The organism is Streptococcus sp. ELY_125 (assembly GCF_058314535.1).
In genome coordinates this window covers 57672-115342 of record NZ_JBZFUM010000002.1, presented here as the reverse complement: position 1 = coordinate 115342, position 57671 = coordinate 57672, and the positions used below count along the sequence as shown (strand labels likewise).

Sequence of the window (57671 nt, the reverse complement as noted above, 5' to 3'; positions counted from 1 at the left end):
AGTCTGGCCCTTTTAAATACCGCTAAAAAGCAGGGGAAGAAAGTCATTGTCCACGGCCACTCGACCATGGAGGATTTTAGGAACTCTTTTATTGGGTCAAATCTAGTAGCCCCTGTGTTCAAGACATATCTAAAGCGCATTTATCAGGCGGCAGATTACATTATCACACCGTCAGATTATTCAAAATCACTGATTGAAAATTATGGAGTTACAACCCCTATCAGTGCAGTTTCAAATGGGATTAATCTGGCCAACTATCAGCCTGACCCAGAAAAGGAAAGAGCCTTCCGGGACTATTTTCACATTGAGGAAGGACAGAAGGTCGTTATCTCAGCTGGTCTTTATTTTAAACGCAAAGGAATCTTTGATTTTGTCAAAGTGGCTCAAGACATGCCTGAGGTTCGCTTTATTTGGTTTGGCAAGATCAATGAACTAGTGATACCAGCAGATATTCGTAAAGTTGTAGAAAAGGACCATCCCGATAATGTTCTATTCCCCGGCTATTTCAAAGGAGATATTTTTGAAGGAGCCATGAGCGGAGCAGATGCCTTCTTTTTCCCATCTTATGAAGAAACGGAAGGTATCGTTGTCCTAGAGGCTCTGGCAAGCTACCAGTCAGTAGTGTTACGGGATATTCCCGTCTATCGAGGCTGGCTCACTGAAGAAGCGGCTGAGCTATGTCACAGCAATGAAGAATTTGTTGACAGCCTCTACCGCACGATTAATGGTGATATTGATAAAACGGCAGCTGGCTACGAAGTTGCTAAAAGTCGTTCGATTGAAAATATTTCAAGAGAATTAGCTGCCGTTTATCAAAAGGTTATGGAGCTATAACATGAGAATAGGTTTATTTACTGATACATATTTTCCCCAAGTATCTGGTGTCGCCACTAGCACTCGCACCTTAAAAGAAGTCTTAGAGGCTATGGGGCATGAAGTTTACATTTTTACAGGGACAGATAAGGGGGTAAAACGTTATGAAGATCCCACGATTATCCGTCTACCTAGTGTCCCATTTGTGTCCTTTTCAGAGCGGCGGGTAGTCTACCGAGGCCTGATGACGACTTATAAAATTGCTAAGGAATATAATTTAGATATTATTCATACTCAAACGGAGTTCAGTCTTGGTCTTTTAGGAAAATGGGTTGGTTCTGCCCTGCATATTCCGGTTGTCCATACTTACCATACCCAGTATGAGGATTATGTTGACTATATTGCCAAGGGTAAGCTGATTCGTCCCAGCATGGTTAAATATATTATGCGCGGCTTTCTCAATGACCTAGATGGAGTTATTTGCCCCAGTCGTATTGTGCTTAACCTCTTGGATGGCTATGGTGTTAAAATCCCTAAACGCATCATTCCGACTGGAATCCCCTTGGAAAATTTTGTCTACGACAGTATCAGTAATGATGAGACGGCTGCTTTGCGGCAGGAGTTAGGCATTGCCAGCGATGAGACCATGTTGCTCAGCCTGTCACGAATCTCATCGGAAAAGAATATCCAAGCTGTTCTCGCTGCTCTGCCCCAAGTCTTGGCAGAAGATGAAAAAGTGAAGCTGGTTATTGTTGGTGATGGCCCTTATCTGGATGATTTAAAAAAGCAAACTGAAATCCTAAATATGACGGATGCTGTTATTTTTACTGGCATGATTCCTCATGAGCAGACGACTATTTACTACAGAGCAGCTGACTTTTTTATCAGTGCTTCGACTAGTGAAACTCAAGGCTTGACCTATATTGAAAGCCTGGCCATGGGAACACCGATTATCGCTCACGGCAATCCTTATCTGGATGATTTGATTACCAATCGGATGTTTGGCAGCTTGTTTTATCATGAGGTTGATCTGGCTGATACCATTTTGGATGCCATTGCTGTGACACCGGATTTAACGCCGGAACAGCTGGAGCGCAAGCGCTATGAAGTATCAGCCCAGCACTTTGGTAAGTCTGTCTATGAATTTTACCTAGATATGCTGATTTCCTACTCGACTCACCGTTCGAGCAAGTTCTCCCTAACGGTTGAGGGCAGTCCGACAGATCGCTCGATTCGTTTAGCTAAATCAGCTGTCCGCCTGCCTAAAAAAGCAGTACAGACCACCGTCAAGACATCGCGTAAGGCTGTCAAGGTCCCGAGCAAAATGGTCAAGTCAATCTGGGAATTTTTGAACTAGGTTTCTCATTAATATTTTGAGGTTCATAAAATGTATGACTTGTCTTGAAATAAAATCAATTCCTGCTATAATAAAGAGCGAAGATAAGTTTCTTGTGTTTGGTCTTCTAGCGAGCGCTTGGTTGGTGAGAAAGCGCAGACCTATCAAGGAATACTCCTTCCTAGATTTTATGCAAACATAAAAGGGTGGTTCCCTTATCGCCAAACATGAGGTTCATGACTTTTTGTCGTGAATAAATGAAGGTGGAACCACGTTGCGACGTCCTTTTAGGATGGCGCTTTTTTATATGATACAAAAAGGACGGTTCGTATATCGAAATTTCCCGACAAGAAAATAGAAATCTGCCCTAGGATGCTTGTATACAAGGAAGATTATCTTTTTCTCGAGGGAAATAGTCCCGAGTTCAAATGTATGATACAAAAAGAGACGGTTTGCACGGTGATTCTTTCAACAAAAATCACCACAAAAAATCGAGAGAAATTAACATGATTCATAAAAAAGGAGACCAAAATGGTAAAAATTACTTTTCCAGATGGCGCTGTGCGCGAATTTGAATCTGGTGTAACAACTGTTGAAATTGCTCAAAGCATCAGCAACTCTCTTGCTAAGAAGGCCTTGGCTGGTAAGCTCAATGGCAAACTGATCGATACGATCCGTGCGATTACCCAAGACGGCAGTCTAGAAATCGTGACACCTGATCACGAAGATGCTCTGCCAATTCTTCGTCACTCTGCTGCCCACCTCTTTGCCCAAGCGGCCCGCCGCCTTTTCCCAGATATTCATTTGGGTGTTGGTCCGGCTATTGAAGATGGTTTTTACTACGATACCGATAACGAAGCCGGCCAAATCTCAAACGAAGACCTGCCGCGTATCGAAGAGGAAATGAAGAAGATCGTTAAAGAAAATTTCCCATCTATTCGTGAAGAAGTAACTAAAGATGAGGCGCGTGAAATCTTTAAAAACGATCCTTACAAGCTCGAACTCATTGAGGAGCACTCAGAAGATGAAGGCGGTTTGACGATTTACCATCAAGGCGAATATGTCGACCTCTGCCGCGGTCCACACGTACCATCAACTGGTCGCATTCAAGTCTTCCACCTGCTCAATGTAGCAGGTGCTTACTGGCGCGGAAACAGCGACAATGCTATGATGCAGCGGATTTACGGTACAGCTTGGTTTGACAAGAAAGATCTCAAAGCTTACCTCAAACGCCTAGAAGAAGCTAAAGAGTGTGACCACCGTAAACTTGGTAAAGAACTTGATCTCTTCATGATTTCCCAAGAAGTCGGACAAGGTCTGCCTTTCTGGCTGCCAAATGGAGCGACTATCCGTCGCATTTTGGAGCGCTATATCACTGATAAAGAGTTGGCAGCTGGCTATCAGCACGTTTATACGCCGCCAGTAGCGTCTGTTGACCTCTACAAGACTTCTGGACACTGGGATCACTACCGTGAGGACATGTTTCCAACCATGGATATGGGTGACGGGGAAGAATTTGTTTTACGACCAATGAACTGCCCCCACCACATCCAAGTTTACAAAAATCATGTGCGTTCCTACCGTGAATTGCCGATTCGTATTGCGGAGCTGGGTATGATGCACCGCTACGAAAAATCTGGTGCCCTCACGGGTCTGCAACGGGTGCGGGAAATGACCCTCAACGATGGTCATACCTTCGTTGCGCCGGAGCAAATCCAAGACGAATTCAAGAAGACCCTTCAGCTCATCATTGATGTCTACGAAGATTTCAATCTGACGGACTACCGTTTCCGCTTGTCCTACCGTGATCCTAAGGATACCCACAAATACTATGATAACGATGAGATGTGGGAAAATGCTCAAAGCATGCTCAAAGGTGCCATGGATGACATGGGCTTAGACTACTTCGAAGCAGAAGGAGAGGCTGCCTTTTACGGTCCTAAGCTTGATATCCAAGTGAAAACTGCTCTAGGCAATGAAGAAACTCTCTCAACCATTCAATTGGACTTCCTCCTGCCAGAGCGCTTCGATCTCAAATATACGGGTGCTGATGGCGAAGAGCACCGTCCAGTCATGATCCACCGCGGGGTTATCTCTACCATGGAGCGCTTTACAGCCATCCTGATTGAGACTTACAAGGGTGCCTTTCCAACCTGGCTGGCACCGCAACAAGTAACGGTTATCCCGATTTCCAATGAAGCCCATGCCGATTATGCTTGGGAAGTGGCAAAGATTTTGCGTGACCGCGGTATCCGCGTGGAAGTGGACGAGCGTAATGAAAAAATGCAGTATAAGATTCGCCAAAGCCAAACCCAAAAAGTCCCTTATCAATTAATCGTTGGTGACAAGGAGATGGCAGACAAGTCGGTTAACGTCCGCCGTTACGGCAGCAAGCAGACCCATACCGAAGCTCTGGATGAATTTGTTGAAAACATCTTAGCGGATATCGCAAGAAAATCGCGTCCAAGCGAAGAAGCAAAATAAGATAAAGAAGAGAAGTCCTGCGGGGCTTCTCAAACTGAAGAAAAAGTCAATTTTTATCAAAAGGACGATTGTGTTATGATACTTTCCTTAGGTAGCGCGGACGGCAAAACCAATCGTCGCAGCGACTTCCTTTGGAATTTGATACCTAAGTTCAAGATACAAAGGGCGTCTGCGGATAAAGGCAAAATAGGGAGTGCGCCGCGGAATCGTTAAGATTCTAGGCGGGCTCATCTTTTTGCCACAATCCGCAGCCCGTGTTCAATTAAGATTTTGAGCCCAAGTCTCAAAATCTCCGAACGCCAGAAATGACTCATTTCTGGCGTTTTTGCTACAGTGGAAAGTATCTGAGCCAGGCTCATTCAACTCGCCTATTTTTCTTATAGATTGTGAATTGATATTATCCCAAGATGTGTGTGCTTGTGAAATTCTAACTATAGAGTTTGTCTACAACCTGAGAAGTCCTGTGGGGCTTCTTTTTTTGCTATGATTTTTAACAAAAATTTCTTGTTTTGCCAGTCAACCTTGCTTGAAAGTCGAATAAATTGCCTCTATAATAGGCTTATAAAGAGGTGAGAAAAGTATGATTAGTGAAACGATTCTTCTACTGAGAAAAAAGTTAGGCTATTCTCAGGAAATATTAGCTGAAAAGGTGGGAGTATCCCGCCAAACCCTTAGTAAATGGGAACTGGGAGAGAGTTTACCAGATATTATTTCTTCAAGCCGTTTGGCAGAAATTTTTGACATTAGCTTAGATGAGCTGGTTAATGGTGATGATTCTTTTTTTGCCGGTAAACCTAAGGAAGGAAAGTATATCTTTGGAACGGTAACGGTTGGTGAAAAGGGACAAATTGTCATTCCTGTACGGGCTAGAAAAGTGTTTAACATTAAAAAAGGCGATAGCCTTATGGTTTTAGGTGATATCAATCAAGGTTTAGCCTTGTTAAACAGCGATTTCTTTATTCAGGCTTTTGAAGAAATGGGGTTAATGAATGAAAAAAATTAGCCAGTTTGAGCCTTAGTTTTGCAGCCTTGATATTCTTTTGGCATGTGATTGGCTGCTATGATTTTGTTTAGGCGGCCTATTGACAACTGGTCATGTTCAAAGAAGTTCGTGATAGTTTAAATGTTATAGATATTATTGCCAGTACTGTACCAAAGGAGGAAGAAAATGAAGGCTATTGTCACTAGACAGCTTACGAAAACATATTCTAATATAACTGCTGTAGATAATCTTGATTTAACGGTCGAACAGGGGGAATTGTTTGCCTTGCTTGGTGTAAATGGTGCGGGGAAGACAACAACGATTAAAATGCTGTCTTGTTTAGCCAAGCCCACCAGTGGAGATGCTTTCCTGCTTGGTGACAGTATTGTTTCAACCCCTCGTGCCGTCAAGGAAAAAATCAATATTTCTCCGCAGGAAACAGCAGTAGCCGCTAATTTATCAGTTCTTGAAAATTTGGAGCTCATTGCGGGACTATATGGTCAAAACCGTAAAGCGGCAAAGGAAAATGCCTATGAGATAGCCAAAAAATTTGGTTTGGCAAATGAATTGACCAAAAAAGCCAAACACTTATCAGGAGGAATGCAAAGGAGACTTTCTATTGCTCTGGCTCTCATTTCCAATCCACAAATTTTATTTCTTGATGAACCAACTTTAGGGCTTGATGTACTGGCTCGCCGTCAATTATGGACATCGATTAAATCCTTAAAAGGAAAGGTAACCATTATCCTTACAACTCATTATATGGATGAGGTAGAAATGCTCTCTGATCGTGTGGGTATAATGGCAAAGGGAAAATTAACAGCAGTTGGGACAATCCCGGAGTTAACAGCAAAAACCGGAACCACAAAGCTGGAGGACGCCTTTGTTATGCTTTCAGGAGGTGTACTATGAGAATGTTTTTGTTTGCAAAACGGAATGCAAAAGAAATTTTGCGCGATCCCATCACTTTCTTTTTCGGTTTGGGATTTCCTATTGTACTGTTAGTTTTGCTGTCTATTATCAACGATGCTATTCCATCTGAAGCAGGCAACACGATGTTTCAAATAGAAAACCTTGCACCAGGTCTAGCAATGTTTGGGAGCGTATTTATGGCGCTATTTGCGGGGATGTTGCTATCAAAAGACCGCACATCATCCTTTTTAGTGCGGCTGTTTACCTCTCCTATGACAGCATTAGATTTTATTTTGGGCTATACTCTGCCCATGCTTGGGATGACAATGGCACAGGCAACAATCACCTTATTGGCAGCAGGAGCCTTTGGGCTTGAAATAACGATTAGTATCCTGTTTACGATTGTTATAACAGCCATGATTTCTTTGTTGTTTGTAGGAATAGGATTATTTTGCGGCAGTCTTGTGAATGACAAGGCGGTTGGTGGTATTTGCGGAGCTTTGCTGACGAATGTTGCTGGGTGGCTGTCTGGCGTATTTATTCCCATTGATTTAATAGGTGGTGCTTTCAAAAAAATAACAAGTATTCTACCGTTTTATCATAGCGTAGAGATAATACGGTCAGCTTTAAACGGTCATTTTAATCATGTACTTCCTCATTTATTGAATGTAATGATTTATACAGTAGCCATTTTTGTATTTGCCATTATTGTTTTTCAGTCTAACATGAGTGGTGATAAACTCTAAAACAAATCAAAAGTGGAACTGAAATTGCGCTGCATGTGAAATAGAGTCAAAGTGCTAGTAAACCTTATTATACAAGGTTTCATAGGATTTCGCCTACAACAGCTGCCAGCAATGGTGGCCTCTGACTTGAGAGTTTGCCCATAAGTCATGTCTGATAGAATCGTGAGTTGCTAAGGAACACTTTACAAGTAAAAATTTTTCCAAGTAAGCTAGCAAGGAGTGAAATAACCCCCTCTCTTATTTATAAGACAGTCGTCTCAAGTCTGAATTAAGATGGCCTAGTATTCTTGAAAGCCAAAAAGCCCTTGTGTTACCAGTTTATCAGTAACACGAGGGCTTTTTGTGATCTTCAATATTGTTCTCAAAAACGAACTAGTAGCCTAATCTTCATCTTCGATAAAGCGATAGCCAGCTACCTTAGTCAAAGCGAATACTACAAAGAAGGTAATCATGGCACTGACACAGACGTCAGATAAGAAGTGGGCTTGAACACGTACACGAGATACAGCCATGAGTGCACCGTAAGTCAGAGCAATCCATGTGGCAAGCTTTTGTCCCTTGATGTTATCGCGGCTGATAAAGAAGGGGAAAAACATAGCACTCATCCCAGCTAAGGTATGGCCTGAAGGAAATGACCGGTGCCCGTTTTCACCATTGATTTGCCACCAGTTGGTAAAATGGGCTCCCTCGGTCTCTTGAAAAACTTCGTAGGGTCTGAAACGTCCCCAAGTTTCTTTCATGCTATCAATGATACTTTCAGATAGGAAATGAAAGGCGATACCGATGAGAGCGATCTTGATCAGGTAGCTGATAGCCTTGGCGTCTTGCTTGATGAGCCATCTGAATTCGGGTAAGGTTCCGACTGCCCAGATAGGCAGGCTCAGGCCATATTTTAGGAGAGCCGAGTATTGAACAGCTCCACCAGTATCATTGTTGGCCGTAGCAATAGGGAGGTCTTGCTTGACGTTGGCTGCTGTACTGTATCCATAGTAAAGCCAATCATCAACCATATGAGAAATAGCCCAGAATGACAGGAGGAGTCCAGCTGCCATCAAAATTATTTTAAGGATATTGGAATGACTGTTACGGTAGCCTGCAAAAGCTAGAATATTAGCGGATAAAAAGAGAACCATAGGTTCTGGGAACATTCCAAAATTTTGAAAAAGTGTTCCAAAGATGGAGTTTTGGCTACTTAGATGCTGGGATATTTCTTGGTCGAAGAAGCTAGCGATAATCAATAAAAGAGCAGTGCAAGTATAGACAATAGTCAGTAAGCCTTTTTCCTGACGGTTAAGATTTAACATAGAATACCTCTCAAAAATTTGATAGTCCTAATATAGCAGAAGACTATCAAATGCTAATCAAGCTTATGTAAAGAAAAAGCAAATTATCACAAGTCCTACTCTTTGAGTGTCAAACTGCTATGCCATTAACGCCGCTTTTTCCCTATTTCAGTGGTGCAAGCTGTTGCTTGTCTTATCTCCAGTTTTAAACTCTTCATTGGATAGTGTAAGCTGCTTGCAGCCCATCGCTTAGTTTGGTCTTTGATTTTTTGAGACTCACGTGATTTTACAAAAACTTTACAAAAATAAGGGAATAGATTTGATATTTGGTAAGTACAATTAGAATTGTTCAAGGAACAAATACACAAACGAGGAGAGACAGTCCATTATGAAGAAACGAATACGCCTTTTGCTTTTAGCAATAACAGGTCTAGCGAGTTTAAGCGTTCTGACTGCCTGCGGCGGTGGCGCTAAATCATCATCAAATCAACCGATCAATATCATTACCCGAGAAGACGGTTCAGGGACACGCGGTGCTTTTATTGAATTATTTGGTGTCGAAGAGAAGAAAGATAATGGCGATAAGGCTGATTTGACGACCAATCAAGCGACAGTCACCAACTCAACTTCTGTCATGCTGACAACGGTGGCTGGTGATGAGACTGCCATTGGATATGCGTCGCTCGGATCTATTGACGATAGTGTAAAAGTTCTTGAAGTTGACGGTACAAAGGCCAGTGCTGAGGCGGTCAAGGACGGTAGTTATAAGATTTCACGTCCGTTTAATATTGTGACTAAGGACGATGTTAGCGCTCAGACTCAAGATTTTATCGATTATATTATGAGTGAAGATGGGCAAAAAGTTGTTGAAGAAAATGGCTATATTTCCCAATCCAATACAGGGGCCTACAAATCCTCTGGAGCAAGCGGAAAAATTGTTATTGCTGGATCGAGTTCGGTGACGCCCGTTATGGAAAAACTCAAGGAAGCCTACCTCAAGGAAAATCCCGATGTGACCATTGAAGTGCAACAAAGTGATTCCTCAACTGGTGTGACAAGCGCGGTCGATGGGACTTGTGATATTGGCATGGTTTCTCGTGAGCTTGATAAGTCTGAAACTTCCAAGGGTGTTAAATCAAGAGCAATCGCTCTTGATGGTATTGCTGTCATTGTCAACAAAAAGAACAAGATTGATGGCCTAAGCAGCGACCAAGTCAAGGACATCTATACAGGCAAGACAACGACTTGGGATGCACTCGCTAAATAAGGAGCTCTAGATGGCACAGACAAAAGAAAAAGTTATGCAAGCGGTATTCTTTCTTACCGCCTGTATTTCTGTTTTATCCGTCATTCTCATTTGTATTTTTCTATTTTCAAGTGGTCTCCCTGCTATTAGTAAAATAGGTTTTGGTAATTTTGTATTTGGGAGGGTTTGGCAGCCAGCCAATAATCTCTACGGTATTTTTCCTATGATCGTAGGCTCTATCTATGTGACTGCTGGGGCTTTGCTAGTGGGCGTTCCAATCGGTATTCTGAGCGCGATTTATATGGCTAAATTCTGCCCAGATAAAGTCTATAAGCCACTTAAAATGGCTATCAATCTTATGGCTGGAATCCCATCTGTTGTTTATGGTTTCTTTGGCTTGGTAGTCTTAGTGCCCTTTATCAGGCAGGAAACGCTTAGTCTGGGAACAGGAGTTTTGACCGCCTCGCTCCTATTAGGTCTTATGATTTTGCCAACCATTATCACGGTGTCAGAGACGGCTATTCGAGCTGTGCCGGATGCCTACTATGAAGGAGGTTTGGCGCTTGGAACCTCACATGAGCGCAGTATCTTCTTTATCGTGGTGCCAGCAGCTAAGCGCAGTATCTTAGCAGCCGTTATTTTAGGGCTAGGCCGCGCCATTGGTGAAACTATGGCCGTCATTATGGTAGCAGGGAATCAAGCGATTATTCCCACCTCTATCACCTCAGGTGTCAGAACCTTGACGACCAATATTGTCATGGAAATGGGCTATTCAACAGGCCTCCATAGACAGGCCCTGATTGGGACTGCTGTCGTCTTGTTTATCTTTGTTTTAATCATCAATGTTAGTTTTTCATTGATTCGTAAAGAGGAGTCCTAAGGATGAAAAGAAAACAATACAATCAACTTTACGAGAAGTGGCAAGCTTATAAAAATGATCCTGTGTCTATGCTCCTCAGTTTCTTAGTTCATCTAGGAATTGCAGTAACGACCGTTGCTATTGTATTTATCGTGGGGTATATTCTAATCAAGGGGATTCCCAACATCACGCCGTCTCTTTTTGCGATGACCTACAATACTAAGAATGTCTCCTTGATGCCAGCCTTGATCAATACTTTATTTATGACAGTCCTTGCCCTTCTGATTGCTATACCTGTGGCTGTTGGGGCTTCTATCTATTTAACGGAGTATGCTAGACGGGACAATCCTTTTGTAGCGGTCATCCGAATTGCCACAGAGACCCTAGCTGGAATTCCCTCCATCATCTACGGCTTGTTCGGTGCGCTTTTCTTTGTGAAATACGCGCATATGGGACTTTCTCTACTTTCTGGAGCCATTACGCTAGCTGTTATGGTCTTGCCGGTTGTTATGAGAACAACAGAAGAAGCCCTGCTGTCGGTGCCCGACAGTTACCGTGAGGGAAGTTTTGCACTAGGAGTCAGTAAGCTACGTACAATTTTTCAAATCGTCTTGCCCAGTGCAACAGCTGGGATTTTCTCAGGGATTATCCTAGCGATCGGCCGTATCGTTGGTGAATCTGCTGCCCTTATTTTTACAGCAGGCACTGTAGCCGAAGTTGCTAAGAGCGTTTTCAGTTCATCCAGAACATTAGCCGTCCACATGTACGCCATCTCAGGTGAGGGACTTTATATCAAGCAGACCTATGCAACAGCGGTGATTTTGCTGGTCTTGGTAATTATCATCAATCTCTTATCTGAATGGGTTTCCAAAAAACTAGAAAGAAGTATCAATGGTGAATAAATTAGTAATCGATCAGTTAAATCTCTACTACGGAGACCATCATGCTCTTAAAGATATCGGGCTAACTATTGCGAAAGGTGAGATTACAGCCTTCATTGGTCCTTCAGGCTGCGGAAAATCAACCCTCCTAAAGAGTCTCAATCGTATGAATGATCTAGTCAAAAACTGTCATATCCAGGGATTAGTAACATTAGATGGTGAGGACATTTACAAAGATGTTGATACCAATATCCTTCGTAAAAAGGTCGGTATGGTCTTTCAAAAGCCCAATCCATTCCCAAAGAGTATCTATGATAACATCGCTTTTGGACCTCGTTCTCACGGTGTTCACAACAAGGCTAAATTGGATGAGATCGTTGAACATTCCCTTCGTCAAGCCGCTATCTGGGATGAAGTCAAGGACCGCCTTAATAAGTCCGCCTTAGGTCTTTCGGGTGGTCAGCAGCAGCGTCTTTGCATTGCTCGTGCTCTGGCTATTGAACCAGAAATCCTCCTTATGGATGAACCAACCAGTGCACTAGACCCAGTTTCTACAGCTAAGATTGAAGAATTGGCCTTTGAGTTAAAAAAAGACTACACCATCGTCATGGTAACCCACAATATGCAGCAAGCAGTGCGCGTGTCTGATAAGACGGCCTTCTTCCTATCAGGAGAATTGATTGAATACGATAGGACTAGTCAGCTTTTCTCAGTCCCTAAGGATAAACGGACCGAAGACTACATCACAGGGAGGTTTGGTTAATGCGTTCAAAATTCGATCATCAGCTTAACGATTTAAATAAGAATTTAATTGTTATGGGGGCTCTATGTGAAGAGGCCATCACGACGTCATTTGAGATTCTAAAAGAGGATGAATTCCATCTCTCAGAACAAGTTGCAGAGACAGCGCGCCGCATTGACCATCTAGAACGGGATATTGAGTCTCAGTGCCTGAAGCTCTTGCTGCGTCAGCAGCCGGTAGCTAAGGACTTGCGCCGCATCTCTGCAGCCCTCAAAATGGTCTACGATATGAAACGTGTCGGTGCCCAGTCAGGTGAGATGGCTTCCATTATCGCTCAGAAGCATATTATCTCTGGTCAAGAGGTTGATCTTCTTCAAGAGATGACAAAGTGTGTCACCAAGATGGTAACCGAGAGTATCGATGCTTTTGTAAATGAAGACAGGCACAAAGCCCAGCAAGTTATCGTCATGGATGAGCAGGTTAATCAACAATTTGATACAATAAAAGAAAGACTGATTACCTATTTTTCTCAGCCGGATGCTGATGGCGAGTACGCGGTCGATCTCCTGATGGTCGCCAAATATGTCGAGCGTATCGGAGATCACACGGTCAACATTGCCAAATGGGTTCTCTATTCAATCACAGGACAGTTAGATGGAGATACTGCATGATTTATTGCGTTGAAGATGATGAGGACATTCGTGAACTAGTGTTATATACCCTGCATACAGCAGGCTTTGAAGCTCAAGGATTTGCCAGTAGTGGTTCCTTCTGGGAAGCCATGAAAATCCAGAAACCCGAATTGATTCTATTGGATGTCATGCTGCCGGAAGAAGATGGTATTAGTATCTTAGAAAAGCTCAAAACAAACTATCAAACACAAGAGGTTCCGGTTATTATGGCGACAGCCAAAGGAAGAGAGTTTGATAAAGTGAAGGGATTGGATTTGGGGGCGGATGATTATTTGGTTAAACCGTTTGGCATGATGGAGCTGATTTCTCGAATCAAGGCCGTTTTGCGCCGGACTGCTCCCAAATCGTCCCTGCTGCAGCTGGGACAGATTAGCCTCAATCACCAAAGTCACACGGTTCTTATGAATCAGGAACGCTTAGAATTAACACGTAAGGAATTCGACTTGTTGGAGTTAATGATGCGCAACCCTAAACGTGTATTCGGCCGTCAGGAACTCTTGGATGCGGTTTGGGGGGCGCAAGCTATACTGGAAACTCGGACAGTTGATGTCCATATTGGGACTCTGCGCACCAAGCTAAAACAATGTGGAAGCTATATCCAGACCGTTCGCGGCGTTGGCTATCGCATGGAGGTAACTGATGACCCGTAAAATTTTTACATCTACCCTCCTAGCAGCTCTAGGAGTTCTTCTAGCCTCTCTGGCGATGATTTTCGGTGTACTCTATCGCTATTTCACAAACAACCAATTTGACCAACTGCGCACGGAGACAGCCTTGGTGGCACAAGGGATTGATCTTAGTGGCGCTGAGTATTTCGACAGGCTGGACACTTCTGCTATTCGGGTGACTTGGATTGACCAGTCAGGGGCTGTTTTATACGACAGCGAAAAAGAACCAGCAAAAATGGGAAATCACAGCAATCGAAAGGAATTTAAAGAGGCTCTAAAAAAGGGAGACGGAGAGAGCTCGCGCTATTCTTCAACCATGACCCAGCGTTCTCTTTACAGGGCCAAACGCTTAGAAGACGGAACCGTTATCCGTCTATCGGTAACTCAGAATACTGTTTTACTGCTCTTAATCCGTATGATTCAACCGATTTTCTTAGTCGTTTTAATAGCCTTACTCTTATCGATTGCAGTAGCTCGCTATACGGCCAATCGTCTAGTTGAGCCAATTAACAAATTGAACCTGGAAGCGCCCTTAGAAAACGATGCCTATGAAGAATTATCCCCTCTTCTCAGGCGTATCGACCATCACCAAAAAGAAATTCGTAAACGTGAAGATCTCTTGAACCAGCATCAGCAAGAGTTCGATACGATTATTTCTCGAATCAAAGAAGGCATGGTTCTCCTTGGTAAAAACCGCCGCATTATCAGTATCAATAGTGCAGCCCAACAGCTCTTTGAGACAGACGAAACCAGCATCAGCAAGGATATCATTGATCTGTCTCGTGACTACCAGCTTAACCAACTCATCGATCGTGGTCTCACAGGTCAAAAGGGAGATGGCTATCTCGAATTTGATCAGTCTGTTTACCGCATGTTGGTGAGACCTATCAAAGACAATGACCAGATAACAGGAGTGGTTCTCTTACTATTTGACATTACCGATCAACTTCAGGTTGAGCAAATGCGTCGCGAGTTTAGTGCGAATGTTTCCCACGAGCTGAAGACACCGCTTCATGTGATCTCAGGTTACTCAGAGATGCTAGCCAATAATATGGTAGCAGAAAGGGATATTCCTAAGTTTGCCGGTAAGATTCATCAAGAGTCACAGCGTATGATTCAGCTGGTCGAAGATGTTATCAAGCTCTCCCACCTGGATGAAGCTGATCAGGTCGAAACAGAACTGGTTGATCTTTACAAAGTGTCTGAGAGTGTTATAAAGACGCTGACACCTAAGGCCCAAGAAAGGAATGTTGACCTTCACTTAATAGGACAGTCAACTATTATCAAGGCCAACCTCCCTCTGATGGAATCCTTGCTCTACAATCTATGTGACAATGCTATAAAATATAACAAGCATGGCGGTAAGGTCGATATTCGCCTGAGTCAAAAGGCTCACCACACTATTCTAGAGGTTGAAGATAGCGGCATTGGCATGGAGGAGAAAGAACATTCCCGTATTTTTGAGCGTTTCTACCGTATTGATAAGAGTCGTTCCAAAAAAGTTGGTGGGACTGGCTTAGGGCTATCTATTGTCAAGCATGCCCTGCAGATCCATGATGCTAAAATTACGGTAAACAGTCAGCCTGAGAAAGGAACCAAAATGACAGTCGTCTTTAGCGCTAATTCCTAAAATTTGACACTGGTAGATAAACTAAACCGTTATGAATAACCAAGAAGCTAGCTAGATTCTGCTAGCTCTTTTTTTACAAGTCGTGTTATAATATGAGCGTAAAAATAGTTTTATCTTTTAAATACGGGGGTCTGGATTATGAAATACAACCAGCTTGGTGACACAGATATGAAGATCAGTGAAGTGAGCTTTGGAACTTGGGCACTTGGGGGAGACTGGGGAAATGTGGATGAACAGGCAGCCATAAAGGCCCTCCATCATGCAGTAGATAAAGGGGTTAATTTCTTTGATACTGCTGATGTCTACGGGAGTGGCCGCAGTGAGCGTTTGCTGGGACGGCTTTTAAAAGAGCGCTCAGAGACGATTTATATCGCTACTAAATTCGGTCGTCGCGATAATTTTGCAGACTTGTCCAACTATACTTATGATAAGGTGAAAGCTTACTGTGAAGACAGCCTGCACCACCTTGGAGCAGACAGTATTGATCTCTATCAGATACATTGTCCCAGTACCGAAGTTCTAGAAAATATGGGCGTGTTTGCTGTTTTGGAAGACCTGAAAAAAGAGGGTAAAATCCGTTATTACGGTGTCAGTGTTGAAACAGATGCTCAAGGGAAGTTTGTTTTGGAGCATACGGCTGCCAGCAGTTTGCAGGTGATTTTTAATATCCTGCGCCAAAAACCCTTGGATAACATGATTGCACAAGCAGACGCTAAGCATGTCGGTATTCTAGCCCGGGTACCCCTAGCCAGTGGCCTTTTGACGGGTAAGTACAATAAGAATAGCCGTTTTCCTGAAAATGACCACCGTAATTTTAATCGTGATGGAGCAGCCTTCAATGTTGGTGAGACTTTTGGCGGTTTGCCTTTTGCTAAAGCGATTGAATTAGTTGAGGATCTTGCATGGATAGCTGATGGTCGTGGTAGCTTGGCCGATGCAGCCCTGAAATGGATTTTACAGCAATCAGGTGTGACCAGTGTTATCCCCGGCTTCAAATCAGTGCAGCAGATTGATACCAATCTTCAAGCTGCTGATACCAAACCTTTTTCTGAGGACGAGCTCAAGAGAATTTCTGACTTTTATTGGTCCTCAGTTCATGAACATATTCGCGGTGCCTACTAAGGGACAGTGATTTAAATGCCAGTGAAGGAAAAGAGCCCTAGAGTTTGTACCGACCCCCAAAAGTTGGACGAAAAATCTAACGATTGGGGTGCGGTTCAAGTCTGTAAGGGGCTCTTTTTAGTAAGAGTAGGGCAAAAGTGTGGCAAAAGGTCACCTATTGGACTATTTCGCTAACAAATATGATAATATGGAATTAACCTATTTTGTCCAGTTGGCTCATGCTCTGAAGCAGTCTATTGAGCCTATTGAATACTTGAAACCCTAATCGGCTGCCGACAGCCTTAGTCTATACTCAAAATAGAATTCCTGAGGTTGCCCAGATTAACCATTAGGGAGTGACTTAACCCATATTTTCATAAAAGGGGGATAATCTGGGAGAGGACTGCCGATTCTCTGTGCTTAAAAATCAAAAATAAGGAGCTAAAAAAGGACAAAATCGCCCCCAGACAAAGTGCTGTTTTTTGTACATTCTCATTTTTGTCTAGATTGCTTAGTAGGCCTTTTAATAACTAAAATATGAACAGGAACTAGGGACGGTTTTAAAAACAGTAGTTCCCTAAGATTCTTCTTGCCCCTTCTCTTACCCTTGTTTGTGCTCTACCCTAGTAGCTTATGTTTTAATAAATGAGAAAGGACAGCGATGGCAAAGATTTATATAGCAGATGATGATAAAAATATTAGAGGTTTGTTGGAAACCTTTCTGTCCGATGCTGGTTTTGACAGTGCCAGTTTTGAAACGGGCGACCAGCTCTTTGTACACTTTATCGAGGAGCCCGCAGATATTGTTATCTTAGATGTTATGATGCCGGGCAGCAGCGGTTTCGACATTGCCCAAAAAATTCGCGAACGTTCTGATGTTCCTATTATTTTATTAACAGCGCGTGATAGTGACAGCGATTATATAGCTGGCTTTGATAGGGGAGCTGATGATTACTTTACCAAGCCGTTTTCTCCTGTTAAGTTAGTGCTGAGGGTCAAAGCCATCTTGGCGCGTCAATCGCAGGCCCTAGCGTCGTCACCAAGGACTATCTTATCCTTTGGCAGTCTGCGTTTATCTCTGGATGAACGTACAGCCTTCTGTCAAGACCATGCCATCAAGCTGACCAATACAGAATTCGAACTGCTCAGAATCCTGCTAGCCTCGCCTTTAAAAACTGTATCGCGCGAAGAGCTGCTAGAAGCCGTTTGGGGATACACTAGTGATGTGGAGACGCGGGTGACAGATGATACGGTCAAGCGTCTGCGTAAAAAATTAAGACAGGTGGAATGCGATGTCCGTATTGAGACAATTTGGGGTTACGGCTTTAAGCTGGTTAAAGATGAACAATCCCTTTAAAAGAAAAAAAGAGCATCGTTTAAGGACGGCTCTTTTCCTGCAGTCTTTAGCCATTATTATCGGAGCCTTTGCGCTGCTGTTTGTGATTTTTAATGTGACAGTACACTATATTATTGACCATGAGACAGAGGTAGCTGTTGAGAGCCGCTTTCATTTTTTAAATCAGTTGTACGTTGGTGAACACCCACATGACAGCGGCGGGGACAACCTTTTTCAAAGCACTTATCTCATCATGGATAATAATGAAAATGTGACCTACGTGTCCAATTCTATTGATGATGTATCAAGTACCCTAGATACTGAGGAACTTTTGGAGTATTTCCAAGAGCACGATGATAACTGGGAAATTTTTGATGATGATAACCATAAAAATTGGTTTATGGATGCTAATACAATGGCAGTCACCCTCAAGGGAAAAACGTATCATGTTATGATGGATAACTACAGGGGCACAATGGCTGACTACTATGTCAAGCAGACTGCTAGGCCGAACCAGGGACAGTCCTACTATATTTTTGTTTTTGTCAATACGACGCCCATGCAGCAGTTTCTGAGAATTATTAACCTTACCCTCCTTATCCTGATGCTCCTTGTCGCCTGCTGCACTTGGTTTTTCATCTATCTTATGGCCAGAAAGGTTGATATCTCCTTTGTTCACCTCAAGGAATACGTTGTCGGATTAGGCCAGCGTAAGCAAGAGTTAGCTCGTCCCCAGCTTGATTACAGCGAATTTAATCAGGTCGGTCAAACAGTTGAGGCCATGAATACCATGATTAACCGCAACCAATACAGCCAAAAGCTATTTTTTCAAAATGCTTCCCATGAACTGAGGACTCCCCTCATGTCCATACAAGGCTATGCAGAAGGCATCAAGGAAGGTGTCATGGATGGTTCCCAGGCTGCAGATGTTATCCTAGCAGAAAGTCTTAGAATGACCGACCTAGTCGATGATATACTAAGTATATCTAAGATGGAAATGATCCAAGGCCATTTTCAATTTGAACCTCTAGACTTAAAACAGCTCCTTCATGATACTAGCTGGCGTTTAAAGTCTAAAATAGATGAGAGAGTCCTCCAAATGATTCATGAATTCCCGCAAAAACATCTAGAGTTAGAGGGTGATGAAGGTTTGCTGGAGCGCGCCTTCCTCAATATTCTGGCCAATGCTGTCCGTTATGCTAGCTCAAAAATAAGAGTGACTGGCCGAGAAGCAGGAGCTAACGTCGTAGTAGAGATAGCCAATGATGGTGAAATGATTGCCAAAGAAGAGCAAAAGCATATTTTTGAGCGGTTTTATAAGGGTAGGGGCGGCCAACACGGCATCGGTCTGGCGTTGGCTAAGGAAATTATCGAAGGCCATAGCGGCAGCATCGCTGTGGATTCTGATGTGAAGCAGACGCTTTTTACAGTCACACTTCCTAAAAGAGGAGGAAACAAAAGTTGAGTCCTTTCGGTTTCACTTACTTTCTGGTTTTTTTAGTGTTCGCCCTGCTTTCCTTGTTTTTGAATTTTGGGCAAGAGCATTATCCATCTATCTTCAGGACTGATACTTTCGGTCCTTTATTTTTGCCCCAGTTTTGCCGCACTTTCCTTACACAAATACCGAGAAGTCCTACCTTTTTTAGACTATACTAAAGCTATAAAAAATAAAAAGAGGTCTGTTTATGAAACGAAAACCATTAGTTATCGTCCTTTCCTTATTAGCTTGTCTGCTTTTGGCAGGTGGTGCCGTAGTTGCCTACCGCCAATCGGGGTATAAGATTTCAGCTGCCCAAGCCAGACGTATTGCGCTTAAAAATGCTAACGTTTCAGCTGATGATGTGACTTTCACACGGACACAAAAAGAGCGTGATGATTGGCGTGCAACCTATGAACTGGAATTTTACACCGATAAGGCCGACTATGATTACACTATTGATGCTTCATCTGGTCATATTCTGGAAAGGGATACAGAAGTTCAGGAAAAAGCGGCAACCGACTCAAGTCCTTCTAGATCCGACTCTAAGACCGCAGACTCCTCATCGAGCTCGCCTGATTCGTCGTCCCAACAAATTTCCGCTGATGAAGCAAAAGCTAAGGCCCTCAAAGATGCCGGACTAGAAGAATCAGCTGTGTCAGACCTTGTTGTCCACAAGGAAGTAGACGATGGTGTGACAGTCTATGAGGTAGATTTTAACGATTTAGCGGCTGGTCTTGACTACGATTACACGATTAATGCTCAAACAGGGGCCATTATTGCAGGGAATTCCGAGCCGATTAATGATTAAAAGAATGGCAGCAAGTGCTAAGAAGGCATGTTTCTGTGAAAAACCGCTTGCGGCCTTTTCTTTTTGCTATAATAGGGCTATGGATTTTATCGTAACAACAAGTCTGAGGCAAGATCAATCTTTGGTGCAGCAGGCTAAGAAACTGGCACAGAAATTTTCGGTCACCTATGTAGAACGGCGCAAGCGCTCACTAAAGCAGCTTTTAGCAGACTACCGTACGGTTTTAATGATCTATCAAGATCAGCTGGTCTTGATAGATTCTGATGGCAGTCAGCTCTATTTTCACCCAGATACAGCTATGCTGAGAAGCAAGGCAGCCCACGACCCTCTTGTAGATTTGCTGGCTCCTGCTCCTAAAAGTGTCCTGGATACAACAATGGGCTTAGCCAGCGATAGCATCGTGATGGCTGCAGCAGGTCATCAAGTAACGGCCTTAGAGGTTAACCCCCTGATTCATCTTATCGTCAGTCATGGTCTGCAAACTTTTAAGACCACTAATGACCGGTTAAATAGGGCCATGCGCTCAATAAAAACGTTCAATCAAGAAGCCCTCTCTTATATGAACCAGCTGCCGAGTAAAAGCGTTGATACTGTTTATGCCGACCCCATGTTTTCACACCGTATTACTGAATCCAGCAACCTCAGCGGTCTTATTCCTCTAGCAGATTTTAGGGGCTTATCAGAGCTCTTCATGCAGGAAGCCCAGCGAGTGGCTCGTCAATCTATCATCATTAAAGCCCATTTTCGCGACGATAGTTTCGAGCGTTTTGGCTTTGTACGCCAGATTAGACCCAACCAAAAATTCCACTACGGCATAAGGTATCTATCTTAGTATAAAAACCCAGCATCCATTTTGAATAGATGTTGGGTTTTTTGGGTGAATCGAGATGTCGTTGGCAGGAAAAAATTAATCACAAGCAGCGTTAATCCTGCTTGTGTTTTTCCCGTGCCCGTCTGCGAGCATGAAAATTGAGACGGGGAATAATAAAACAAGTGGCTGCAAGGATTAAGGCGATACCAATATTATAATGACGCAGGATCCACATGGCAATAATCCCCAAGATAACCACTCCGATATAGGGCAGATAGTTGTTTCGGGCAAAGCGGTAGAGACGGCGATTATAAATAGAAGTGGCATAAAGCGCTGGATAGAAGACCAAGAGTCCCAAGCTGAGGAGCATCAAACCGTAGTCAGTATGATGACTGTCAGCTAGACTTTCAATACCGCCAGTTACCATATTAATAGCAATAATGATAGCTAGGTGAGTGTAAATCAAGACTAATCCTCTAGTTTCCTGATGGTGGTTGATAGTGAGAAAGATCTGTGAAATATAAGCCACAAACATGAATGAAATCCCTGTAAAAAAGAGAATACCTAACACAGGTGATTTGTAAAGCGGAAAGGTTTGAATCAGTCCGACTACTGTCTCCCCAAAGGTAATAATCGTAATTAGCTGGAAGCGTTCAACCAGATGGGGAAAATTAAGTCGGCCAATCTCAACCTCCTGACTGAATAAGAAGGGGAAAATCCAAGGAACCAGCCAGAGAAGGAAGAATTTAGCATCACTCGTTTTAAAAAGGTGAAAGACCGTAGCAGCCAGTATTAAAGCTGTAAAATAAAACAGAATCAGCCCCAGTCGCTTCATAGATGCTATCATATCCGCATTAAAACCAATTTTACGTCCCCTCAGATAATACTGAAAGGCAATCAAGCCATGGGCCAGGATCAAAAGACTGTTGTAGAGCAGGTATTCTCGTGTCCCATAGTGATTTAACCCCAGCATAAGTCCGAAGTTTCCAGCGATAAACATGGCAGGAATATTTAAGTAAACATCCAGTCTATCTCTCTCTCCGTACTTATTAAGATAAATCGTCTGATACATCCAGATAGACATCAAAAGACTGCTTGAGACGAGAAAAGAAATCATGCTGTCCCCATCAAAACTGTTAGTATGTAAGAAACTAATTAAGCGTGAGACGGCTAAAACAAAGACAAGATCGTAGAACAATTCATAGTTCGATACTCGCTTAGCAATAATTTTTGACATATACCCTCCCTATTGTCGATGCTAAAAATAGATAGTAATAAAATAGAACTGCCATAATCTGCCAGTTCTTTTCATATGTGATAATTAAGCCCAAGAACAGTTTATTCCTGTTTATTCAAGAGCCTAGGGGTTTAACTCAGTGAGATAGTTTGCGGTCAGCTTCCAGATAAGAAGTGTCATTCCAAGACAGCAACTCAAAATGCTTGCCGTCTATGCTTTCTAAAGTGGTTACACTGCCGTTATCCAATCCGCCGTGATTGCGCAGCTGCCCTGATTCAAAACCTAGCAAGTAATTGACAGCAGCAGTGAAGCAGGCACCGTGACCAATTAATAGGACATTTTGATCATGGTCGTAGTCTAGATTGGCTACAAAGTCGGCAACCCTCTGTATAACATGATAGACTGATTCCGCTTCAAAAAAGGTATTATCAAACTTAGCGAGGTTATAGCGAAAAGCCTGCATTTGCTTAGGGTAGATAGCAGCAATAGTAGCTATCTTCTGCCCCTCTAAGCGTCCCAGGTTCCACTCCCGAATGGCCTTTTCTAGGAAAATTTCTGCTGGATACTGGTTTTCTTCCATGATAATAGCAGCCGTCTCTCTGGCACGCTTAAGATCGCTGGAATAAACTTTATCGAAGTGGGTATCGGAGAGATAGCGCCCCAACTCTTTTAATTCTAGGATAGATTGCTTTAAGAGGGGAGAGTCTCCTTTAGAACCCTGAAAGCGGCCTTCTAGGTTCCACTGAGTTTTACCGTGTCTGACAAAATATAAACGCATATTTAAACTTCCTATTCTTAAATAGTTTTATAATCTGATGTTTAAAAAAGAAAAGCTGATAGTCCGAAAAAACGACTGGAAAAGCAAATCTTTATATGTGTAGAATAAGGGCTTGCCAAGTACTAGCACGCAATCTTTCTGCACGGGAAGGCTGAAATTAAAACACACTAATCTCTTTACTCTTTAATATCAGCAAACTCAGCTGAAACAAAATCAGCGAGCGCCTTGCTGTCAATACGAATAGAGCGCTTGAGCTCGCCAGCCGATACAATTATCTGTCCCAATTCGAGAGCGATATTATCAATATAGATAGGGAATTTATGCTTCTGGCGGATACCAACCGGATTGTTGGCGCCGTGAACATACCCTGTGGTCTTCTCCAGTTCTTTTTGCGGAATCATAGTGACCTTTTTATTGCCGGATACCTTGGCTAACTTTTTTTCTGAAAGATGTTCTGTAATAGGAACAATACCGATAATCGGACCAGTCTTATCTCCCTTCAAAGCCAAGGTTTTGAAAATATCAGAAGGTTCAATACCTTCAGGGTACTGAGCGTCCAAACCATTAAAGTCTAAAGAATCGTGTGGAACTTTGGCCTTGTCCAAAATCTGATCCACCAAGGTCTTTTTTACTTTCGTTTTTTTAGCCATACTTCCTAAAATCTCCAATTATAATCAGATTTATTATAGCATATTCCCTCTAATTAGAATAGGCAGACTACAAAGCTATTGCGCCTTGCACATGAACAGGGAGATCTTTGAATATTGAAATTCAAAAAATATTATTATTGCATAAAAACTTTCATAGATCTGTCCTGTAAAGACCTTGTCTGTATGAAAAAAGACTAGGCCATTTCCTAGTCCAACTGCCAAGCTATTCCTTGATTTTTCCAAACAGCTTCTCAAAAGTCTTTCGAGCATCCTTATTAGGATTGATTTGATTCAGATCCAAAATATCATCAAAGCCAGGTAGGCTGCCTTGAGATGTATACTGATGCAAGTCGTAATCGACATCAGTTTGAGGCTGGGCTTCGTAGTAACCGGAATCTGAGCCATAGGTCGGTAACCAAACAGCATCAAATTTCTTAACGGAAATTTCCTGCTCAGTCATGAAGTAGGTACCGATGTAAATACCGACATGCTCGGCTCCCAAACGTTTGAGTTCTGCACGGAAAGCCTCGACCCCTCTGTCCATATTTCTCATCGTGTCCTCTTCGACATCGATCCAGTAATAAGTGGGTTTATAAGGAGAAGCACTGTTATAGAAAATCTTAGCCTCCTCCCTCATTTCCTTTTCAGATCGCCCTAAGGCATAACTGTAAACAGCAACGGGGATATCACGTTTTTGAAATTCCTTAATGTGGGTTTTAAAGGATTTATCGACACCAGTGGAGTGAGCGGCATTACTGTCTTTTGAAATTTGTGATCCTCCGTAAACACGGACGATAGCACCTGAAATATTTTTTGAGAGTGCGTCGTAATCAATTTGCTTAGGCAGCTGCCACCCCGAAATGTCGACAATCGGTTTTAATTCTAATTCGTTGTCTGACGAACTTGACGCAGATGTCTTTGGCAGGCTGGTGGAGCTAGCTGAAGGAATATTTTTCCTAGCTGTTTGCAAGGCTGTGCTGCGAGCATTCATTATCACTACAGACGCAATACTTAAAAAAAGCCCTACCAGAGCCAAAAAGACATAAACGACAATCGGTTTAATTCTTTTTCTCATTACATTTCATTTTAACGTAATTATGCGAAAAAAGCAAAACCGTAAGCCCGATATTCGGCTTGAAAGCTAAAAAACTAAAAATTATTAATTAGTAATATCTTTTTGAGCCCCTTGCTGCTTGCTGCAAAGTTTGACTGATGGGACAAATAAGAGCCAACTTGACTTTATCGCAGTAAAAGTGTTGCTAGCTAACGTATCATCGATTAACTCTGAAAGAGTTCCTCATAAACCAGCGATTGACCTTCTCTTAAACTGACAAGAGGATATAGAAAACAGTTATAAACAAGCATAGAAAATATATATTTTACAACTATAGTAACCGGTGTTAAAATAAAAGCGAGTTTTGAAAATTGTAGACAAAACTGGAAGTGAAACAGGACTGCCCACCCTTTTCGCCAGAACTCTGCGGTGTTCAGCGCTCTAAAGGCAGACTCTTGCTGCTTGATCCGCGGATATCCTTAGCGGCCCTTCATTTGGTTAATCAATTTTACTAACCAAACGAAGTTAGTGGGAGAGGTAGCCAATTCACCATAGTGATTGGCGTTTGTTATCAAGTGCGAAGCGCTTAGATAACAAACCTCTGCCGTATCTTAGTAATTGACCCCGCCTACGACTCTGTGAAATTAGACTCGCCCTCCTAGAATCTTCGGGGATTCTTCGTCAGGCTCCCTAAATTTCTTTGAGTCGCTTAACGGCTTGGTATCTTAGTAAAGGAGTAATATTATGTCTAAAATTCAGTACCATTTCGATCATGTCGGCAGTTATCTGCGTCCTGCGGCTTTGAAAGAAGCGCGTGAGCAATATGCTAAAGGAACTATCAGTCGTGCAGATTTACTGACCCTACAGGATAAACTGGTCGCCGAACTGGTTCAGCATGAGGTTGCTAGCGGTCTAAAAGTTGTATCAGATGGTGAGTTTGGACGTTCTTGGTGGCACCTTGATTTTCTTTGGGATTTAAACGGATTTGAAGCCTATGAGCAAGAGGATTCTTATAAGTTCCATGGGGCTAAAACAAGGACAACGAATGTGCGGCTGACAGGTAAGGTAACTGAAAATCCTGACCACCCTTTTTACCGCGATTTTGCTTATCTTAAGTCTATTACACCTGCTGGTGTTCTACCTAAGGTCACTATTCCCAGTCCTTCTCTGGTTATTAACCGCGACCACCGCTCAGACTTGGCGCTGGACTACTATGAAACATGGACAGACTTTCTGGACGACTTAGCTCAGGCTTATCACGATACTATCAAACATTTTTATGATTTAGGAGCTCGTTATGTTCAACTAGACGACACAACATGGGGCTATCTTATTCAGCAGTTTGAAGACCACAAGGATGATCCAGAAAAAACAAAAGAACTGCAGCAAATCGCCCAAGATGATGTTTATACCATTAACAAGGCCTTGGCTGACTTACCAGCTGATCTGACTGTGGCTACTCATGTCTGTCGTGGCAATTTTAAATCGACCTATCTTTTTGAAGGAGGTTACGATTCGGTAGCCAAATACTTAGGTCAGCTAAACTATGATCTTTTCTTCCTCGAATATGATGATGCCCGCAGTGGCAGCTTTGCTCCTCTTACTGATATTTGGAATAATCGCAAAGGCGTTGAAATTGTACTTGGATTGATAACGTCTAAAGATCCTGCTTTAGAAGATGTAGACCAAGTCATTGACCGCATCAAAGAAGCTGCCCAACTAGTGCCGCTGGAAAATTTGGGACTTTCAACCCAGTGCGGCTTTGCTTCGACAGAAGAGGGCAATACCCTAACAGAAGCCGATCAGTGGCAGAAACTCCAACTCATCGGCACGATTACGGATAAAGTGTGGCAGTCCTGAGGGCTGTCATATGAAAAAACATAAGACAATTAAGAGAGTCCCAGTAGGCTCTCTTTTAATTAGTCCAGAAAGGTAAACTGCTCTGGTTACAATAGCAGAGCTTACTGGGTTTATTCACACTTTGGATAAGGCTTACCAAATGCCGGTCATAAATTGTTTTGGCGGCTTCATCTGCGAATTGATAGAGCCCACTGTGCTGTAAGCATTGTTTCTCCTAACCGTTTACCAAGCTGTTAAATCAACCATGATGATAAGACGTTATTGCTGCGCAAAAGCTAGACCTTGAATCGCTTATGTCAAGGTCTTTTTTATTGGGGAATTTTTTTCTTTCAGTAATCTGCCTAGTCTATCAAATATCAGAGGGCACATTTTTGAACACTCAAATGTGTGAGTCTTGGTCTTTTGTAAAAGCGCTTACATTGTTAGAATGAAGCCATAAGGAAAAACAAATTATTAGATAAAGGAGTAGGATTATGGCTATACTGCTTGATATTCTGAACTGGTTTTCGCAAAACATTTTGCAAAAACCAGCCTTCTTTGTAGGTATCTTAGTTTTGATTGGATATCTATTATTGAAAAAGCCGCTGCATGATGTATTTGCAGGTTTTATCAAAGCCACCGTCGGCTATATGATCTTAGATGTTGGATCTGGCGGCTTGGTAACAACTTTCCGACCAATCTTGGCGGCTTTGAACTACAAGTTCAAGATTGGTGCTGCTGTTATTGACCCTTATTTCGGATTGACAGCTGTCAATGAAAAAATTGCCCAGGAGCTTCCAAAATTTATCGGGACAGCAACGACAGCTCTTCTAATAGGCTTTTTCTTCAATATTCTTTTGGTTGCTCTTCGTAAGATCACTAAGATTCGTACCCTATTCATTACTGGTCATATCATGGTGCAGCAGGCCGCTACAGTGACTTTGATGGTCATTCTCCTGATACCAGCTTTTCGTAATCAATTCTGGGGAACAGTGGCTGTGGGTATCTTGTGTGGTCTATACTGGGCTGTTAGTTCTAATATGACAGTTGAACCAACTCAGCGTTTAACTGGTGGCGGTGGCTTTGCAATCGGCCACCAACAACAATTCGCTATTTGGTTTACTGACAAAGTTGCCCCCAAACTGGGTAAAAAAGAAGACAATTTAGACAATCTCAAATTGCCAGCTTTTCTGAATATTTTCCATGATACGGTCGTTGCTTCGGCCACCCTGATGTTGGTCTTCTTCGGAGCCATTCTAGTTATCCTGGGGCCCGATATCATGTCTAATCAAGAGGTTATCACGACAGGTACGCTCTTTGATCCGACAAAACAGTCTTTCTTTATGTACGTCATTCAGACAGCCTTTACCTTCTCAGTTTATCTTTTTGTTTTGATGCAAGGGGTTCGGATGTTTGTCGGTGAGCTGACCAACGCCTTCCAAGGAATTTCTAATAAATTGCTGCCTGGTTCCTTCCCAGCCGTTGATGTTGCTGCTTCCTTTGGATTTGGGTCTGCCAGTGCGGTTCTCTTTGGATTTGCGACCGGTCTTATCGGCCAGCTAGTGACAATTATTCTCTTGATTGTCTTTAAGAATCCGGTTCTTATTATCACTGGATTTGTGCCAGTATTCTTCGATAATGCAGCCATTGCTGTTTACGCTGATAAGCGAGGCGGCTGGAAGGCAGCGGTTATCCTGTCCTTCATCTCAGGTGTCATTCAGGTTGCTGTTGGAGCTCTGGCTGTTGCCCTTCTTGGTCTAGCAGAATTTGGCGGCTATCACGGCAATATTGACTTTGAGATCCCTTGGGTACCCTTTGCTTACCTCTTCAAGTATGCCGGCCTTATTGGCTACATTCTTGTTGCCCTCTTTTTATTGGCTATTCCGCAAATTCAATTTGCCAAAGCCAAAGATAAGGAGGCTTACTATCGTGGTGAAGTAGCTGCAGAAGATTGATGGATCCAATAATTATAAATAAATGAAAGTTAGGAGATATTATTATGGTTAAAGTACTTACAGCATGTGGAAACGGTATGGGTTCCTCAATGGTCATTAAAATGAAAGTTGAAAATGCTCTTCGTCAACTAGGCGTATCTGATATTGAATCGGCTTCCTGTTCAGTTGGTGAAGCTAAAGGCTTAGCCTCCGGTTACGATATTGTTGTTGCCTCCAATCATCTGATTCATGAATTAGATGGGCGCACTAATGGGCATCTGATTGGCCTTGATAACCTCATGGATGACAATGAAATCAAAACCAAGCTCGAAGCAGCCTTGAAATAGTTTCAGATATAGGCGAGAGAAAGGAGGGTACTCCTAGAGAAAGATTTTTCCTTGGAGCAACAAAATAGAAGGGCGAAGAAAAACGATTTCTGTGAATCATGACTTTTTGCAGATAATCTTATGAATTAGATAATTTTTCGGGTGGTAAAAACCATCGTGGCTCTATCGTTCCTTGTCTAAATCTTTTCTGGGTTTTCCAATGCATACTGTGCAAGCTCAGCTTCTATTTCCACTTATCCACTGGATAAGTAGAGCGGCTTAGCGACACTCCGTTTGGTTAGTAATTTTACTAACCAAACGGAGTTAGTAATTGGCATAGCAAACTACCATAGTAGTTTGTGTAGTAGAGCAAGACCTAAGGTCTTAGCGATACTTTGTCAATTGAACACGGGCCTAATTTCCTCGGGAAAAAGAAGGAGCTCCTTGTGTGTCAAGCACACGGCGTCGCTCCCCTATTTTCCTGTCGGAAATTTTCGCCAAGCGAACCGACCCTTAGTATCTTAATAATTGAACACGGGCTGTGGACTTGGCTAAAAAGATAGCTTCTCCTAGAGTCTTTTGGACTCTGCGTCAAATCTTCTATTTTAGCTGTGTCCACGGGCGCCCTTAGTATCTTGGTAATTGAACTCGCCTACGACTCTGTGAAATTAGACTCGCCTTCCTAGAATCTTCAGCGATTCTTCGTCAGGCTCTCTAAATTTCTTTGAGTCGCTTACGGCTTAGTATCTTAGTAATTGAACTCGCCTACGACTCTGTGAAATTAGACTCGCTTTCCTAGAATCTTCAGCGATTCTTCGTCAGGCTCTCTAAATTTCTTTGAGTCGCTTAACGGCTTAGTATCTTGTAAATTGAACTCGCCTACACTCCTGTGGAATTAGATAAATGTCGCTCGATTCTTAATGAATCGTCACTCCATTTCCTAAATTCCTTTGGAGTGCTTAACGGCTTAGTATCTTAATAATCTAACCCGCCTAGGTTTCTGTGGAATTAGATAAAATTTTCTAGGTGTTTTGTCACCTGCGTCAATTTTCCTAAATTCCTTTGGAACGCTTAACGGCTTTGTATCTTAATAAAAGGAGTTGGGCATGAATTTAAAACAAGCCTTTATTGAAAATGACTCTATCCGCTTAGGATTGTCAGCATCAACATGGGAAGAAGCCGTGAAACTATCGGTTACTCCTTTGATTGAAAGCGGTGCGGTCAAAGAAGAATACTACCAAGCTATCATTGATTCTACTAAAGAATATGGTCCTTACTATATCTTAATGCCAGGTATGGCCATGCCTCATGCTCGGCCAGAAGCAGGGGTAGAACGAGATGCCTTTTCCCTGATTACTCTTAAAGAACCTGTCCGCTTTTCAGACGGAAAAGAAGTTCAGGTCCTACTAGCTCTTGCGGCCACTAGCTCACAGATTCACACATCGGTAGCTATCCCGCAAATCATAGCCCTCTTTGAACTAGATCACGCGATTGAGCGTCTTGTTGCAGCTAAAAAGGCCGAAGAAGTCCTAGCTATGGTTGATGAATCTAAAAACAGTCCCTATCTAGAGGGCTTGGACTTAGATAGTTAGTATAAAAAACAAGGAGTCCTTCTTTCTATAAGGTGCTGGGCTACTTTGTTTCGTTTGGTAGTTTAGTTTTTCCTTGAGAGGCTAGGTATTATATTTTAGAAAAAGAAAGGAACAAGACAATGTCAAAAACTCTTCCTAATTTACAAGTAGCCCTTGATCACTCAGATTTGCAGGGTGCGATTGCGGCCGCTGTTTCTGTTGGCCAAGAAGTCGATGTTATCGAAGCTGGAACAGTTTGCCTCCTTCAAGTTGGCAGCGAATTAGTAGAAGTTCTGCGCAGTCTCTTCCCTGATAAAATTATTGTCGCAGACACCAAATGTGCTGATGCCGGCGGAACGGTAGCTAAAAACAATGCAGTCCGCGGTGCTGACTGGATGACCTGTATCTGCTGCGCAACGATTCCAACCATGGAAGCAGCCCGCAAGGCTATCGAGGAAGTCCGCGGAGACCGCGGTGAAATTCAGATCGAACTCTATGGTGACTGGACTTACGAACAAGCACAGCAATGGCTGGACGCTGGAATTTCACAAGCGATTTACCACCAATCACGCGATGCGCTCTTAGCCGGCGAAACTTGGGGTGAAAAAGACCTTAATAAGGTGAAAAAACTAATTGACATGGGCTTTCGTGTGTCTGTCACAGGGGGGCTCAGCGTCGATACCTTAAAACTGTTTAAAGGTGTTGATGTCTTTACCTTCATCGCTGGCCGCGGTATCACAGAAGCTCCCGATCCGGCAGCGGCAGCACGTACCTTCAAGGACGAAATTAAACGAATCTGGGGGTAGACTATGACACGTCCAATCGGTATTTATGAAAAAGCAACACCCAAACAGTTTACTTGGCTGGAGCGTCTCAACTTTGCTAAGGAGTTAGGCTTTGACTTTGTAGAGTTATCTATTGATGAATCAGATGAGCGTTTAGCCCGTCTGGATTGGTCAAAAGAAGAGCGTTTAGACTTAGTTAAAGCTATTTTTGAAACGGGTGTGCGGGTGCCAACCATTACCTTTAGCGGCCACCGCCGTTTCCCGATGGGATCCAATGATCCTGAAAAAGAAGCGCGTGCTATGGACATGATGAAAAAATGCATCATCTTTGCCCAAGATATCGGCATTCGCAATATTCAGCTGGCAGGCTATGATGTCTACTACGAGAAAAAGTCGCCTCAAACGCGGGGGCGCTTCATTAAAAATCTGCGTCAGGCCTGCACTTGGGCAGAAGAGGCTCAAGTCATCCTCTCTATTGAAATCATGGATGATCCTTTCATCAATTCTATTGAAAAATATTTGGCTATTGAAAAGGAAATTGATTCACCCTATCTGTTTGTCTATCCCGATACAGGCAATGTCTCGGCTTGGCACAATGACCTCTGGAGTGAATTTTACAATGGGCACCGCTCTATCGCAGCCCTCCACTTAAAAGACACTTATGCTGTTACAGAAAGCTCAAAAGGGCAGTTCCGTGATGTGCCTTTTGGTCAAGGCTGTGTTGACTGGGAAGCCATGTTTGAGGTGTTAAAGAAGACCAACTACAACGGCCCGTTTTTGATTGAAATGTGGTCAGAAAACTGTGAAACAGTTGAAGAAACACGGGCAGCTATCAAGGAAGCGCAGAATTTCCTTTATCCACTAATTGAGAAAGCGGGGTTACGATAAATGTTAGTACCAGAATTAAGAAAACGTGTCTATGATGCCAATATGGAATTGCCGGAGCATGGCTTGGTAAAATTCACCTGGGGTAATGTGTCAGCCATTGACCGCAAGCAAGGCTATATTGCTATCAAACCATCAGGTGTTGCTTATGACGAACTCTCTCCTGAAAATATGGTCGTGACTGATCTTGATGGCAATATTGTTGAAGGCGATCTCAATCCATCATCTGACCTGCCAACCCATGTTGAGCTTTATAAGGCTTGGCCTGAAATCGGAGGCATTGTCCACACTCACTCAACTGAAGGCGTAGCCTGGGCTCAGGCTGGACGTGATATTCCTTGCTACGGAACCACTCATGCAGATACCTTTTACGGACCTATTCCTTGTGCCAGAGCCTTGACAGCCGAGGAAATTAATGGGGAATATGAAAAAGAAACCGGCAAGGTTATCATCGAAGAATTCGCCAAACGCAGCTTAGAGCCATTAGCCGTTTCAGGTGTTACAGTGCGCAACCACGGACCTTTTTCTTGGGGCAAGGATGAAAAATCCGCTGTTTACAACGCAGTCGTATTAGAAGAAGTAGCACGTATGGCTCGTTATACAGAGGCTGTTGATCCCCAGGTCGAAGAAGTGCCGCAAGCTTTGAAAGACAAACACTATCTGCGCAAACACGGTAAAAATGCTTACTATGGGCAAAAAGGCTTGGAACACTGATCACTAATAGTAAACACCCCCAACTGCTGTCGTCAACGTATTTTTCTATGAGAAGACTCAACTGATATGCTTGTTTCAGCTTCTAACTCTTTGTTGTCTTAAGGTTTCCTGCCTTTTTGTTCTTTCCAAGTCAAAGTGATATAATGGCAGAGACATTATAGGAGTGGGGGGGAAGACGATGTTTGGTAAGGTGACCATTAACGATATTGCTAAGTTAGTAGGTGTTTCAAAGGCGACAGTATCCTACTACCTTAGTGGAAATTACAAGAAGATGTCACCCGCAACAAAGGAGAAAATTAGGCAGGCCATAGAGGTAACAGGCTATCAGCCAAGTAAAGTTGCCCAGAGTTTAGTAACGCGAGATACTAAAACAATTGGGGTCGTGATTGCTGATATTACTAATCCTTTCATTTCTTTTGTTATGAAAGGAATCAATGATACTTGCACCTTGCATGGCTATGCTGCTACTTTTACAAATTCAGATAACGATTTAAATCAAGAATTAGATAATCTAAGAAGATTAGATCAAGAAAAGGTATCTGGTGTTATTTTAGATTCGGTCGATGCCAATAATCCCATGATTAAAACATTGGATAACCAAAAGATGGTCATGGTCGATCGGCAATCTAAGAACCTAACTCTGGATACCATAGTTTCCGACAATACCTATTCGACCAGTAAATTTTTGAAAAAAATGCAGGCTGCCGGCTATGAAGATATCTATTTTGTAACCTTTCCCATTACGGGGATCTCTACACGGGAAGCCCGTTATCGAGGTTTTACAGAGACGGTAAGCAGCGATCCTTCCAAGTTAATTACACTGGGAGAGGCTGAAACAGAAAAAAAGATTTTTTCGATTATTGAAAAGGCGCAAAAGCGGACAGCTTTCTTTATGATGAATGGTCCTACTCTTTTAGAATTTATGAAGATGCTAAACAAAACAGATTATCGCTACCCTGATGATTTTGGTCTGGGCTCATATGAAGATCTTGATTGGATGGAGGTTCTAAATCCCAATATGTCGTGTATCCGTCAAGATTCCTATGGGCTTGGCTGTGTCGCAGCAGAATGCCTGATTGATAAAATTAAGCATGATGACCAGACTTATAAACCTCAGCTGATCGAGGTTCGTAATGATATCGTACTTCGAAAATCTTTTTAATGGGTTTAGAATGGTTTGAGAAAGGGAGGCAGCAGATAATGGTTTCTCCCTTTTCTTTTTCAATTTTAGATAAGAAAACGCTTGCAAAATATTTTTGGTGTGATATACTCGAGATAGTGAAGGAAGGTTAAACGTTTAACCAAAAAACGTTATTTATTTTTTGATGATTTAGTTAAACGATTAACTTTAATTTTGGAAGGAGTGTAGAGTACAAATGGAAGTCAAAAAAATATTATCGGAGCCTTTACAATCTAGCTATTCGGTAGCCCGACTTCAGCATCAAGATGACGATTATTTGCTGGTAGCCTCGGAAGTTGAAGATGCTTGCTTTGCTTATGACCTCAATCGTTCTTTTGAAAGGACGGTCATTTGGGATGAAATCGGGGGAACTATGAGTATCATCCAGATTCCGGGAACTCTTGATTTCCTAGCAACCCAAAAATTTTACCCTGGCTTTAATGCTAAATCATGTCAAATTGTCAGAGGAAGCTTTTCAGAAGGGCGCTGGACAATTTCCAAGCTGGCAGACTTTCCCTATTTACATCGTTTTGATCTCATTGAACAATCTGATGGCAGCCTTCTCTTTGTTGGTTGTACCATTGCCAATTCTAAAAGTTTTGTTGAAGACTGGTCCGATAAAGGAAAAATTATCGTTGGACAGTTCGACGAACAAAATAACCAATTGGCTGATTTACGAACGCTCCCGCTTAGACTTTGTAAAAATCACGGTTACTACAGTGTTAAAGAGGAGGGGTATTCCTTGATAACAGGCGTTGAAGGAATTATAAAGTTAACCTACCCAGAGTATTCGGATACAAATGACTGGCGATTGGATTTGCTCTTTGGTGAAGAAACAAGCGATATCGTCCAGATTGATTTGGACAGTAACGGCGTTAAAGAAAATGTTATCATCCAAGCATTTCATGGTGATAAATTGCGAGTTTTGAATAATGACTTTACAGCAGAAATTTTTCATCATCCCCAAAAGACTCCTTTTGGGCATTCGATCTGGTCAGGCTATTTAGATGGACAGCCAGTGTTTGTATTTGGATGGCGATCTGATCAGGCTGATTTAATGCTCTACCGAAAGGTCGACGATAAAATTCAGATGGAACTGATTGACTCGAGCGCCTCTTCAAGTAACTGCTTAGCTTTTGAAAAAAACAGTAGAAATTACATTTTTTCTGCTAACAATGGACGCCATGAAGTGGCTTTATACCAGATATCTTTCTAAGAGCCTAGTTCGTGTTTTACAGGAGGTGACAGACCACGTATAGAAAGTGTTAGTTTAGCAGATTACCAAGCAGTTGGTAAAGCTTTACAGTTGCTTCAGAAAAGAGAATTTCTCCAAATTGTGGACGGATAGTATCCAAGTAGGATACTTATCTACGAATCCTATCTTATCAATTACTGCGTCAAACTGTTCTAGCTAAAGTAGCTAATATTAAACAGGGCTTTTGTCTCAACCTCGTTTGTTTCCAAGTGCTCAGTACTTAGGGAACAAACCTCTGCCGTATCTTAATAAAGGAGATGAACCATGATTCAAACGCTAATGGGAATTTTGTTATTACTGGTTTTTCTAGGACTAGTTGTTTATGCTGTCAAAGGCGGTAATCTGATGATTGGTATGCTGATTATGGCTATTCTATGGACCGTTATTCCTTTAATTGGCAATATATTGGTCAAGGATCCTCAGTTTATCGCCGATAACAAAGATGTTGTCACAATGTCTTTTAAAGATGTTTTAACCAATGTCTTTCAAGCGGGGCCGGAAGGCTGGGGACCAGTCTTAGTTAACTTCTGCTTTGGTGCATGGTTTGGCCGTGTTATGCTACAAACCGGCATTGCATCATCGATTATCAAAAAAACTGTTGAGTTGGGCGGCGATAAACCTGCCATAACAGCAACCTTACTCTTGGCAGTAACAACAGCCATCTTTACCAGTATGTTCGGTGCAGGTGCTGTTGTTGCTATCGGTGTTATCGTACTGCCGATTATGCTGACTCTAGGTGTCCCTAAGACTTTTTCCTTAGTTGCTTTTATGCTCTCTATTGGATCAGGACTCTACATCAACCCTTTGATCTTCAATCAGTACCAAGCTTTCTATCTAGGTCCTAAGGGTGAACAAACTTATTTCTACAATGCAACTTACTTACATTGGGGATTCATCGCCTTAGCCATTCAGCTGATAATCGCTATTATGATTATTGTCATTTTTGCAAACCGAAAGAAACGCGTTCACGCCTGGGCTGCCAAAACACCTGCTAAAGAACAAGAAGACAGGGTACCGGCTTTGGCTCTGCTGACACCATTTATTCCGGTTGTATTGGCAATTGGCTTTCAAGTTCCAGTTATTCTTGGTTTCCTTATTGCTAGTTTTTATGCCCTGGCAATCTGCGGCTATCTCAAGAGCTTCAAGGCAACTGGCGATATCTTCAATAAAACCTTCTATGATGGGGTTATTGACACAGCTCCCTTGGTCGGCTTCATGCTGATTATTCCCATGTTTAATAAGGCCTCAGAGCTAGCTGTTCCCTACTTTAATGCTTTGTTAGGAGGGGTTATTCCTCACTCTACCCTTATTATTTGTCTAGCTTTTGCCATTCTAGCACCTTTGGGCTTATTTAGAGGACCGTTTACACTGGCTGGTGCAGGAGCTGCGACTTTAGGCATACTAAAAAGTATTGGTTTTAGTACAAATCTGCTCTTCCCTTTGATGTATACGCCAACGATTACGATGAATATTTCATCTTGTATTACTCAGTCTTGGATTATTTGGGGTATCAACTATACCAAGGTAACGACTAAGGACTTCCTTAAGATTAGTATCCCTAGCGGTTGGGTCATCAGTGCTATTTTAGCTATGGTTACCTACTTTATGTTCGGTTAAAGGGGGATAGGTTATGTCAGGTAGAAAAGTAAGAATGGGAATTGATGTTGGCGGCACCCATACCAAAGCGGTAGCCATTGATAATGATACGCACGAGATCATTGGAAAGTCCTCCGTAAAAACAACCCATGATGATGAATTTGGTGTAGCCACTGGTGTCGTCACTTCCTTTGTCAACTGTATGCAGGAAAATAATATCTCTCCAGAAGATGTTGTGTTTGTGGCCCACAGTACGACTCAAGCAACTAACGCGCTATTGGAAGGAGATGTAGCTAAGGTCGGCGTACTGGGAACTGCCGGCGGTTTCTTTGAATCATTTTTGGCTAAGCGCCAGACTCATCTTGATGATATTGATTTAGGAACGGGGCGCTACATCAGGATTGTTAATGAGTTTCTGCCGGGAAGGGAATTCACCCAAGAAAAGGTTAATAAAAAACTGGATAGCTTAGAAGCACAAGGTGCTCAGGTGATCATAGCTTCCTCTGCTTTCGGGGTTGACGATGCCACCCCTGAACAAAATATTTTAGGTGAAGCTGAGAGCCGGGGGTTAATGGCAAGTACAGCGTCTGAAATCACCAAATTGTACGGTTTGACTCGTCGGACACGGACAGCGGCTATTAACGGCAGTATCCTGCCCAAAATGCTGGATACTGCTAGGCAGACAGAAACAAGCGTCCACAATGCTGGTGTTGAAGTGCCCTTGATGATTATGCGCGGTGATGGCGGTGTCATGGACATTTCAGAAATGAAAAAACGGCCTGTTCTTACGATGTTATCGGGTCCTGCAGCCAGTGTCATGGGGGCACTGATGTACTTACGGGCTTCAAATGGAGTTTATTTTGAAGTTGGCGGAACTTCTGTTAATATCGGTGTCATAAAAAATGGTCGGCCGGCGGTTGATTATTCTATTGTTGGTGGTCATAAGACCTATATCAGCTCCTTAGATGTCCGAGTCTTGGGTGTTGCCGGCGGTAGTATGGTACGTGTGTCCAAGGACGGTGTAGTAGATGTCGGGCCCCGTAGTGCCCATATCGCTGGTTTGGATTATGCTGTTTTTTCGGAAACAGAGCGTCTAGAAGATTGTGAATTGGATTTATTCCAGCCTAAGGATGGAGATCCGGAAGATTATGTCCGGCTCCGCCTAAAGGATGGTTCTTATCTGACCATTACTAATAGCTGTGCTGCCAATGTTTTAGGCTTAGTTAGTCCTGATGAGTTTTCTTATGGAAATGTTGAGGCAGCCCGTTTAGCCATGAAACCTGTGGCCGATTACATAGGAACTAGTGTTGAAGAGCTGGCTGAACAAATACTGCATAAAGCTTATGAGAAGATTGAACCTGTCATTATGGAGTTGGCGGAAAAATACAAGCTGGGGCATGACCAAATTTCCTTGATTGGTGTCGGCGGCGGAGCAGCTTCACTGATAGGTTACTGCGCTGATAAGATGGACATCAAATATAAAATTCCAGAAAATGCGGAAGTTATTTCTTCTATTGGGGTAGCTCTTTCCTTGGTTCGCGATGCTGTAGAACGGGTAGTTCCCAATCCAACACCTGAGGATATCCGCTCTATTCGGCAAGAAGCCATTGACAGGGCTGTTGAAAGCGGGGCGGCACCAGCGACAGTTGAGGTGCACGTAGAAATTGATTCCCAAACGTCGAAATTAACAGCCATAGCTTTGGGTTCTACAGAAGTTAAATCCATGGATCTCCTATCTGCTGCGACGCAAGAAGAATTGATGACCTTAGCTGCCGAAGATATGGGCGTGCCAGTAGAAAAGGTTGCTATGAGACTGGATGGTGAGTTCTTTAAGATTATTGGCCGCACAGACGGTGATGAGGCTATCCGTATTTTGGACACCAAAGGCTTTATTAAAGTTCAAAGCAGTTCAGGAACAGCAGTAGAGATTCAGGTAAAAGATTATCAGGAGGCTGTTGCAGATTTTTATGAAAAATTGGCCGTCTTCACGACAGACAGCGTTTTGCGGCCGGACTTTTATATCTGTGTCGGTCCAAGAATCATGGACTTCAATGGCAGTATGGATTTTGAGCAAATTCTCCTTTTAATGTCTGTTGAAATGGACATGCTGGATCCTGACGAAAAAGTTATCTTAGTGGCGGTTAAAACACAATTATGATGAATATGAATATCAAGAAAATTTTCTTTCCTAATTCGCAGGCTCCTCCTAAACCGGAGGCAACAGACGCTGCGAGTGTACCAGACTTTGAGGCCTTTGTGGAATTGGTTATGGCGATTCCGGAAGAAAAATTTTATCAGGACGCTCTAAAAGCCGATCCTGTCTATGGGCGTATGACAGAAGAACTGAAGGCAGAATTGATTGCTGAAGCTGTCATCTGCGGTTCTGATTATGCTGAAAGTGTTAAAAAAGAAGCCCCTAATCTTTCTGTCTTATTGGAAAGAGAAGGGATTATTTATACCAATCCACCTAGACCGAATGGCGGTAGCTATCTTATTTTTGCCCAGTATGTAGAACCCAATAAAATCACAGTTTTTCAGGACAGTATTGATAAGTTTTTAAATTTGGTGAGTGGAACCAAATACCAGCATGACTTTTCAGAAAAAGCACTTAAGCAGCTGCTGATTGCTCATGAATATTTCCACTATTTAGAATTTAAAGATGCAGCATCAGTGATTACAAAAACGAAAAAAATGGTTTTATGGTCCCTTCTGGGGTATCGTTATCAGACGACCTTCATTTCCTTAAGTGAAATGAGTGCCATGGCTTTTGCGAAAGCTTATCTGGGGTTAGCGTACTCTCCATTTATTTTGGATTGTCTGCTCACCTACGCTTACAACAAAGAAATGTCTTACCAAATTTATCAAAATATAAGAATGGAGTAGAAATATGACAAAGAAAAAAATTCTTGTAACAGGTATCGTTCCTAAAGAGGGGTTAACAAAACTTTTTGAAGATTTCGATGTAACTTATTCAGATAGCGAACCCTTCTCACGCGAGTATGTGCTGGAGCATTTGCCCGAATATGATGGTTGGTTACTGATGGGGCAAAAGGGCGATAGAGAAATGCTTGATGCAGGTAAAAACTTAGACATCATCTCTTTGAATGCCGTCGGTTTTGATCATGTTGATATCGCTTATGCTAAGGAAAAGGGGATTGTGGTAGCGAATTCCCCCCAAGCCGTTCGAGTTCCAACTGCTGAGATGACTTTTGCTTTGATTTTATCAGCTGTTAAACGTCTGGCCTTTTACGATAAGATTGTCCGCAATGGAGAATGGATTGATCCCAGTGAACGCCGCTACCAAGGTCTAACGCTTGAAGGGGCAACATTAGGGGTTTATGGGTTTGGCCGAATCGGATCGACCGTCGCTAAACTGGCGCAGGCATTTGGAATGAAAGTTATCTATAATGATGCCTACCGCCTGTCAGAAGAAAAGGAAAAAGAGCTTAATGTCACCTATGTTGAATTTGAAGAATTGGTTGGAACATCGGATGTTATTACCATTCATGCTCCTTTCCTACCATCGACTAAACATAAGTTTAACAAGGAGGTTTTCAAGGCTATGAAAAATCGTAGCTACCTTGTTAATGCTGCGCGCGGCCCAATTGTATCCGAAACCGATTTAGTAGACGCCCTCGAAAAGGGAGAAATTGCTGGCGCTGGTTTGGATGTTTTTGAATTCGAACCAAAGGTTTCGGAAAAACTACGTGCCTTGGATAATGTTATGATGGCTCCCCATGCCGGTACAGGGACTATTGAGGGACGTCGTACTTTAGCAGAAGAAGCGGCAGAAAATATTCGTTCCTTTTATGCTGGACATCCTATCAACGTTGTTAATAAATAATTCTTAGATCAAGATTAGCTGTGCTCATCTATTTCGCTATTGACGGTTGTTTGCAAAAGGGGCTTCTGTGGTATGAGCTAAGGGGAAAAGAGAGTTTTAAGAGTACAAGATTTCTTCTCCTTGTGTTAAAAATCCCCCGCTACAGCCGATAGCGCAGGCCCAGCTATATTTTAATAGATAATAACGGAAACTTACCTAAGGAGATGAGGTTATCTTATGTTAGAAGCTCTGCACAATTTTTTTGATGCTTTTGGAGCATCAGTTGTTGTTCCTGTGATGATTTTTATTGTTAGTTTATGCCTAAAGGTTAATGCCAAGAAGGCTTTATTCAGTGCCCTGCGTGCAGGTGTCGGTCTAACAGGATTCAGCTGGATCATTTCCTCTTTTTCCCCCCTTGTCACTAAGTATATCAAAGCCATGGTTGAATCAACTGGTCTGAATCTGCCCATTGTTGATATTGGCTGGCAGACAGGGTCTCTGACCGCTTTTTCTTCAACGATTGGTTTATCATTTTTTGTCATTGGATTAGTAATTGAACTGGTCATCTTTTTGCTAGGGATTACACGCGTCTTTACCCCAGCTAACCTCTGGAACAACTTTGGTTATATGATTTGGGGGACGCTAGCCTATCAAGTGACCCATAATTTCCTTCTTTCCTTTGCCTTTATGGTTTTTGTTCTCCTCTACTCCTTAATCCTATCAGAAACTGTAGCTGACCGCTGGTCCGATTATTTTGGGATTAAGAATGCGACTGTGAACTCCATCCATAATATTGAAACCCTGGTACCTGCTCTTCTTTTGGATCCCTTGTGGAATGCTCTGGGATTGAGCAAGGTTAAGCTCAACCCAGATTCTCTAAAGGCCAAATTAGGTATCTTTGGTGAACCAATGACCCTTGGCTTTATCCTAGGTCTGATTATCGGTGTGTTAGGCAGTATTAGCCACCTAGGAGATATTAAGGCTTGGGGCGGCATTCTCCAATTTGCAGTAGCTCTAGCAGCTGTTATGACGATTTTTCCCTTGATTACCGGAGTTTTTGCTCAAGCCTTTGCACCTCTTGCCCAAGCCGTTGAACACAATAAGAAGAAGGAAAGTGAAGCAGAGGTCGCAGCAGTCAATAAGAAACGGTGGTTTATTGCAGTCGATGATGGTGTCGGCTATGGTGAGCCGGCAACCATTATATCTGGCCTGATTCTTGTTCCTATCATGGTACTTGTTTCCCTTCTATTGCCGGGAAATCGAGCTCTGCCAGTTGTTGATTTGATTGCTATACCCTTTATGGTGGAGTCTATGGTAGCCATCACTAAAGGAAATATTTTAAAAACAATTTTAAATGGCATTATTTGGTTCTCCCTAGGTCTCTATGCGGCCTCCTATCTTGGGCCAATTTATACCCAAGCTGTACAGCAAAACAACGCCTCCTTATTACCAGCCGGCGTGGCTATTATTATGAGTTTTAACCTTTTGGCTCATCCTTTGACAACCTTAATTTTTATAGCCTGGGTATCTGGGAATCCGCTTTGGATAGGCTTAACTATTATAATTTACCTTATCGCTCTGCTTTTGTTACGGACACGCCGTGACTCTATCTACACCTACCTTAATAAGATGGCAGATAAAAATAGTGGTTTTGAAGGAAGTTCTGAAAAAATCGTTCTCAGTGAGGACTGATGAACAAGCTAATGGAGGAAAAAACTATGAAAAAAATTGATGGACACGCTCATATTGTGGATGCTATTGCTGGCTTTAATGGGAAGGGTCGCTTGAATGCCCTTGGCAACGGCTATGCCATTTGGGACGATGGTGAAGTTATTAAATTGATTGAAGATAATCATGGCGATAGAAATTTTCTAGCAGAATCGCTACTGGATTATATGGATGCTAATGATGTGGAAAAGGCTGTGATTTTGCAGGGGCACCTCAACGGTTATCAGAATTATTACACCTACCAGACCATTAAGAAATACCCTCAACGGTTTACAGGGGCTTTTTCGGTAGACCCTTTTGCAGATAATGCAATAGAAATTGTACAGCGTCATGTTGAAGAGCTAGGCTTCAGAGCACTCAAACTTGAAATCAGTCAGGGTGGAGGTATCCATGGCTATCGCGGCCTCAAGACCCCTTTTCGGTTGGATTCAGACCCGCATGTCAGCAAGATTATGACCTACTTGCTTGATTATCCTGGCTTTGTCATAACTGTTGATTACGGTAACTGGGACCAAATCAGTCATCAGCCGGATGCTATTGCCAACTTGGCGCGCGTTTACCCCAGCCTTGATTTTGTTATCTGCCATCTTTCTTTTCCGCATGCAGATAATCCAAACCGCCTGCGCGCGGAAATTAGCAGCTGGAAAGATCTAGAGAATATTTACACCGATATATCAGCTATTCAGGATATTGACAGGCCCGATAAATTTCCTTTTCCAAAATCGAAGAAGAATGTGCAAATTGCCAAAGAAATTCTCGGTGCTAAGCGCATTATTTGGGGAACGGATTCTCCTTGGTCAGCTACTTTTAACACTTATGAGGAGCTGGCAACGTGGCTGGAACATACCGATCTTTTTACGCGGGAAGAATTAGAAGATGTTCTCTATAACAATGCTGAACGTGTTTACTTTAAGCCAGAATTTGTCAAGGCTAATCACGAGGCTTTTGATCCAGCTACTAAAGACTTGAATTTATAGGCAATAGAGCTGGGAAGATTTCTCAGCTCTATTTATTTTTATAGGAGGTAACGTCATGCGGTATTTTTTAAGCATTGATTACGGTGGTACCAATACAAAATCTGTCATATTTGATGAAAATGGCCAGCAATTAGCTGTCTCATCTTTTGAAACATTGCGTATCGAAAATAAACCGGGTTACAGAGAAGTTGATCTGGAAGCAACTTGGCAAGCCATCAGCCATGCTACTAGGAAGGTTATTGAAAAATCTGGCATTAACAGTCAGCTTATTTCAGCAGTTGCCTGTATCGGACATGGCAAGGGACTCTATCTACTAGATAAAAAAGGACATCCTTTTAAACGCGGTATTCTTTCGACAGATAACCGAGCTGTAGCCTTAGGCCGGGAATTTGAGCAGCGTGTATCAGAAATTTGGCCCTTGACCCAGCAGCATATGGTTAGTGTCCAGAATCCCATTCTTTTACGGTGGTTAAAGGAACATGAACCAGAGCTTTATCAGGAAATTGGCGCCATCTTATCTGCTAAAGATTTTGTCCGCTTTAAATTGACCGATAAGATCAACCAGGAGTACGGGGATGCTTCGGGAAATCACTGGATTAATTTTAAAACTGGGACCTATGATGAAGCCATTTTAGACTTTTTTGGCATACCTGAGATGAGTTCTGCCCTCCCCCCTCTTGTTGATTATGCTCAAGTTGTAGGTGGCGTCAGCAGGGATGCTGCTCAAATGACTGGTCTGATTGAGGGAACTCCTGTTATTGGCGGTTTATTTGATATTGATGCTTGTGCTATTGGCTCAGGTGTCTTAGACAACGATGTTTTTAGCGTGATTTCAGGGACGTGGAATATCAATACCTATTCCAGCAAAACAGCGGCTGACCAAGTCAGCGGTCATATGAATTCCTACTTTCCTAACCGTGATTTTTTAGTTGAAGCCAGCAGTCCAACATCTGCAGGTAATCTTGATGCGGTTCTTAAAATGCTGATGGCCGAAGAAATCAAAAATAGTCAGCAGGAAGGTGGTTCGATCTACGATAACCTAGAAGTTTTTCTGCAAGAGACCAATGCTTCCTACACCCCTGTCTTATTTTTCCCCTTTCTTTACGGCAGCAATCTCGGTCAGGAAGCCAGAGCCAGTTTTTTTGGCTTAAGTTCAACGACCACCAAGTCTCATCTGATCCGTGCTGTTTATGAAGGGATTGTATTTGCACACAAACAGCATATCGATCAACTTGTAAAAACAAGGGGGCGCAAGCCAAAAAAGATCAGACTATCAGGTGGCGCTACTAATTCAAAAGCCTGGATGCAGATTTTTGCAGATGGTCTGGCCATTCCCATCGAAACTGTTGAAGGGAGTGAGTTGGGTGCCCTAGGAGGTGCGATCGCCTGTTTGCAGGCAATTGAAGGTTTGAGTTTAGGCGAAGCCTGCTGCAAGATGGTGAGACCTAAAGATTACTTTGCTCCATCTGAGGCAGAGCATGCCTGCTATGAAGAAAAATATCGCGTCTACCAGAGTCTAATTAAGGCTATGCAGCCAAACTGGGAATCATTAATTGCTCTGGAGAATCTTAATGAATTAGCCAAAAGGAGTTAGCATGAAAAAAGAGGATATTATCATTAACAGTATCGCCTTTTTAAAGGACTTACAGGCTGGTAAGACTCAGGAAGAATTGCTTGCAGATGTTCATGATTTAGGATTTAGAAGCTTTGAAGTCCGACGTGAATTTATTAATGATAGAAAGACTGAGCTTTCTGGATTAAAGAAAAAAGCTGATAGCTACGGAATATCGCTATTTTACAGTGTTAATGAAGATTTGTTCGTCAACAGCAAAGTTAACCCTTTACTGCCCGATCTTTTTGAGGAAGCAAGGGTTTTAGCAGCTCCTTTTATCAAGTTAAATACAGGTGACAGTCAGGGGGTCACTGGTCAAGAGTTAAAAAAATTATCAGCTTTCCCTCTTGATAAGATCGGTATACGGGTGGAAAATAATCAAACACCTTGTCATGCCAGTCTAGCCAACTGTCAACACACGATGAATATGATAGGGGCTGCGGCTCTTCCTATTAGTTTCGTGTTTGATACGGGCAATTGGGCCTGGGTTCATGAATCCATTGAAGAGGCTAAAGAAGCTTTAGCTTCAGTTACTACCTATCTTCACTGCAAGAATTATAAGCTGGTCAATAATAAGCCTCAGCTGAGCGTCAGTCTATTTGAAGGTGAGTTGGATATCCGTCGGCTTATAGAAGCTTTTCCTTCTTTAGAATATCTGGCTTTAGAGTACCCATCAACTTCTGAGGGGCTTAGGCGTGATGTGAATTGGCTCATTGGCCTTGATTAAAAACAAGAAAGGCTAATTTCCTTTTTGTTTAGAAAGGGAATTCAGGATAAAAACCTATTAGACAAGAAAGATTTCTTAGGGTTTTTAGAGACTCTGTGGGATTCATCTACTTTATAGGAGTTTCTTATACTCTTTAAGTATTAATATCCTCGCAAACGATGAGAGGAGAAAAAAGTGATTTTTTTAGATAAACGAAGCTATGCCCTGCTCAATTATTTACTAAAGCTGGAAGAGCCAGAAACGATTATGGGCATATCAAAGGCTTTGAATCAGTCTCGGAGAAAAATTTATTACCATCTTAATAAAATCAATGAGGCTCTGCCCTTGGGAGTAGATAAAATTGTCTCCTATCCTAGGATCGGTATCGTATTGAATGCCCAACAAAAAATGGCCTGCCGTGATTTAATGAGCCGACTGGATGATTACTCTTATGTCATGAGTGTAGAAGAGCGCCAGCAGCTGATACTGCTCTATATCAGTGTAGCATCAGTCCGAGTAACAATTGATAGAATAATGAGTTTGACTGACGTTTCTCGCAATACAGTTCTAAATGACCTCCAAGAAATACGGCAGCAATTAGCGGATGATACCTTTGGAATTAATCTTCAAGTGAGCAAATCAGAAGGGTACTTTTTGGCCTGCCCAGCCCTGATCAAAATCCAATTTTCCTACAAACTTTTGCAAACCATTATTTATAAAGGTAGTGAGGCCTTCAAGGATATTGTTTACCTAAAAATTAAGGAATATTCGCCCAATAATCTTTATTTTTCTGAAAAAATGCGTGATTATTTAAGTGAACAGGTAGAAAGACTGAGCGACAAATTGGGAAAAAAAGTCAATCGCTACGATCGTCAGTTTATGGCTAAGGCTCTTCCCTATTTACTAAGTGCTTATCGCAACATGGTCTTATCTAAGGAGGATAAACTTGCCTTCAAACGTGAGTTTACCCTAGCTCGGGAGCGTAAGGAGTACAGTTTGGTGCAAGATTTAGCAGATGGGGTTTATCAGACCTTTAATCTTCGGTTGGATGAATTGGAAAAATCCATTGTAGCTCTTTTAATTCTGTCTTTTCGCAAGGATCGTGATGAACATGCGGACAGCCATGATTATGATGATATGCGCCAGCAGCTGGATCTATTTCTAAAAAAATTTGAAACTCTCTATTATTATGATGGCTTTGAGCACAGGGAGCTGCTTCTGGACCAATTAGTTGCCCATTGTAAATCGATGCTTTATCGGAAAACCTTTAATATTCCTTCCATTAATCCTTTGACCAAGCAGATAAAAGCGACCTACGGGCAACTCTTTGCCCAGACAAAATCCTGTGCAGATATTTTAGAAAGGGCGTGGATTATTAGCTTGACAGACGATGATATCGCCTATTTAACCGTTCATCTGGGCGGAGAATTGGAAAGGGAAAACCAGACTGAAGCGCGGTTTGATAAAGTCAGAGTAACCTTGGTCTGTGATGATGGTGTCGGTGTCCAAAGATTCTTCCTGTGCCAGTGTCAGCGGTTACTTCCTCATACTCAAATTGAGGCCGTCTTTACATCAGAGCAGTTTCATAGCATTCATGATCTGTTAACATCAAGCTTTGTCATCACGACTACGGATTCAACAGTTTTAGAGTCACCAGTACCAGTCTTGCAGGTGCACGCTATCCTAACGGATGAGGACAGTGTCAGGATGATCCGCTTTATTCGAGGAGAACACGAGAAAGACAGCAGCCTTGAGGAGACTTTGCGGGCCTCTGTTCATCCCTATGTGAAGGATACCAAGGATGCCTATGCTCTGGTCAAAGAGATAGAAAAGATCTTTTATCAGGAGTTACTGAAAGATGTTAAAAATATATGAGGTTTCCCCAATCGACAGCCTAGTTTTGAACACAAAAAAGTGTGAGACTTGGTCTTTTGTCCAGTTATACCCAATAGTATACTGAGATTATAAGAAAACTATTTTTTGGAGGTATTAAAATGGCCAATGTAAAGGATATTACACGTGAGTCTTGGATTCTTTCAACTTTTCCAGAGTGGGGAACTTGGCTCAATGAAGAAATTGAAGAAGAGGTGGTCCCAGAAGGCAACTTTGCTATGTGGTGGCTGGGTAACTGCGGTGTCTGGATCAAGACACCGGGCGGTGCCAATGTTGTCATGGATTTGTGGTCAAACCGCGGTAAACACACGAAACAGGTAAAGGACATGGTACGCGGTCACCAGATGGCGAATATGGCCGGTGTGCGCAAATTGCAGCCCAACCTGCGCGTGCAACCCATGGTTATTGACCCCTTTGCCATCAATGAATTAGACTACTACCTCGTTTCTCATTTCCACAGCGACCATATCGATATCAATACAGCCGCAGCTATTGTCAATAATCCTAAATTGGATCATGTTAAATTTGTCGGTCCTTATGAATGCGGTGAAATTTGGAAAAAATGGGGCGTTCCCGAAGATCGTATCATTATCATCAAACCGGGCGAATCTTTTGAATTTAAAGACATCAAGGTAACAGCTGTTGAATCTTTTGATCGGACCTGCTTGGTAACCCTACCGGTTGAAGGAGCAGACCAGCAAGATGGCGAATTAAAAGGTCTAGCTGTAACAGACGAAGAAATGGCTCGTAAGGCTGTCAACTATGTCTTTGAAACTCCTGGTGGAACGATTTATCACGGTGCAGATTCGCACTTCTCGAATTATTTTGCTAAACACGGTAAGGATTTCAACATCGATGTTGCTATTAATAACTATGGGGACAATCCAGTTGGTATCCAAGATAAGATGACCTCTATTGATCTTTTACGCATGGCTGAAAATCTGCGTGCTAAAGTTATCATCCCAGTTCACTACGATATCTGGTCTAACTTCATGGCATCAACCGATGAAATCTTAGCCCTCTGGAAGATGCGTAAAGAACGGCTGCAGTATCAATTCCATCCATTTATCTGGGAAGTCGGCGGCAAATATACCTATCCGCAGGATAAGGATAGGATCGAATACCATCACCCACGCGGCTTCGATGACTGTTTCGAACATGATTCTAATATTCAATTCAAGGCTCTGCTCTAATGTGACCCTTTGAAAATCCTAGATAATCAAGAAAAAACTTGACTTTAGATGGGACTGAGACAAGAGTCTCAGCTCCTCTTTTATTAGTAAGAAAAAATCCAATATAAAGAGCTAAGCTCAAGTTATATGAACTAGTTAGTTACTAAATAGAAAGAAGTGATACTATGACAGAATTTGATAGCAAGGGTTACCTTGCTAAAGTCGATGCTTGGTGGCGGGCGGCCAACTATATTTCCGTGGCTCAGATGTACCTAAAAGATAATCCTCTGCTTCGCCGTGAAGTAAGTAAAGAGGATGTCAAGGTCCATCCTATCGGCCACTGGGGGACTATTGCTGGACAAAATTTTATCTATGCCCACCTCAATCGTGTTATCAATAAGTATGATTTGGACATGTTTTACATTGAAGGTCCCGGTCACGGCGGCCAGGTCATGGTGTCTAACTCTTATATTGATGGTTCTTACACCGAGCGCTACCCCAATATTACTCAGGATGAAGATGGCCTTAAACAGCTTTGTAAAATTTTCTCATTTCCTGGCGGCATTGCCTCTCATGCAGCACCTGAAACACCAGGCTCTATCCACGAAGGTGGTGAGTTAGGTTATGCTCTGTCGCATGCTACAGGGGCTGTTTTGGATAATCCCGATGTCATTGCAGCGACAGTCATCGGTGATGGAGAAGCAGAGACAGGTCCGCTCAATGCTGGCTGGTTCTCCAATACCTTTATTAACCCAGTCAATGATGGGGCTGTTTTACCGATTCTTTATCTTAATGGCGGTAAAATTCATAATCCAACTATTTTATCCCGTAAGACGGACGAAGCATTGACCCATCTTTTCAAAGGACTAGGCTGGGAACCCTATTTTGTCGAAGGAAATGATCCTGAAATCATTCATAGTCAAATGGCTGAAACTTTGGATAAGGTTATTGAGAAAATCAAGGCCATTCAAACTCAGGCCCGCCAGAAATCAGCCGAGGAAGCTCAGCAAGCCCAATGGCCTGTTCTTATTGTACGAACACCTAAAGGCTGGACTGGTCCTAAAGAATGGAACGGTGAACCGATTGAAGGAGGGTTCCGAGCCCACCAAGTCCCAATTCCGGTGGAAGCTGGGCACATGGAAAATATTGATGCTCTGACAGATTGGCTCAAGTCCTATCGCCCAGAAGAACTTTTTGATGAAAAGGGTTATGTCAAAGAAGAAATCCGTGTGATTTCGCCCAAGGGCAATCGTCGCATGTCCATGAACCCTATCACCAATGCGGGGGTTGTCAAAAAACTTGATTTGGCAGATTGGCGCAAGCATGCCATTGATACGTCAAAACCTGGCAGTGTCATGAAGCAAGACATGATTGAATTTGGTAAGTATGCTGCTGATTTAGTCAAGGCCAATCCTGACAATTTCCGTATCTTCGGGCCAGACGAAACCAAGTCCAACCGCTTAAATAATGTCTTTACAGCGACTAATCGCCAATGGCTGGCCCCTCGTGACAAATCCTATGATGAATGGATTTCACCTGTGGGCCGTGTTATTGATTCCCAGCTCTCTGAGCATCAAGCAGAAGGTTTCTTAGAAGGTTATGTTTTGACCGGTCGTCATGGTTTCTTTGCTTCTTATGAATCCTTCCTGCGAGTGGTTGATTCTATGATCACCCAGCACTTCAAATGGCTGCGGAAGTCCAAGACTCATACGGATTGGCGTAAAAATTATCCATCTCTCAACTTGATTGCCACATCGACTGTCTTCCAACAAGACCACAATGGCTATACCCACCAAGATCCGGGATTGCTGACTCATTTGGCTGAGAAGACGCCTGAATACGTTCGTGAATACCTACCAGCCGATTCTAACTCCCTCTTTGCAGTCATGGAATACGCCTTAGCTGATGAAGATAAGGTCAATGTCATTGTCACTTCAAAGCACCCGCGTCCACAGTTTTACTCTGTTGCGGAAGCGCAAGAGTTAGTCAAGGAAGGTTACAAGGTCATTGACTGGGCTTCTAATGACCACGACGGAGAACCTGACATTGTCTTTGCAGCTGCAGGTACTGAACCTAATCTAGAGGTGTTAGCAGGAATTTCGCTTCTCCACAAGGCTTTTCCAGAAGTGAAAATTCGCTTTATCAATGTTGTAGATATCTTAAAACTCCGCTCACCTAAGGTTGATCCGCGTGGCTTGTCTGATGAAGCCTTTAACAAACTCTTCACTACAGATAAGCCGATCGTCTTTGCTTATCACGGTTATGAAGGCCAAATTCGCGATCTCTTCTTTAACCGCGACAATCACAAGGTCTACATCCATGGTTACCGTGAAAACGGGGACATTACAACGCCATTTGATATGCGAGTCATGTCTGAAATGGATCGCTTCCATATCGCTAAAGAGGCAGCCCAAGCTGTCCTTGGTGATAAAGCCCAAGGTTTTGCCCAAGAGATGGCAGACAAACTAGCCTATCACACCGCCTATATTCGTGAACATGGTGATGATATCCCAGAAGTTCAAAACTGGCAGTGGGAAACTATTGACTAATATTAGCAGAAGCAGGATTGAAAGATGATCCTGCTTTTTTAAGTATAGGTATTAGAATACCAGTAATTAAAAATCAGAAAAAACCTAGAAATTCTGCTACAATAACTATAAGTAATTCTTAAAATAGGAGAGTATTGTGCCAGATTTTAAATTAGTTGCAACAGATATGGATGGAACCTTTTTGCGGGACGATCGAGGATTTGATAAAGAGCGTCTGCACCGCCTGTTACCAAAATTTAGAGAACAAAATATTCTTTTTACTGTAGCCAGTGGACGTGCCATGTTGGCCTTAGAAAAGGTTTTTGAAGGATTTGAAAAGGACATCGCCTTTGTAGCTGAAAATGGCTCCTTTGTTCAGTATCAAGATGAGATTCTATTCGAAGCCCAGATGGATAAGGATTTCTATCTTGCTATTATTCAACTAATTGAAAAACTTCCTGACCTAAGTGGTTTTCTTTTATCGGGCCGCAAAGGGGCTTATACGTCTGAGAAAGCGCCTAATAGATATGTTACCTTTGCCAAATACTATTATGAAAATGTTCAACGTGTGTCGGATTTCTCTGCCCTTGATGATGATATTTTCAAAATTACAGTCAATTTTACAGAAAAAACAATCCATGAGCGTGAAGCTTGGCTCAATGAAACTTTGCACGGCGCAACTGCTATGACAACAGGTTTCCAGTCTCTGGATATCGTTCTTTCTAATGTTGATAAGTCAACAGGTCTGAGGGCGATGTGTCAGCAGTTAGGCTTACAGGCAGAGCAGGTTTTGGCTTTTGGTGACAATATGAATGATTACCAAATGATGACATATGCTGGAACAGCCATTGCTCCAGCGAATGCCCGTCAGGAAATCAAGGCCATCTCCAATGCTATTATTGGTCACTGCAATGAAGAATCGGTTATTGCTTATATGGAAGGATTAGTCAAATAAATGTCGGATATTAAACTATTAGCTTTGGACTTGGATGGTACCCTATTCAACAGCAAGAAGGAAATCAGCTCTGAAAACCGCAGAGCCTTAAGAGAAGCACATCTGCAAGGGATAAAGGTTGTGATTACTACGGGTCGCCCTCTCCCTGCTATCGGTAACCTCCTAGAGGAACTAGGGCTAATTAATTCAGATGATTATAGTATCACCTTCAACGGCGGGCTAGTTCAGCGTAATACAGGTGATATTTTAGCTAAACATGAATTAGCATTTACAGATGTTGAAAAAATTCATAGCATCCTAGAGCCACTCGGTCTTCCCGTAGATATTCTCAGTGACGGCCTTGTTTATAGCATCCCCAGTCAAGGGCATAAATCTCAGTACCACAAAGCTAATCCCCTCTTAACCTTTGTGGAAATTTCAGGCTTGTCTGCCTTGCCTAGAGACATCGTTTATAATAAAATAGTGACCGTGTGTGATAGCGATTATCTAGATCAACAAATTGCCAAGTTACCAGTATCGCTCTCTCACAGCTATGAAGTTTTCAAATCGCGAGACATCATCCTCGAAATTATGCCCAAGGGTGTTCATAAAGCGGTAGGCCTGCAGCTACTCTGCGATTTTCTCAATTTAGATCGCAGGCAAGTCATGGCTGTTGGTGATGAAGAAAACGACTTATCTATGTTAGCTTGGGCAGGCTTAGGTGTTGCTATGGCTAACGGTATTCCTAAAGTTAAGGAGACAGCTAATGTTGTCACAAGAAGAACAAATGAAGAATCTGGTGTAGCAGAAGCCATTGACCAGTATATTTTAAAGAAATAAGGAGATATTTATGGGATTATTTGATCGACTATTTGGCAGAAAAAAAGACAGGCAAGAGGAAGGTTATGCCTCGACAGAAGTGTCTGAATCCTTAGAGCAAGTGGGAACAGCTTCTTCTGAATCTTCTGAAACCAAAGAGCTAACAACTAGGTCCGACAGCCCACAGTTCTTTGAGGTTGGAGAAAAGCTTCAAGTGGAAGATGAGTCTGCTTTAACCCAACTTCCCCAGGATGAAAGCCAAAATGTGGATCCAAACTGGGTTGAGGATGTTTTGAGTTCCGAAAATTTTATGGCAGACTACAATGCCTTGAAATCTTCACTAGCTCAAGACAACGAGCTGTTGTCTGAAAATACCGCTGCCACCTCCGAAGCTTTGGCAGAGCTAGAAGATCAAGGCAGTGAAGATGGGGGTAAAGATGAGAGATTTAGTACTCTGTCGAATCAGGAAAAGACGAACCCCCTTGATCTTCAGCCTTCCCTTGAAGAAGATGAAGCTGTCTCGCCGGTGGCCGATAGTAATGGAGTGAGCGATCAGCTAGCGGATAACATTGATTTTCAGGAAACAGTAGTTGATCCACATCAAGCAGGAGAATCTACCCAAGATGCCGCTCAGGTCTCTGAGGAAGTTACTTCTCCCCCCAATCAATCAGGACCTTCTCCCTCATCAATTAGTCAGGAAAGTGAGCAAGAAAAGTACAATCGCAGCCTCAAGAAAACACGAACTGGCTTTGGTGCTCGTCTCAATGCTTTCTTTGCGAACTTTCGCCGTGTTGACGAGGATTTCTTTGAGGACTTAGAGGAACTCCTGATTCTTTCAGATGTAGGAGTACAGGTGGCAACCAATTTGACCGAGGAGTTGCGTTATGAAGTGAAGTTGGAAAACGCGAAAAAGTCAGAAGATGTCCGTCGTGTCGTCATTGAAAAATTAGTTGATATTTATGAAAAAGATGGGCAATTCAATGAAGCCATCAACTTTCAGGAAGATCTAACGGTTATGCTCTTTGTTGGTGTCAATGGGGTTGGTAAAACCACTTCTATCGGCAAACTAGCCTATAAATATAAACAAGAGGGCAAAAAGGTTATGCTAGTCGCAGCTGACACTTTTCGTGCAGGTGCTGTCGCCCAGTTAGTTGAATGGGGGCGCCGTGTTGATGTTCCCGTTATCACTGGTCCCGAAAAAGCTGACCCAGCCAGTGTTGTCTTTGATGGGATACAGAAGGCTGTCATGGAAAGAGCTGATATCCTAATGATTGATACCGCTGGCCGCTTGCAAAACAAGGATAATCTCATGGCTGAGTTAGAAAAAATTGGCCGTATTATTAAGCGTGTTATTCCTGAAGCACCGCATGAGACCCTTCTAGCTCTTGATGCTTCAACAGGACAGAATGCCCTTAGCCAAGCCAAGGAATTCTCAAAAATCACCCCTCTAACTGGTTTGGTTCTAACGAAAATTGACGGTACAGCTAAGGGGGGGGTTGTCCTAGCTATTCGTGAAGAGCTAGATATTCCAGTTAAATTTATTGGATTTGGTGAGAAGATTGATGACATTGGGGAGTTCCACTCAGAAGAATTCATGCAGGGACTTCTAGAAGGCTTACTTTAATAAGATGGTACGAAAAAAACGACTGCTTTTATTATATTAAACTCAGTCGTTTTTTTCTCGGTCTTGTCATCTGCCTCTCTAACTGGCGCAGTGCTATGTACGCTGACCTTATTTTCAGAAGATATCACAGCAAAATTTCGCTTTCTTATCTTTCGGTATCAGACCAGTGATAAGTATAAAAAAAGTCTGCCTTTTAAAGCAGACCTTTTTTACTGCCTCATTGGAGAAGCGAGACAGTAAAGAAGTAGTAGTTAGGATGTAATATTTATTATTAGTTTAGATTACTCTTAAAGGTCAAATTAGGAAAGAATGATTACATTGGAAAAAAAATAAAAGTAACCTAGTCTATAATTTATAAATGTTACACCTACTAATAGTATAGCGAAATACTAAAATATGACGATAGGAAAATCCTAAAATGTTATTTTTTACTCTTGAAATGTTATTTTATGATATTTTAATACTAAAATATCATAGGATGGCGGCTTATTCAAAAAACACGGTAGACATAAGGATTTTCTGGCTTAGAAACTTCTTTACAGTCCTCAATGTTTAGAACTGGCAAACTTTGCTGGAGGGTCTGATTATACTCGATACGGATTGTTCCTTTGGCCTCAACCCAAGTGTTGTTGGCAAAGTGTTGGGAACTACCAGTTGTTGAAAGGCCATAAACACCAGAGTCAGCAATACAATGAATAATACCAAAGCGAAAAAGGAACTGATAATCTTTTTGGTTTTGATCATTGTAAATAAAACCAGTATAGCGAACACTTTTACCGACAAATTTATCAGGATAAAGATAAATCAGTTCCATGACTTCCATATAATTCTCAGTTGTAATCGTAATTTCATCTGTTTTCAGATAAGGCTGTATTTCTTTTTGCATCTCAGCCTCGTAAGCTGAGGATGTAAAATAGGCTGACGTATCAGGTTTCAGATATTGGACAGTAGTACCGTCTGCACTAGTTCCTCTAGACGAGCCAGCCGCCAGAGGGAAGCTGTATCCCTTAGCTGATACGGTCGTTGAATTAAGAGTTACAGTCGGAACCAACAAACCAACAGCAACGGGGAAGACTAGTATGACAGGACTGGTTAACTTGGCCCAGTAACCCTTCAAATGACTGTGCAGCTTCATATTTTTCATCCAAATGACCAACTGCACGATGGCTAGGATAAAAGAGAGTACCATAGAGAGATAGGCTAAATAGGAGTAGTGAACATTGATATACTGATTGAGCTTGCCGGAGAGTTGCAAATACATGGTTAACTCAAAATAACCGGCTAAGATTAAAAAGCGAATCATTTATATCACCCCCACAAATAAGCAATACAGAATAATCACAATGCTGGATACGCCGACAAATTGTCCGATAAATCTGGTCTTGAAAGATTTAACCATCATCATAAGATTTTTAATGTCTACCATAGGTCCAATGAGTAAAAAGGCTAAGACAGGTCCGACTCCAAAGGTTGATAGGAGACTGGCGCCAATAAAAGCATCCGCTTCGCTACACAGAGATAGAATAAAAGCCATCAACATCATAACGAGAATAGCTAGAAGCGGTGTGCTGCCTACGGTATGCAACAATCGGGTTGGGATGTAAATCTGCATGCTGGAAGCGACCAAGCTGCCAAAGATGAGGTAGCGGCCAGTGTCAAAAAACTCGTCAACAGCATGTGCTAAAGCCCGAAAAATTTTCTGTCCGAATCCTAACTGACTAAAGTCCTCCTGCTCATGACCAACAAAGTTATCCTTCAAAATTTTATCATCAACAAAAAAACCAAGCAAGATTCCCAGACTGACCGCCACGATGACTGCTCCTAGCAGACGTAAACTTAAGATATAAAAAGAGTTTCCAAAAGCTGAATAGGTAGCAAAGAGGACGATGGGATTAATAATGGGAGCCGTTGTCAGAAAAGGAACGGCTGTATAGCTGGGAACCTTCTTTTCCAAGAAACGGGTGATGATAGGTACAATTCCACACTCACAGGATGGGAAAATGAAACCAATGAAAGTCCCAAAAAGAATTTTCAAAAATTTCTGTTTTGGGAGATACTTATTAACCCGCTCCGGTGTTAGATAGACTTCAATAAAACCTGACAAAATGGATCCTAAAAGGACAAAAGGCAGTGCCTCAATGATAATGGACAAAAAGATGGCCAACCATTGAAGGACACTGTCTGGTAAATTCTGAAAAATAGCCATAAGATTTACTTCTTATCCGCCTGTTTATCTTGCTTTTGCTTGGATTTAGGGTCATCGCCGCCTTCAAAATCAGGGAAGGATGCGAAGTCTTCTAGCATTTTTTCGAGCTCATCTGTTTTTTTATATTGAATAGCCATAACTTACCTCCATATTCTTAGACTCCATTATACTATAAAATACCTGTGAAAGTCTGTTTAAAATCACATAGCCGCTTTGCACTAAAATCACGACAACTTATAGGGATTTATGCCACTGTTGTAAGTAAGCAGTCTCTATCATTATTCACTAAGGGCTTTAAAGAAAAACCTAAATCAAAACTATAACGCAAAATTTTTCTATGATATAATAGACGGTAATCAAATAAGTAAGGTATGAGTGAGTTATGAATCAAAAAGAATGGATAGAGCTTTTTCAGTCAGTCAATGGCCGAAAACCAACTAAGGACGAACTTGTAGCGGCCGCCAAGGCAGGAGTCATAGCTAATGGTAAGAAACATCAGCCTGCTAAAGATGCAGCAGATAAGGACCAAAAGAAGGGTGCAGTTTTTTCTAGACCGCCAGTAGACGAGCCTACTTGGCAGTCTGAACAACATCAGCAACCGCAGACGGCGAGCCAGAAGGAAGTTGAGTCTGCTAAAGCGAAGAAAAGTACCAAAACTACACAGGCTGGTCAAGGTCAGATGAAGTCTCCTTCTGCTAGCAAACAGCAGGAGGCCTACCAAGGGGAATCATCTTCGCTTAACCAGCAGACCTCTAGCCATCGGCAGTCCCCTCAAAATCCTAAGCAGACGGTTCCCAATGCTTCACAGCAGGCAGCAGCTAATCCATCTGGACAACCCATTCGCAGGGCGAGCTTTGGCGGTGTGCACAGGGCTCCGAATACAGCCGCTCAGCCTACACAACCTGTAAATGCTTCATCTGTTCAGGCAGCGACCGTACAAGATCAGCAGCCCTTTAGGCAGCAAGGGCAATCTGTCAGTCAAGCTCAGAAAAAGGCCAAGTGGCCTAAAGTTCTCGCAGCTCTTGTGGCCTTGAT

50 protein-coding genes and 1 pseudogene (2 of these 51 cut by a window edge) are annotated in these 57671 nt (G+C 42.5%); 43 read left to right on the top strand and 8 right to left on the bottom strand.

All coding sequences use genetic code 11. The features are described 5' to 3' along the window. From AC4HAL_RS01460 to AC4HAL_RS01435, 6 genes are all read left to right on the top strand, one after another. Positions 1–834 carry the 3' portion of an LTA glycolipid anchor biosynthesis glycosyltransferase, IagA/BgsA family gene (locus AC4HAL_RS01460; RefSeq protein ID WP_491092629.1) on the top strand. 168 nt of this gene lie to the left of the window's left edge, so the window shows 834 of its 1002 coding nt (coding positions 169–1002); its start codon lies beyond the left edge, outside the window; its stop codon occupies positions 832–834. Position 835: 1 nt separating this feature from the next. After that, positions 836–2170 (top strand): glycosyltransferase family 4 protein, encoded by a 1335-nt coding sequence (locus tag AC4HAL_RS01455; RefSeq protein ID WP_491092628.1) that lies wholly within the window; start codon positions 836–838, stop codon positions 2168–2170. Between the two features lie 510 nt (positions 2171–2680). Next, positions 2681–4633: a threonine--tRNA ligase gene (gene thrS, locus AC4HAL_RS01450; RefSeq protein WP_491092627.1), complete on the top strand. Its 1953-nt coding sequence runs from the start codon at positions 2681–2683 to the stop codon at positions 4631–4633. A gap of 580 nt (positions 4634–5213) precedes the next feature. Beyond that, positions 5214–5636 (top strand): helix-turn-helix domain-containing protein, encoded by a 423-nt coding sequence (locus AC4HAL_RS01445; protein WP_491092626.1) that lies wholly within the window; start codon positions 5214–5216, stop codon positions 5634–5636. Positions 5637–5801: 165 nt separating this feature from the next. Further along, positions 5802–6527: an ABC transporter ATP-binding protein gene (locus AC4HAL_RS01440; RefSeq protein WP_491092625.1), complete on the top strand. Its 726-nt coding sequence runs from the start codon at positions 5802–5804 to the stop codon at positions 6525–6527. Beyond that, complete coding sequence (locus AC4HAL_RS01435) at positions 6524–7273, top strand: ABC transporter permease (RefSeq protein ID WP_491092624.1); 750 nt, start codon at positions 6524–6526, stop codon at positions 7271–7273. Before AC4HAL_RS01440 ends, AC4HAL_RS01435 begins: the two co-directional genes overlap by 4 nt. 380 nt (positions 7274–7653) lie before the next feature. On the opposite strand, the gene AC4HAL_RS01430 is transcribed toward AC4HAL_RS01435, so the two are convergent. Then, positions 7654–8577, bottom strand: coding sequence for a phosphatase PAP2 family protein (locus tag AC4HAL_RS01430; protein WP_491092623.1), 924 nt, complete (start codon positions 8575–8577; stop codon positions 7654–7656). Between the two features lie 367 nt (positions 8578–8944). Here AC4HAL_RS01430 and AC4HAL_RS01425 point away from each other — a divergent pair, with 367 nt between their 5' ends. The 13 genes from AC4HAL_RS01425 (at position 8945) to AC4HAL_RS01365 (ending at position 20831) form a co-directional block, all read left to right on the top strand. Next, positions 8945–9823, top strand: coding sequence for a substrate-binding domain-containing protein (locus AC4HAL_RS01425; protein ID WP_491092622.1), 879 nt, complete (start codon positions 8945–8947; stop codon positions 9821–9823). A gap of 10 nt (positions 9824–9833) precedes the next feature. After that, the gene (gene pstC, locus AC4HAL_RS01420) at positions 9834–10682 is read left to right on the top strand and encodes a phosphate ABC transporter permease subunit PstC (protein ID WP_491092621.1); all 849 of its coding nucleotides are present in this window, start codon (positions 9834–9836) and stop codon (positions 10680–10682) included. A gap of 2 nt (positions 10683–10684) precedes the next feature. Beyond that, a complete protein-coding gene (gene pstA / locus AC4HAL_RS01415) occupies positions 10685–11563 on the top strand; it encodes a phosphate ABC transporter permease PstA (RefSeq protein ID WP_491092620.1) in 879 nt (292 codons plus the stop codon). Continuing rightward, positions 11556–12305, top strand: coding sequence for a phosphate ABC transporter ATP-binding protein PstB (gene pstB, locus AC4HAL_RS01410; RefSeq protein ID WP_491092696.1), 750 nt, complete (start codon positions 11556–11558; stop codon positions 12303–12305). The genes pstA and pstB overlap by 8 nt, the downstream gene beginning before the upstream one ends. Beyond that, entirely contained in the window at positions 12305–12955 is a 651-nt protein-coding gene (phoU, locus tag AC4HAL_RS01405; RefSeq protein ID WP_491092619.1) for a phosphate signaling complex protein PhoU, read from the top strand. The genes pstB and phoU overlap by 1 nt, the downstream gene beginning before the upstream one ends. Next, positions 12952–13626 carry a winged helix-turn-helix domain-containing protein gene (locus tag AC4HAL_RS01400; protein WP_491092617.1) on the top strand — a complete coding sequence of 225 codons (675 nt, stop codon included), beginning with the start codon at positions 12952–12954 and terminating at the stop codon, positions 13624–13626. Before phoU ends, AC4HAL_RS01400 begins: the two co-directional genes overlap by 4 nt. After that, positions 13616–15274: a sensor histidine kinase gene (locus tag AC4HAL_RS01395; RefSeq protein WP_491092616.1), complete on the top strand. Its 1659-nt coding sequence runs from the start codon at positions 13616–13618 to the stop codon at positions 15272–15274. Before AC4HAL_RS01400 ends, AC4HAL_RS01395 begins: the two co-directional genes overlap by 11 nt. A 138-nt stretch (positions 15275–15412) precedes the next feature. Continuing rightward, positions 15413–16396, top strand: a complete 984-nt coding sequence (locus tag AC4HAL_RS01390) for an aldo/keto reductase (RefSeq protein WP_491092615.1) — start codon at positions 15413–15415, stop codon at positions 16394–16396. Positions 16397–16535: 139 nt separating this feature from the next. Continuing rightward, positions 16536–16661, top strand: a complete 126-nt coding sequence (locus AC4HAL_RS01385) for a hypothetical protein (RefSeq protein WP_491092614.1) — start codon at positions 16536–16538, stop codon at positions 16659–16661. Positions 16662–17036: 375 nt separating this feature from the next. Beyond that, a complete protein-coding gene (locus AC4HAL_RS01380; RefSeq protein WP_491092612.1) occupies positions 17037–17732 on the top strand; it encodes a response regulator transcription factor in 696 nt (231 codons plus the stop codon). Next, complete coding sequence (locus tag AC4HAL_RS01375; RefSeq protein WP_491092611.1) at positions 17668–19176, top strand: sensor histidine kinase; 1509 nt, start codon at positions 17668–17670, stop codon at positions 19174–19176. The genes AC4HAL_RS01380 and AC4HAL_RS01375 overlap by 65 nt, the downstream gene beginning before the upstream one ends. A gap of 220 nt (positions 19177–19396) precedes the next feature. Continuing rightward, positions 19397–19999 (top strand): PepSY domain-containing protein, encoded by a 603-nt coding sequence (locus tag AC4HAL_RS01370; protein WP_491092610.1) that lies wholly within the window; start codon positions 19397–19399, stop codon positions 19997–19999. 79 nt (positions 20000–20078) lie between these two features. Next, positions 20079–20831 carry a class I SAM-dependent methyltransferase gene (locus AC4HAL_RS01365; RefSeq protein ID WP_491092694.1) on the top strand — a complete coding sequence of 251 codons (753 nt, stop codon included), beginning with the start codon at positions 20079–20081 and terminating at the stop codon, positions 20829–20831. Positions 20832–20922: 91 nt separating this feature from the next. Here the strand turns inward: AC4HAL_RS01365 and AC4HAL_RS01360 are convergent, their stop codons facing one another. The 4 genes from AC4HAL_RS01360 to AC4HAL_RS01345 form a co-directional block, all read right to left on the bottom strand. Continuing rightward, positions 20923–22047, bottom strand: a complete 1125-nt coding sequence (locus AC4HAL_RS01360; protein ID WP_491092609.1) for a low temperature requirement protein A — start codon at positions 22045–22047, stop codon at positions 20923–20925. A 136-nt stretch (positions 22048–22183) separates the two neighbouring features. Beyond that, entirely contained in the window at positions 22184–22825 is a 642-nt protein-coding gene (locus AC4HAL_RS01355) for a histidine phosphatase family protein (RefSeq protein WP_491092608.1), read from the bottom strand. Between the two features lie 176 nt (positions 22826–23001). Beyond that, entirely contained in the window at positions 23002–23475 is a 474-nt protein-coding gene (locus tag AC4HAL_RS01350) for an aminoacyl-tRNA deacylase (RefSeq protein ID WP_491092607.1), read from the bottom strand. 223 nt (positions 23476–23698) lie between these two features. Further along, positions 23699–24550 carry a glycoside hydrolase family 25 protein gene (locus tag AC4HAL_RS01345; RefSeq protein ID WP_491092606.1) on the bottom strand — a complete coding sequence of 284 codons (852 nt, stop codon included), beginning with the start codon at positions 24548–24550 and terminating at the stop codon, positions 23699–23701. A 723-nt stretch (positions 24551–25273) separates the two neighbouring features. Between AC4HAL_RS01345 and AC4HAL_RS01340 the strand changes: the two genes are divergently transcribed. The 23 genes and pseudogenes from AC4HAL_RS01340 to ftsY all read left to right on the top strand — a co-directional run. Further along, entirely contained in the window at positions 25274–26389 is a 1116-nt protein-coding gene (locus AC4HAL_RS01340) for a vitamin B12 independent methionine synthase (RefSeq protein ID WP_491092605.1), read from the top strand. 473 nt (positions 26390–26862) lie between these two features. Then, complete coding sequence (gene ulaA / locus AC4HAL_RS01335; protein ID WP_491092604.1) at positions 26863–28323, top strand: PTS ascorbate transporter subunit IIC; 1461 nt, start codon at positions 26863–26865, stop codon at positions 28321–28323. A gap of 44 nt (positions 28324–28367) precedes the next feature. Beyond that, the gene (locus AC4HAL_RS01330; RefSeq protein ID WP_447451612.1) at positions 28368–28649 is read left to right on the top strand and encodes a PTS sugar transporter subunit IIB; all 282 of its coding nucleotides are present in this window, start codon (positions 28368–28370) and stop codon (positions 28647–28649) included. A 1085-nt stretch (positions 28650–29734) separates the two neighbouring features. Beyond that, on the top strand, positions 29735–30220 hold the full coding sequence (locus tag AC4HAL_RS01325; RefSeq protein WP_491092603.1) for a PTS sugar transporter subunit IIA: 486 nt from the start codon (positions 29735–29737) through the stop codon (positions 30218–30220). A 119-nt stretch (positions 30221–30339) separates the two neighbouring features. Continuing rightward, a complete protein-coding gene (locus AC4HAL_RS01320; protein WP_491092602.1) occupies positions 30340–31005 on the top strand; it encodes a 3-keto-L-gulonate-6-phosphate decarboxylase UlaD in 666 nt (221 codons plus the stop codon). A 3-nt stretch (positions 31006–31008) separates the two neighbouring features. Then, positions 31009–31872, top strand: a complete 864-nt coding sequence (locus tag AC4HAL_RS01315; RefSeq protein WP_491092600.1) for an L-ribulose-5-phosphate 3-epimerase — start codon at positions 31009–31011, stop codon at positions 31870–31872. Beyond that, positions 31873–32583: an L-ribulose-5-phosphate 4-epimerase gene (locus tag AC4HAL_RS01310; protein ID WP_491092599.1), complete on the top strand. Its 711-nt coding sequence runs from the start codon at positions 31873–31875 to the stop codon at positions 32581–32583. 178 nt (positions 32584–32761) lie between these two features. Next, complete coding sequence (locus tag AC4HAL_RS01305; RefSeq protein ID WP_491092597.1) at positions 32762–33745, top strand: LacI family DNA-binding transcriptional regulator; 984 nt, start codon at positions 32762–32764, stop codon at positions 33743–33745. Between the two features lie 214 nt (positions 33746–33959). Next, entirely contained in the window at positions 33960–34979 is a 1020-nt protein-coding gene (locus tag AC4HAL_RS01300) for a hypothetical protein (RefSeq protein WP_491092596.1), read from the top strand. Between the two features lie 303 nt (positions 34980–35282). Next, positions 35283–36635 (top strand): citrate transporter, encoded by a 1353-nt coding sequence (locus tag AC4HAL_RS01295; RefSeq protein WP_491092595.1) that lies wholly within the window; start codon positions 35283–35285, stop codon positions 36633–36635. A 13-nt stretch (positions 36636–36648) separates the two neighbouring features. Next, on the top strand, positions 36649–38772 hold the full coding sequence (locus AC4HAL_RS01290; RefSeq protein ID WP_491092594.1) for a hydantoinase/oxoprolinase family protein: 2124 nt from the start codon (positions 36649–36651) through the stop codon (positions 38770–38772). Next, a complete protein-coding gene (locus tag AC4HAL_RS01285; protein ID WP_491092593.1) occupies positions 38769–39497 on the top strand; it encodes a hypothetical protein in 729 nt (242 codons plus the stop codon). Before AC4HAL_RS01290 ends, AC4HAL_RS01285 begins: the two co-directional genes overlap by 4 nt. Positions 39498–39501: 4 nt before the next feature. Next, a complete protein-coding gene (locus AC4HAL_RS01280) occupies positions 39502–40458 on the top strand; it encodes an NAD(P)-dependent oxidoreductase (RefSeq protein WP_491092592.1) in 957 nt (318 codons plus the stop codon). Positions 40459–40674: 216 nt separating this feature from the next. Continuing rightward, positions 40675–42129 carry a PTS galactitol transporter subunit IIC gene (locus AC4HAL_RS01275; protein WP_447451601.1) on the top strand — a complete coding sequence of 485 codons (1455 nt, stop codon included), beginning with the start codon at positions 40675–40677 and terminating at the stop codon, positions 42127–42129. A gap of 26 nt (positions 42130–42155) precedes the next feature. Further along, positions 42156–43142 carry an amidohydrolase family protein gene (locus tag AC4HAL_RS01270; protein WP_491092591.1) on the top strand — a complete coding sequence of 329 codons (987 nt, stop codon included), beginning with the start codon at positions 42156–42158 and terminating at the stop codon, positions 43140–43142. Positions 43143–43197: 55 nt separating this feature from the next. Beyond that, positions 43198–44736, top strand: a complete 1539-nt coding sequence (locus AC4HAL_RS01265; RefSeq protein ID WP_491092590.1) for an FGGY-family carbohydrate kinase — start codon at positions 43198–43200, stop codon at positions 44734–44736. A gap of 1 nt (position 44737) precedes the next feature. Further along, positions 44738–45481, top strand: coding sequence for a sugar phosphate isomerase/epimerase family protein (locus AC4HAL_RS01260; protein ID WP_491092589.1), 744 nt, complete (start codon positions 44738–44740; stop codon positions 45479–45481). 174 nt (positions 45482–45655) lie between these two features. Further along, complete coding sequence (locus AC4HAL_RS01255) at positions 45656–47335, top strand: BglG family transcription antiterminator (RefSeq protein ID WP_491092587.1); 1680 nt, start codon at positions 45656–45658, stop codon at positions 47333–47335. A gap of 119 nt (positions 47336–47454) precedes the next feature. Further along, positions 47455–48546, top strand: a complete 1092-nt coding sequence (gene ulaG, locus AC4HAL_RS01250) for an L-ascorbate 6-phosphate lactonase (protein ID WP_491092586.1) — start codon at positions 47455–47457, stop codon at positions 48544–48546. A 164-nt stretch (positions 48547–48710) separates the two neighbouring features. Next, positions 48711–51074 (top strand): phosphoketolase family protein, encoded by a 2364-nt coding sequence (locus AC4HAL_RS01245; RefSeq protein ID WP_491092585.1) that lies wholly within the window; start codon positions 48711–48713, stop codon positions 51072–51074. A 136-nt stretch (positions 51075–51210) separates the two neighbouring features. Further along, on the top strand, positions 51211–52008 hold the full coding sequence (locus tag AC4HAL_RS01240) for a Cof-type HAD-IIB family hydrolase (RefSeq protein WP_491092584.1): 798 nt from the start codon (positions 51211–51213) through the stop codon (positions 52006–52008). After that, positions 52009–52827, top strand: coding sequence for a Cof-type HAD-IIB family hydrolase (locus tag AC4HAL_RS01235; protein ID WP_491092582.1), 819 nt, complete (start codon positions 52009–52011; stop codon positions 52825–52827). It begins immediately after the preceding gene. A gap of 667 nt (positions 52828–53494) precedes the next feature. Continuing rightward, positions 53495–54430: pseudogene (gene ftsY, locus AC4HAL_RS01230) on the top strand (signal recognition particle-docking protein FtsY); the annotation flags it as partial. 490 nt (positions 54431–54920) lie between these two features. Here ftsY and AC4HAL_RS01225 read toward each other — a convergent pair. Genes AC4HAL_RS01225 through AC4HAL_RS01215 form a run of 3 tightly spaced genes read right to left on the bottom strand, consistent with a single transcriptional unit; the run spans position 54921 to position 56773 of the window. Continuing rightward, positions 54921–55733: a TIGR03943 family putative permease subunit gene (locus tag AC4HAL_RS01225; protein WP_491092581.1), complete on the bottom strand. Its 813-nt coding sequence runs from the start codon at positions 55731–55733 to the stop codon at positions 54921–54923. Next, positions 55734–56636: a permease gene (locus AC4HAL_RS01220; protein WP_491092580.1), complete on the bottom strand. Its 903-nt coding sequence runs from the start codon at positions 56634–56636 to the stop codon at positions 55734–55736. It abuts the gene before it with no gap. A gap of 5 nt (positions 56637–56641) precedes the next feature. Continuing rightward, positions 56642–56773 carry an SPJ_0845 family protein gene (locus AC4HAL_RS01215; RefSeq protein WP_491092578.1) on the bottom strand — a complete coding sequence of 44 codons (132 nt, stop codon included), beginning with the start codon at positions 56771–56773 and terminating at the stop codon, positions 56642–56644. A gap of 245 nt (positions 56774–57018) precedes the next feature. Between AC4HAL_RS01215 and AC4HAL_RS01210 the strand changes: the two genes are divergently transcribed. After that, positions 57019–57671: the 5' portion of a lipocalin-like domain-containing protein gene (locus tag AC4HAL_RS01210; protein WP_491092577.1), read on the top strand. 616 nt of this gene lie beyond the right edge of the window; the window shows 653 of its 1269 coding nt (coding positions 1–653); the start codon lies at positions 57019–57021; the stop codon falls past the right edge of the window.

Coding starts and splice junctions, on each gene's coding strand:
- AC4HAL_RS01455 (WP_491092628.1), top strand. CDS start 836: ATGAGAATAGGTTTATTTACTGATACATATTTTCCCCAAGTATCTGGT.
- thrS (WP_491092627.1), top strand. CDS start 2,681: ATGGTAAAAATTACTTTTCCAGATGGCGCTGTGCGCGAATTTGAATCT.
- AC4HAL_RS01445 (WP_491092626.1), top strand. CDS start 5,214: ATGATTAGTGAAACGATTCTTCTACTGAGAAAAAAGTTAGGCTATTCT.
- AC4HAL_RS01440 (WP_491092625.1), top strand. CDS start 5,802: ATGAAGGCTATTGTCACTAGACAGCTTACGAAAACATATTCTAATATA.
- AC4HAL_RS01435 (WP_491092624.1), top strand. CDS start 6,524: ATGAGAATGTTTTTGTTTGCAAAACGGAATGCAAAAGAAATTTTGCGC.
- AC4HAL_RS01430 (WP_491092623.1), bottom strand. CDS start 8,577: ATGTTAAATCTTAACCGTCAGGAAAAAGGCTTACTGACTATTGTCTAT.
- AC4HAL_RS01425 (WP_491092622.1), top strand. CDS start 8,945: ATGAAGAAACGAATACGCCTTTTGCTTTTAGCAATAACAGGTCTAGCG.
- pstC (WP_491092621.1), top strand. CDS start 9,834: ATGGCACAGACAAAAGAAAAAGTTATGCAAGCGGTATTCTTTCTTACC.
- pstA (WP_491092620.1), top strand. CDS start 10,685: ATGAAAAGAAAACAATACAATCAACTTTACGAGAAGTGGCAAGCTTAT.
- phoU (WP_491092619.1), top strand. CDS start 12,305: ATGCGTTCAAAATTCGATCATCAGCTTAACGATTTAAATAAGAATTTA.
- AC4HAL_RS01400 (WP_491092617.1), top strand. CDS start 12,952: ATGATTTATTGCGTTGAAGATGATGAGGACATTCGTGAACTAGTGTTA.
- AC4HAL_RS01395 (WP_491092616.1), top strand. CDS start 13,616: ATGACCCGTAAAATTTTTACATCTACCCTCCTAGCAGCTCTAGGAGTT.
- AC4HAL_RS01390 (WP_491092615.1), top strand. CDS start 15,413: ATGAAATACAACCAGCTTGGTGACACAGATATGAAGATCAGTGAAGTG.
- AC4HAL_RS01380 (WP_491092612.1), top strand. CDS start 17,037: ATGGCAAAGATTTATATAGCAGATGATGATAAAAATATTAGAGGTTTG.
- AC4HAL_RS01375 (WP_491092611.1), top strand. CDS start 17,668: ATGTCCGTATTGAGACAATTTGGGGTTACGGCTTTAAGCTGGTTAAAG.
- AC4HAL_RS01370 (WP_491092610.1), top strand. CDS start 19,397: ATGAAACGAAAACCATTAGTTATCGTCCTTTCCTTATTAGCTTGTCTG.
- AC4HAL_RS01365 (WP_491092694.1), top strand. CDS start 20,079: ATGGATTTTATCGTAACAACAAGTCTGAGGCAAGATCAATCTTTGGTG.
- AC4HAL_RS01360 (WP_491092609.1), bottom strand. CDS start 22,047: ATGTCAAAAATTATTGCTAAGCGAGTATCGAACTATGAATTGTTCTAC.
- AC4HAL_RS01355 (WP_491092608.1), bottom strand. CDS start 22,825: ATGCGTTTATATTTTGTCAGACACGGTAAAACTCAGTGGAACCTAGAA.
- AC4HAL_RS01350 (WP_491092607.1), bottom strand. CDS start 23,475: ATGGCTAAAAAAACGAAAGTAAAAAAGACCTTGGTGGATCAGATTTTG.
- AC4HAL_RS01345 (WP_491092606.1), bottom strand. CDS start 24,550: ATGAGAAAAAGAATTAAACCGATTGTCGTTTATGTCTTTTTGGCTCTG.
- AC4HAL_RS01340 (WP_491092605.1), top strand. CDS start 25,274: ATGTCTAAAATTCAGTACCATTTCGATCATGTCGGCAGTTATCTGCGT.
- ulaA (WP_491092604.1), top strand. CDS start 26,863: ATGGCTATACTGCTTGATATTCTGAACTGGTTTTCGCAAAACATTTTG.
- AC4HAL_RS01330 (WP_447451612.1), top strand. CDS start 28,368: ATGGTTAAAGTACTTACAGCATGTGGAAACGGTATGGGTTCCTCAATG.
- AC4HAL_RS01325 (WP_491092603.1), top strand. CDS start 29,735: ATGAATTTAAAACAAGCCTTTATTGAAAATGACTCTATCCGCTTAGGA.
- AC4HAL_RS01320 (WP_491092602.1), top strand. CDS start 30,340: ATGTCAAAAACTCTTCCTAATTTACAAGTAGCCCTTGATCACTCAGAT.
- AC4HAL_RS01315 (WP_491092600.1), top strand. CDS start 31,009: ATGACACGTCCAATCGGTATTTATGAAAAAGCAACACCCAAACAGTTT.
- AC4HAL_RS01310 (WP_491092599.1), top strand. CDS start 31,873: ATGTTAGTACCAGAATTAAGAAAACGTGTCTATGATGCCAATATGGAA.
- AC4HAL_RS01305 (WP_491092597.1), top strand. CDS start 32,762: ATGTTTGGTAAGGTGACCATTAACGATATTGCTAAGTTAGTAGGTGTT.
- AC4HAL_RS01300 (WP_491092596.1), top strand. CDS start 33,960: ATGGAAGTCAAAAAAATATTATCGGAGCCTTTACAATCTAGCTATTCG.
- AC4HAL_RS01295 (WP_491092595.1), top strand. CDS start 35,283: ATGATTCAAACGCTAATGGGAATTTTGTTATTACTGGTTTTTCTAGGA.
- AC4HAL_RS01290 (WP_491092594.1), top strand. CDS start 36,649: ATGTCAGGTAGAAAAGTAAGAATGGGAATTGATGTTGGCGGCACCCAT.
- AC4HAL_RS01285 (WP_491092593.1), top strand. CDS start 38,769: ATGATGAATATGAATATCAAGAAAATTTTCTTTCCTAATTCGCAGGCT.
- AC4HAL_RS01280 (WP_491092592.1), top strand. CDS start 39,502: ATGACAAAGAAAAAAATTCTTGTAACAGGTATCGTTCCTAAAGAGGGG.
- AC4HAL_RS01275 (WP_447451601.1), top strand. CDS start 40,675: ATGTTAGAAGCTCTGCACAATTTTTTTGATGCTTTTGGAGCATCAGTT.
- AC4HAL_RS01270 (WP_491092591.1), top strand. CDS start 42,156: ATGAAAAAAATTGATGGACACGCTCATATTGTGGATGCTATTGCTGGC.
- AC4HAL_RS01265 (WP_491092590.1), top strand. CDS start 43,198: ATGCGGTATTTTTTAAGCATTGATTACGGTGGTACCAATACAAAATCT.
- AC4HAL_RS01260 (WP_491092589.1), top strand. CDS start 44,738: ATGAAAAAAGAGGATATTATCATTAACAGTATCGCCTTTTTAAAGGAC.
- ulaG (WP_491092586.1), top strand. CDS start 47,455: ATGGCCAATGTAAAGGATATTACACGTGAGTCTTGGATTCTTTCAACT.
- AC4HAL_RS01245 (WP_491092585.1), top strand. CDS start 48,711: ATGACAGAATTTGATAGCAAGGGTTACCTTGCTAAAGTCGATGCTTGG.
- AC4HAL_RS01235 (WP_491092582.1), top strand. CDS start 52,009: ATGTCGGATATTAAACTATTAGCTTTGGACTTGGATGGTACCCTATTC.
- AC4HAL_RS01225 (WP_491092581.1), bottom strand. CDS start 55,733: ATGATTCGCTTTTTAATCTTAGCCGGTTATTTTGAGTTAACCATGTAT.
- AC4HAL_RS01220 (WP_491092580.1), bottom strand. CDS start 56,636: ATGGCTATTTTTCAGAATTTACCAGACAGTGTCCTTCAATGGTTGGCC.
- AC4HAL_RS01215 (WP_491092578.1), bottom strand. CDS start 56,773: ATGGCTATTCAATATAAAAAAACAGATGAGCTCGAAAAAATGCTAGAA.